Raw genomic sequence first — 57,671 nt, 5'->3', positions numbered from 1 at the left:
GGCAGGAGGGACTCGGCGAGAGCGGTCTCCGCCTTGGTCTGGGTTTTCGGCGGGTACTCGACCCCGGTTTCGGCCCGAGCCAGGACCCGCCGCACATTGGTGTCCAAAATCGCGTGCCGCTGCCCGTGGGCGAAGCTCGCCACGGCCGCAGCGGTGTACGCGCCGATCCCCGGGAGCGAGAGCAGCGTCGCGTGGTCCCCGGGGACCACGCCGCCGTGCTCCTCGGTGATGGCGACCGCGCAGGCGTGCAGGCGCAGGGCCCGGCGGGGGTAGCCGAGCCGGTTCCACATGCGCACCGCCTCGCCGGAGGGCTCTTCTGCCAGGTGGGCAGGGGTGGGCCAGCGTTCCATCCAGGCCTGCCAGGCGGGGAGGACCCGGACGACGGGGGTCTGCTGGAGCATGATCTCGCTGACCAGGATGGACCAGGGCGAGGCGTGCGGCGCACGCCAGGGGAGGTCTCGGGCGTTGGTCTCGTACCACGCCAGAACGGCGGTGCTGTAAGGGTTATCGCTCATCTTTAACGGGAAATCGGCGGGTTGAGTAGGTGGGTGGCGCGCAAAACCGCAATACTACGGCCCATGGCGTCAAGTACCGGACACCCCGCACCCGTCAGCAAGGACATCTACTGGAGGCGGCGTGCCTTCGTGCTGGCCGGTCTGATGCTGGTGCTCGCGCTCATCACGTACGCGTGCCGTCCCTCCGGTGACGACGGCGAGCCGACGGGCTCGCAGGCGGCACTGGAGGAACCCGGGGCCTCTCCCAGTATCGCGGAGGACGAGCCCTCCGAACCCGAAACGGAGGAAGAGGCGGAGGACCCGTCCGCCTCGCCCTCTCCCTCTCCGTCGGAAGGCGGGGAGGCCGAAGGCGGGGAGGACGCCGGCGGCGGCTCCGGGGAGGCGGAGAGCGAGGACGGGGGCGAGGTTGCGGCTCCCGAGCGCCCCGAGGACCCGTGCCGCCCGCAGGACGTCGTCGTCACCTTCGACTTCGCCGAGGACGACCGGGAGGTGTACGGCGGCGGCGCCAGCCCCGGTTTCAAGGTGACCGTGGTCAACGTCGCCGAGCAGACCTGTACCGCCGGCGTGGGGCCGGAGGCGATCGAACTGAGGATTCACTCCGGCGACGACCGGGTCTACTCCTCCGCGGACTGCGTCGAGGGCAAGGCCGAGGAGGAGCGCCAGCTCAGCCAGGGCCGACCGCACGAGTACACCCTCGACTGGGCGCGGGAACGCTCCTTCACCGACTGCCGGGAGAGCAGTGCGAAGGCCCAGCCGGGCTGGTACAAGGCCAACCTGCACGGCGAACACGTCGGGAACGTCGACCAGCTCGTGTTCCAGCTCAAGGCCTGAGAACCCGACCCGAGCCGACCCAGCCCGTCTCCGGGCTGGGTTCTCGTGTGTCCGGGGTGGCTTGCCGCAAAGTCATGACCCTTGGTCATTGAATGACTACCATTCGGAGTGAACTCTGCTTCCCCGACCCTGGAGTCCGCCGTGAAACGCATCGCCGCCGTCCTGACGTGTGCCGCAGCCGCCTCGTTCGCCCTGGCCGCGCCCGGGCACGCGGACACCGCGCGGACCGGTACCGCGCAGGCCCCCGTGTACAAGCTGGAGCTCTACACCCCCGCCGAACAGCGCGAGGAGACCGGTATGAGCTGGTACCGCGCGGTCGTCCTGACGTGTGACCAGCCCGGGGGCTCCCACCCCCGCGCAGAGGAGGCCTGCGGCCTCATCGCCGAGCACGGCGGCATCGCCGGGATCCAGGGGGCCGGGGACGATGTCTGCACGATGGTCTACCAGCCGGTCACCGCCAGGGTCACCGGAGCGGAGGAGTACGAGGAGACCTTCAGCAACGCCTGTGTCATGAAGAGCGCCAAGGGCGCGGTCCTGGACTTCTAGCGGCGGGCGCCCGCGCTCACTCCTCCCTGCGGGAGCGGCGGCGCCGCGCGACCCGGGTCAGGGCCTCGCTCAGCTCCTCCACCTCGTGGACGCGGATGCCCGGGACCGGGTCGCCGAAGTGCTGGGGCACGACCGCCTCGGTGAAGCCCAGGCGCTGTGCCTCGGCGACCCGGCGGCGTACCCCGTTCACACTGCGCACGTCACCGGCGAGGCCGACCTCACCGACCGCCATGAACCCCCTCGGCAGGGCGACGTCGTTGCTGGAGCTGGCCGCGGCCAGGGCCAGGGCCAGGTCGACGGCAGGTTCGCCCAGCTTCACGCCGCCCACGGTCGAGGCGTACACGTCCATGTTGGCCAGCCTCATCCCGGTCCGCTTCTCCAACACCGCCAGGATCATGTTCACCCGCGAGGTGTCCAGACCCGAGGTGGCCCGGCGGGGAGCGGGTAGCGGGGTCGGCGCGACGAGGGCCTGGACCTCGGTGATGAGGGGGCGCCGACCCTCCAGGGCGACGGTCACGCAGGTGCCCGGCACCGGGTCGGTCCGTTCGGTGAGGAAGAGGCCGCTGGGGTCGGGTAGCCCGAAGATGCCCTTCTCGGTGAGCTCGAAGACACCGATCTCGTCGGTGGGGCCGTACCGGTTCTTGACCGCGCGGAGCAGGCGCAGCTGGGAGTGGCGCTCACCCTCGAAGTGCAGGACGACGTCGACCAGGTGCTCCAGCATGCGGGGTCCCGCGATGGAACCGTCCTTGGTGACGTGGCCGACCAGCACGGTCGCGATGCCGCGCTCCTTGGCGATCTGGATGAGCGCCCCGGTCACCTGCCGGATCTGGGTGACACCGCCCGGGACGCCGGCGGCCTCGGGGGAGACCATCGTCTGTACCGAGTCCACGATCAGCAGCTTGGGGGCGACGGCCTCCACGTGGTTGACCAGGGTGGCCACCGAGGTCTCCGCGGCGAGGAAGAGCTGGTCCGAGAGGGCGCCGAGGCGTTCGGCGCGCAGGCGCACCTGCCCGGCGGACTCCTCGCCGGTCACGTACAGCACGGGGGCGTCGGCCGCACGCATCGCGGCGACCTCCAGGAGGAGGGTCGACTTTCCCACGCCCGGTTCTCCGGCGAGCAGGACCACACCGCCGGGGACGGCTCCGCCGCCCAGTACCCGGTCGAGTTCGTCCACCCCGGTGGGGACCGCCTCGGCGCTCTCCACGCTGATCTCGGTGATGGGGCGGGCCCGGGAGGTCACGGGGGCGGCAGCGACGGCGGCGGGCGCGGGAGCGCCTGCCTCCTCGACGGTGCCCCAGGCCTGGCACTCCCCGCAGCGCCCCACCCACTTGAGGGTGCTCCATCCGCACTCGGCGCACCGGAACGTGGTCTTCGCTGCTTTTGCCATGGTCGACACGCTAACGGCTGCCGGGGACAGCTCTCGCTGCCACGGCAGGGGTGGCCCGGGACACAGGAAAGTTACCTACGGGTTAGGGCCCTTCTTTCGTAGGTCGTGTTAGAGACTTCCTGGGGAGTCACTCCCCGGGTCCGAACGCTCCGATGCCCCCGCTCCTTGGAGAGAGGAAACCCACGTGTTCCGTACACGCCGATCCCCCGCCGTCTCCCGCAGCACCCGAAGCGACCGCCGTCCGGGAGCCCTGCGCCGCCTCGCCCGGATCACGGCCCCGCTGGCCCTGGCAGCACTGGGAACTTCCCTGGTCAGCGCGCCCGCCGCCGCGGACGAGGCGCAGGCCTCGGCCTTCGGCCACTACGTCGCCATCGGGGACTCCTTCGTCGCCGGCCCCATGGTCGCCAGTGCCCGGATGCCGCTCCTGGGCTGTATGCAGTCCTCGGTCAACTACCCCAAGCTCCTGGCGGAGGAGCTGGGGATCACCGAGATCACCGACGTGAGTTGTTCCGGTGCGCGGATGGACCACCTCTACGAGGCCCAGTTCGACGACACCCCGCCGCAGCTGGACGCGCTCCGGCCCGACACCGACCTGGTCACGGTGGGTATCGCGGGCAACGACTTCGGTTTCTCCGACGTGCTCGTCGAGTGCGCGAAGCAGAGCCTGCGCAACCCGTGGGGCAGCCCGTGCGCGAACCACTACGGAGACGAGCTGGACCAGCGGATCGAGGGGCTGCGGAGCGAGGTCTCGGGGGTCTACGCGGACATCGCGGAGCGCAGCCCCAACGCCACGGTCCTCAGCGTCGGCTACCTCCAGATCCTTCCGGAGAGCGGCGGCTGCTGGCCCAGCACGCCGATCGCCCGCGGTGACGTTCCGTTCCTGGACGAGGTCCAGACCGCGCTCAACGAGATGCTCAGGGAGGAGGCGCAGGGCCAGGGGGCCGTCTTCGTCGACACCTTCGAACGCGGTCACGACGTCTGCCAGGGCTCGGACACCCGTTGGGTGGAGGGGCTGATCCCGGAGGACGGGGCGCCCATCCACCCGAACAACCTCGGTATGGCCGCGACGACCGACTTCGTCCACTCCTCCCTGGGGGTGCCGGTCCCGTAGCGCACGGTCACTGCTCTCGGTGGTACGCGGTTGGTTAGTGGTTCTCTGGCCGTTTTGTCTACCGAAGTCAAGCAGGCTTTACCGTCTTTGGATACCGATTTGGCTACGGAGAGTGACAACTCTTGGTGTCTGTGTGACCAATGGTGGTGGGTCGGTGGTCGTGAGACCCGCGTCACAGCGGCGCGGGCGGCCCCGACGGACCACACAGGGAGAACCACGCCATGCGACTACCGCGACACCACGAGCAAACGCGGGCCTGCCGTCCCACCACGGACCCGGGGCGGCAGGCCGTAACCGCCCAGTCGCGACGCCGCACGCCGCGCGTGCTCGCCGTCGCCGTTCTCGCGGCCGCGGCCCTGGCCGCCGGGGGAGCCCCGGCCCTGGCCCAGCCCGCACCGGCCGCCCCCGTCGCCGCGGAGGGCGCACGCGGTTCCGAGCGGATCCACCAGGCACTCTCCTCCAGCACCGTCGAGAAGGCCATCAGCGCCGCGGAGGCCCAGAAGGGCAAGCCCTACGCCTGGGGCGGGACCGGCCCGGACTCCTTCGACTGCTCGGGCCTGGTGCAGTACTCCTTCAAACGGGCGGGGGTGGGCCTGCCCCGGATCGCCCACGACCAGGTCAACTCCGGGACCCGGGTCAGCTACGCCAAGGCCAGGCGCGGCGACCTCCTCTACTGGACCGACAGCGGCGGATACGCCTACCACGTCGCCATCTACCTCGGCGGCGGCCGCATGATCGACGCCCCGAACTCCGGCGGCAGTATCTCCGAACGGGCCGTGAACCACTACAACCTCGCCGGCGCCGTGCGTCTTTGAACCGGCCCCGAACAGGCGCCCGAAGGCGCCCCGACAGCTGACGACGGCCGTCTCCCGTGCTCCTGGGGGCGGCCGTCCCCCTCTGCCGCGCCGGCCCCCGGAGGGAGGGGAAGAGGGGCCGCCCGCCACGCCACGTTCACCCGGGCGGACGCCCCGGGGAGCCGTGAAGCGCATAGTCTGGTTCCCGTGAGCCCTATCCAGGTCCCAGACGCGCCCGTGGTCCTCTCGTCGGCGTCGGTCTACCCGGAGAAGACCCCGGCGGCCTTCGAGATCGCCGCGAAACTGGGGTACGACGGTGTCGAGGTCCTCGTCTCCTCCGACCCGACCAGCCAGGACACCGAACTCCTCCGGCGCCTCTCCGACTACCACCAGATGCCCGTCACCGCGGTCCACTCGCCCTGCCTCGTACTGACCCAGCGCGTGTGGGGCCGGGAGCCCTGGGGCAAGCTCGTCCGCTCCAAGGAGATGGCCGAGGCCCTGGGCGCCAGCACGATCGTGGTGCACCCGGCCTTCCGCTGGCAGCGCGAGTACGCCCGTGACTTCGAGAACGGCGTCGCCCGCATGCAGGAGGAGACCGACGTAATCTTCGCCGTGGAGAACATGTACCCGGTGCGGGTGCGTGACCGGGAGGTCGTCCCCTACGCACCGAGCTGGAACCCGCTCGACCGCGACTACCCCGACGTCACCCTCGACCTCTCGCACACCGCCATGTCCGGATCGGACGCGATGGACATGGCCAAACAACTGGGCAGCCGCCTCTCCCACGTGCACGTCGCCGACGGGCTCGGCGGGCAGAACCTCGACGAGCACCTCATCCCCGGCCGCGGCAGCCAGCCCGTCGCCGAGCTGCTCGAACACCTGGCGGGCAACGGCTACGAGGGACAACTCGTCCTGGAGGTGAGCACCCGCAAGGCCCCCGACCGCCAGGCGCGCATGCGGGAACTCGCCGAGGCGTTGGCCTTCACCCGGCTGCACTTCGCCCAGGGGCCTCCGGGCTCCGAATCCGTGCAGGGCCGCCGCGAGCGCATCGCGCTGCTCCGCAGGCGGCCCCAGTCGCCGCCCCGGCGCTTCTCGGTGGACCCCGGGGGAGCGGCTGACGACGAGGGTTCGGTCGACCAGGGCTGACACCCCGGTCGGCCGGTTGTCCAGTGGTTGGGACGACCGGTCCGTTCCCCGGGGCCGGGGGGCTAGCGTGGAGGGGATCCGCAGAGAGGACCCCACATGATCGCGATCATCGGTGCAGGAAAGATGGGCGAGGCGCTGCTCGCCGGGCTGCTGGCCAAGGGCCACACACCGGAGGACGTGCTCGTCACGGAGCCGCGCGCGGAGCACGCGCGGGAGCTGCGCGGCCGCTACGGGATCGAGACGGTTCCGGCGCAGGACGCCGCCAAACGGGCGGACACCCTGCTGTTGGCCCTCAAACCGCAGGACATGCTCGCCCTGTTGGACGACATCTCCCCGCATCTGGGCCGTGAGCACCTGGTCATCTCGGTGGCCGCCGGGCTGACCACGGTCGTCCTGGAGAGTCACCTGCACCCGGGGGTGCCGGTCGTGCGCGCGATGCCCAACACCCCGGCGCTCATGGGCAGGGGGATGACCGCCGTCTCCGGCGGGGCCCACACCGAAGCCGCCCACCTGGACCGGGCGGAGGAGTTGCTGGGCGCGGTCGGCGAGGTGCTCCGGGTCGGTGAACAGCACATGGACACGGTCACCGCCATCTCCGGCAGCGGGCCGGCCTACTTCTACTTCATCGCCGAGACCATGATCGAGGCCGGGGTCGCCATGGGTATGCCCCGTGTCACTGCGCAGCAGCTCGTGGGTCAGACGATGACCGGAGCCGCGGCCATGCTCGACGGTTCGGGCGAGCACCCGGTGGTGTTGCGGGAAGCCGTCACCTCTCCGGGGGGCACCACCGCCGCCGCCCTACGTGAACTGGAACGACACGGGGTGCGTACCGCCTTCACCGACGCGATCGAGGCGGCCCGGGACCGGAGCAGGGCGCTCTCCGAGAGCTGAACCACGGCTCTCGTGATGCATGTCACACAGAAATTTCCAGCCGTGATGGTCATGGGGCGCCGGACGCCGCGTCACACCAGGTGCATAAAGTCGGAATAAGAGGGGGCTGACCCTCCTGTCTCCTCTCCTGTGTACGTGTTCGCATCCTCCTGATTCCGGGGCCCCATGACAACTCCTCAACCCCCTTCGGACCCTTCCCACCAGCCCGGACAATCCGGGCCTCCCGCCACGCCGCCCCATGTCCCGAGCGGCCCGCAGAGTCCCGTTGGGGGCGCCCCGACGGGAGGCGGTCCCGCACCCCAGAACCCGTCCGGCGGTCAACCGCCGATCGGGCCGCCGCCGAGCGGACCCCCGAGCGGACCGCCACCAGGGGGCCCGCCCCCCGGCGGCATGCCCCCGGCGGGCCCGCCTCCCGGCGGGACCCCCTCCGGCGGAAACCCCGCGGGCGGTCCGCCGCCCCCGGGTCAGTTCGGCGGGCCGCCTCCCGGCGGACCCCCCTCGGGGCCGAACCCGCCGTTCGGCCCGCCCCCGGGCGGAATGCCTCCCGGCGGTATGCCCCCGGGCGGGATGCCCCCCGGCGGTCCGCCGCCCCCGGGTCAGTTCGGCGGGCCGCCGCCACCGCCGCCCCTGCCCCCGCTCGGCCTCTTCAAGTCGAAGTCCGGTCTGCGTGCGGCCCTGATGAACCTGTCCGGCGTCGGCGCGGGCTACTTCTACCTGCGCAGCTGGGTGTTCTTCGGGATCAACCTGGCCGTCACCCTCGGCCTGCTGGTCGCCGCCGCCATCATGGGCGCCGCCGACGACCTGCTCATCTGGGCCCCGGCGATCCTGGTCTGGATCCTGATCACGGCCGTCCACGGCCTCTTCGCGGGCCGGGCCCACGACCGGCGCCTCCTGGCCCGGGGCGAACAGCCCCCGGCCAAACCCGTGACGCTCGTGCTGGCGGCCTGCCTCGCCCTGGTGATGGCCGTCTCGCTCCTCGGCGTCTGGCAGACCGGCGAGTGGCGGCTGCGCGTGGCCGACGCCGCCCACGCACGCGGCGACTGCGACACCGCCATCGACGTCTACGGCCAGGTGGAGAGCGGCTTCCAGCTCTCCATGTCGCCGTCGCTGATGGACCGGGCGCGCTCCGGCAGTGAGGCCTGCCAGATCCTGAGCCGGGCCCAGTCCGACGTGGACAACGAGGCCTTCGACCACGCACTGGAGTCCTACAGCGACTACTTCGCCCACGAGGCCTCCCGTTGGGAGGACACCGACGGCAGCATCGCCGACATCCACCTCGACTACGCCTCCCAGCTCGCGGCCGACGCCGACGAGCTCTACAGCGGCGAGGTGACCGAGGAGGTCAGGGAGACCTTCCGGCAGGCCCAGGAGACCTACGCCTTCGTCGCCGAGGACTTCTCCGACACCCCGGCCGCCGCCGAGGTCCCCGCCGCCCTGAACGACCTGTACGACCTGGCGACCGGTGACTACTCCGCGGAGAGCTGGTGCTCGGCCTCCGACCAGATCGGGATGTTCGACGACCTCAGCTGGGACGCGGCCCCCGAGATCGCCGACCGCATCGAGGAGGAGCGCCCCGACGCCGCCCTCAAGTGCGGCTGGGCCCAGGTCGACGCGGGCGACTTCGACGACGCCGAGGCGCGCGCGGACTTCCTCACCGCCGAGTACCCGGACCACGAGGCCGACGAGGTCGAGGACCTGGTCCGGCACGTCGGTGCGGGCCGGATCGAGGAGGAGATGGACACCGCGGTCCTTCTCGGCGAGAGCGACCTCGACGCGGCCGCCTACAGCACCGGCGGCGGCGACAAGGTCTCCGTCGAGTACGTGAACTACACCGACGAGGAGATGCGCTTCCTCTACGTGGGCCCGGACGCGGTGCACGGGGAGGTCATCATCGAGCCCTGTGAGGACTGCGACGTCTCCTCCCCGCCGACCGACACCTCCTGCATGAGCGACCCCAACGCCATGGACCTGACGCTGGACCCGGGCAAGTACCGGATCGTGATCGGCTCGACCGAGAACCTGTTCGACCGCCCCCTGCACGGCGACGTCGACATGAAGGCCGGGGAGACCTACGCGGACTGCTTCTACCGCGGTGAGGCGGACTGACCCGACCCCTCCTCCCCGTCGGCCCCGTGGGGCGCCGGCGGACCACGGCCCGGGCCCCGGCGTGAAGCACCCCTTCGCGCCGGGGCCCCGCCCCTCCCCCGGAGATCGGACGCCCCGGCGTCCTGCCCCCGCCGCGGCCTTGCGTACTGTGTGCTTCGGAGCACGCACACCTGGAACGGGGGTCACCACATGGGAGGGCGCACGTCCTGCTCGCTTCGGGTGGCATGGGACGACGGACTCACCGCCTACGACTTCGGTCCGCAGCACCCGATGGCACCGATCCGAGTCGAGCTGACCATGGCGCTCAGCCGCGAACTCGGGGTCTTCGACGGGGCGGGGGTCGACCTGCTGGACGTCGAACCGGCCTCCGACGAACTCCTCTCCCTGGTGCACGACCCCTCCTACGTCGAGGCGGTCAAACGGGCGGGCCGGACCCTGGAACCGGACGACGCCCACATGCTCGGAACCGCGGACAACCCGGTCTTCCGTGACATGCACGAGGCCTCCGCGCTGATCTCCGGCGCCTCGGTGGCCGCCGCCAAGGCCGTGTGGACCGGCCAGAGCGCGCACGCCGCCAACATCGCCGGCGGCCTCCACCACGCCATGCACGGCAACGCGTGGGGGTTCTGCGTCTACAACGACCCCGCGCTGGCCATCGCCTGGCTCCTGGAACAGGGCGCCAAGCGCGTCGCCTACGTCGACGTGGACGTCCACCACGGCGACGGCGTCCAGAATGCCTTCTACGACGACCCGCGGGTCCTCACCATCAGCCTCCACGAGTCCCCGGCGACCCTCTTCCCCGGCACCGGCCACGCCTCGGAGGTCGGCGGACCGGGCGCGGAGGGGTACGCGGTCAACGTCGCCCTGCCCGCCGGGACCGGCGACACCGGCTGGCACCGCGCCTTCGACGCGGTCGTCCCGCCTCTTCTGCACGAGTTCCAGCCCGAGATCCTGGTGACCCAGCAGGGCTGTGACACCCACGCCCTCGACCCCCTGGCCAACCTGACGCTGAGCGTGGACGGCCAGCGCCGGGCCTACGAGGAGCTGCACAGGCTGGCGCGCAAGACCGCGGGCGGTCGCTGGCTGCTGTTCGGGGGCGGCGGCTACGGCCTCGTCCACGTAGTCCCCAGGGCCTGGACCCATCTGCTGGCCGAGGCCGCGGGTTCCCCCGTGGACCCGGAGCGGGAGACCCCGCAGGAGTGGCGCGACTTCGTGCGCCGGCGCACCGGTGAACTGGCCCCGCTCTACATGACCGACGGCCGCGAGGTCTCCTTCACCCCCTTCGAGCGCGGGTACGACCCCGGCGACCCCGTGGACCGGGCCATCCACGCCACCCGCACCGCCGTCTTCCCCAGCCACGGGATCGACCCGACCCTCTGAGTCCGCTCGGGTCGGCCCCCGACCGGGTCCCCGGGCGGCGTCGGAGCGGCCCGCCCGGTCACACCCCGGTGAAATATCCCAGATCGCCGCGTGGCGCGCGTTCAGCGGGTAGGAAGAGGATGAATACCGGGCGAACAGGAGTCGACGTCGTGGCGGTCGCGCGGCGTTTCACGAAGCTCGCCGCGCTGACGAGGAAGGGGAACGCAGGTGACGCCGCCGACACGCGCTGAACTCATCACCTATCTGGTTCGCACGGGGATTGCGGGGCACGTCGACACCCCACGGCAGAACAACCTGCGTCACTACCGGAGACTCGTGCAGAAGGACCCGTACCACCAGTTCGGGCTGACCTTCTCCCAGGACTGGACCGTCTCGGAGGTCCTCGCCCTGATGAACAAGCGCTGCGGTGTGGTGGGGGACGAGGAGTACGTCTGGGGGATCGACACGATCGACCCGGACCTGACCATCGACGCCCTGGAGGCCCTCGCGGACCGGTTCGCACTGGCCGCCGAGCGCCAGGAGACGGTCATGTTCGCCACCGGCCACCCCCGCAACCTCCGGGAGACCTACCGGGACTGGAAGGACGCCCTGTCCGGCCGCGGGTGCAAGGTCATCACCGCGGCGGGGGGCTACTCCTACGAGGTGACCACGGAACGGCCCCCCAACCGCCGGATCGTGGTCTGGCGGGACGAGGTGGCGCTGGTGACGGACGGGCACCTCCCCCGGCACAGCCACCACCCCTTCGCCATGCGGGCCATCCTGGCGGAGCTCGCCGATCGGGACGAGCCATGGCCGCAGTTGGTCATCGCGGACCACGGGTTCGCGGGGGCCGCGGCGGAGGCGGGGGTGCCCACGATGGGCTTCGCCGACTGCAACGACCCCGCGCTCTTTCTCGCCGAGCACGAGGGGAAACTACTGGTCACGGTGCCTTTGGACGATGGTTATCTGCCCGAGGACTATGCCCCTCTGCGCGATTACGTCCTGGCCCGCGCGGGCCTTGTCTGAGTAGGGCCGACCATTTATACCCACCGTTAAACCTCATCTGACCCGTGGTCAACGTATGGCGCTGAAGACAGCACGAACGACCTTCCGTAGACGGGAACTCGGCTCTACTCTGAAAACGGACGTGTCAGTAGTGACAGCACGACACGCTGGCGTGTCGGTGGGACGGGCACAGTTTCCGGGGTCGCCCAACCACTGCCGGGCACGCCAGGGCTGAACGGTAGACAAATGCTCACGTCCGGGAATGAGGGCGTCGGAAGATGAACGGGAGCAAGCCGCCTCTCGAAGAGGTCAGGTTCCTGACCGTGGCGGAGGTCGCCACGATCATGCGTGTGTCCAAGATGACCGTTTACCGAATGGTGCACTCGGGAGTTCTCCCCGCGATCCGTGTGGGGCGTTCCTACCGGGTACCCGAGCGAGCCGTGCACGACTACCTCCGCGAGGCTTTCGTCGAGGCTGGTTGACAGGGCCGGGCCGGACCCGGGTGCGGGGCTCACACGCCCAGCGCCCGGTCCGCCGATCATCAGGGGGCGGTGACTCCCCGACATCGCCCCCGTAAGGGGTCCACTTCGCCGAGTGCTGCTCCGCGCCCTTGCGCCGGGGCGGCCGAGCGGTCCCCAGGGCATCTACTACACTTTGTCGTTGTTGTAGTCCGCCCTGTTCACACCGCGTTCGCGAGGTTCCCTCGATGCCCAGTACCAGCGCAGGTACACGACGCCGCCGCGCCGTGCCGCGCCTGTCGGCCGCGGCGCTGGCCGCCGTCCTCGCCCTGTCCGGCTGCGCCGGAGGCAACGAGATCGAGTCCGGCGGCGAGGAGGACCGGTTCATTTCCGGTGACGGCAGCGCCACCGTCTTCGAGACCGGCGAGCGCGAAGCGGTTCCCGACGTCACCGGGACCACCTTCGACGGCGGCGAGATCTCCCTGAGCGACTACTCGGGCGAGATCCTCGTGCTCAACGTGTGGGCCAGCTGGTGCGGCCCCTGCCGGGCCGAACAGCCCGTCCTGGACGAGGTGTACACCGAGTACGGCGGCCTCGGGGTGGACTTCCTCGGTGTGAACATCAAGGACGACGAGACCGCCGCGCTGGCCTACACCGACAACAAGGACGTGCCCTACCCGAGCCTGTACGACCAGCCCGGAGAGATCCCGCAGGCCTTCCGGGACACCGTCCCGCCCCGGGCGATCCCCAGCACCCTGGTCATCGACCCCGACGGCAACATCGCCGCCCGCGTCATCGGCCCCACCACCTACGGCCAGCTCACCGGTCTCCTCGACCCGCTGGTGGTCGAGTTCGCCTTCGGCGACCCCGAGGAGCGCCCCCGCGTCTCCGAGCAGGAGGGCTACGGCGAGGGCTACGGCGAGGGCGGCGCCGGGGAAGGCGCCGACGAGGCCCCGGAGACCGCCGACGAGACCGACCAGGACGCCGCCGACGGTGCTCCGGACGGGGACGGCGACTGATGGACCCGATCGGCACCACCGTCCTGACCGGCTCCCTCCTCCTCGCCGCGCCCCTCGCCCTCGCCGCCGGACTGGTCTCCTTCCTCTCCCCCTGCGTGCTCCCGCTCGTCCCCGGCTACCTGTCGTACGTGTCCGGCATGAGCGGGACCCAGGTCCGGGAACGGGAGGAGAGCACCGCGGCCGGAGGGGGCGGTGCCGCGGCCACCCGTACGGTCGCCGACATCGACGCCGAGCTCGCGCAGCGCCGGTGGACGATGGTCACCGGCAGCGTCCTGTTCATCGCGGGCTTCAGCTTCGTCTTCGTCGCGGTCGGCGGGTTCATCGGCTGGCTCGGCGACCTCCTCATGGACTACACCGACCCCGTCACCCGGGTGCTCGGTGCGCTCACCGTCGTCCTCGGCCTGGCCTTCATGGGCCTCCTGCCGGGGTTCGGCCGCGAGTTCCGTTTCCACCGCCTGCCCCGCGCCGGGCTGGCCGGGGCGCCCCTGCTCGGTGTCCTCTTCGGCCTGGGCTGGACCCCGTGCATCGGTCCCACCCTGGCCGCCGTCCAGACGCTCGCCTTCGTCGAGGGGGGCGCGGGCCGGGGGATGCTCCTGTCCCTCGTCTACTGCGTCGGGCTGGGCCTGCCGTTCATCCTCGCCTCGCTGCTCTACCGGCGCGCGTTGAACGCGTTCGGATGGCTCAAACGCCACACCCGCACGGTCACGGTGTTCGGCGGTGTCATGCTCGTCCTGGTCGGCCTCGCCATGGTGACCGGCCTCTGGACGCAGATGACCACCGCCATGCAGGGCTGGGCCGCAAACTTCCAGACGGTGATCTGACTTGACCACGACCACGTCCGAGAACTCGGAGAACACGTCCGGGGGACAGCAGCCCCCCGGGAACCGGCCCAAGGGCCTGGGCGCCATCGGCTGGGCGCGCTGGGTCTGGCGCACCCTCACCTCGATGCGCACCGCCCTGATCCTGCTCTTCCTGCTGGCGCTGGGGGCGATCCCGGGCTCGATCCTGCCGCAGAACGTGGTCAGCGTCGACGAGGTGAACGCCTACTTCCGGGAGAACCCGGAGCTGGCGCCCTGGCTGGACCGCCTCTACCTCTTCGACGTCTTCTCCTCGCCCTGGTACGGCGCGATCTACCTGCTGCTCTTCGTCTCCCTGGCCGGGTGCGTGCTCCCACGCGCCCTCGTGCACGCCAAAGCGGTCCGGGCGCGGCCGGTGCCCACCCCGCGCAACCTCGGCCGGATGCCCTACGTGGCCCGGTTCAGCACCGACGCCTCACCCGAGACAGCGCTGGAGCGGGTCGGCGGAGTACTCAGGGGGTACCGGACCGAACGGTACGGCGACTCGGTCTCCGCGGAGACCGGCTACCTTCGCGAGGTCGGGAACGTGCTGTTCCACCTCGCCCTGCTCGCCCTGCTGCTGGCCCTCGCGGCCGGGGCGTTCTTCGGCTACCGCGGCAACATGCTGATCGTCGAGGGCGACGGGTTCGCCAACACGCTGCCGTCCTACGACGCGGTCTACCCGGGCCACTGGACCGACACCGACCAGTTCGAGCCCTTCACGATGCACCTCGACAGCTTCGAGGCCAGCTTCATCGAGGAGGGCGACCTGCGCGGGCAGGCCGAGTCCTACGTCGCCGAGGTCACCTACACGGAGGCTCCCGGGGAGCCGGAGCGGCAGCACAGACTGGAGGTGAACCACCCGCTGAGCGTGGACGGCGTCCAGGTCTACCTGCTCGGGCACGGCTACGCCCCGGAGTTCGAGGTCCGCAACGCCGACGGCGACGTGGTCTTCGACCAGGCGGTCCCGTTCCTGCACCGCGAGACCAGGAGCTACACCTCCGACGGTGTCATCAAGGTCCCGGACACCGGCGGCGAGGAGATCGGTTTCGTCGGGGTCTTCCTGCCCACGGCCGCCGAGGACGCCGAGGGCGAACTGACCTCGACCTTCCCCGGTCCGGAGAACCCCGCGGTGACCCTGGAGGCCTACCGGGGCGACCTGGGGATGTCCGAGCCGCAGTCGGTCTACCAGCTCCGGACCACGGGGATGGAGGAGCTCGGCGAATCACCCGTGATGGCCGTCGGCGACACCTGGGAACTGCCCGAGGAGGCCGGTTCGGTCACCTTCAAGGGTTACAAGCAGTACGCCACCCTCCAGAGCAACCGGGACGGGGCCCGGCTGCCCGCCCTGGGCGCGGCCACCACGGCCGTGGCCGGTCTGCTCCTCACCCTCTTCGTGCGCCCGCGCCGGGTGTGGGTGCGCGCCACGCGGGGAGCGGACGGCCGCACCCGGGTGGAGCTGGCCGGGCTCGGCAAAACCGAGGCGGCCGGTGACAACTCCGAGTTCCACGAGATCACCAAACAGCTTGCCGGACGGCTCCGGAGCGAGTCCGACGACAACCCCCGCACACCATCCGACCCGCCAGAGTCGACGACAAGAGGGAGTGACCGGTGACGTACACACTCGCCGGACCGGTGGACGAAACGATGGCGTCGGCCAGTGACACGTTGATCATCGCGATGATCGTGGCGTACGCGGCCGCACTGTTCCTCTTCGCCATCGAGGCCGCCTACGGACGACGCACCAGGCTCAGGGCAGGCCGGCTCATGCCGGTGGGCGCCGGGGCCGTCGAGAACGCCGACGACGGCGACATCGAGGTCGAGGTCCGCACCTCGGAGGGCACGGCCCAGGCCTCCCAGAGCGTTCTGGGCAGGATCGCCCTGGGCGTGACCGCGCTGGGCTTCGCGTTCAGCGTCGCGCAGGTCGTCACCCGGGGGCTGGCCGCGGGCCGCTGGCCCTGGGGCAACATGTTCGAGTTCGTCGTGGCGATGTGCCTGGTGGCCGTCGGCGCGCTGCTCTACGCCTCCTGGCGCTACCAGGCCCGCTTCCTCGGCGCCTTCGTACTCGTCCCGGTGCTGCTCCTGCTGGGCATCGGGGTTCGCTGGCTGTACGTCGACCCGGGCCCGCTCATCCCCGCGCTCCACTCCTACTGGGTCCCGATCCACGTGACCGCCGTGATCATCGCGGGCGGGGCCTTCATGGTCTCCGGTGTCACGGGCGTCACCTATCTCGTCGCGCACCGGGCCGAGGCCAGGCGCGCCCTGGGAGAGAAGGTCGCCGGTATCGCCGGTCGCCTGCCCAGCTCCGAGCTGCTCGACCGCATCTCGCACCGGTTCATCCTGTTCGCCTTCCCGCTGTGGACCTTCGGCGTCATCGCCGGTTCCATCTGGGCCGACGAGGCATGGGGCCGGTTCTGGGGCTGGGACCCCAAGGAGGTCTGGTCCTTCATCTCCTGGGTGGTCTACGCCGCATACCTGCACGCCCGGGCCACGGGTGGATGGCGCGGTCCGAAGGCGACGTGGATCAACGTGATCGGTTTCCTGACCGTCATGTTCAACTTCTTCGCCGTGAACTACATGTTCAGCGGCCTGCACTCCTACGCGTAGTCCTCCGGGCCGCACGGACTCAGTCGACCGCGCCGACCCCTCGGGGCGGCGCGGTCGACTCGCGTACGACCAGACCGGTCTCCAACGAGACAGTCCCGGGGGGGTCCCCGGCCCCCACGGCCTGGAGCAGCAGGTCGACGGCTCCGCGCCCGGCGGCCGACACCGGCATCTCCACCGTGGTCAGGGCCGGACTGCAGTACTGGGCCACGTGGCTGTTGTCCACGCCGACCACGCTCAGGTCCCCGGGTACCGACAGGCCCAGCCCGGCAGCCTGCCGCACCAGACCGAAGGCCATCAGGTCGTTGTGGGCCAGCACGGCACTCGCCCCGCTGGCCGCGACCTCCTCGGCGGCGGACCGGCCGCCCTCCTCCGTCGGCGGGTTGGGGCCTATCCGCTGGAGGAGCACCCCCCGTTCGGCGGCGAGCCCCTCGGCGGCGCGTTCGATCTCCCGACTGGTCCAGGCCGTGTGCGGCCCCGTCGCCAGGGCGATCTCCCGGTGGCCCAGCCCGAGGAGGTGATCGAGGGCCTGTCGGGCACCGGAACCGACGTCCATCAGGACCCCCGGGACCCCGCGGAGCCGTCGGTTGACGACAACCAGCGGGAGCTCGCGGGAGAGTTCGGCGATGACGCGGTTGGCCAGCCGCGGTGCGACCAACAGGACACCGTCCACCTGCTTGGCCATGGACCGGACCAGTTCCTCCTCCACCTCCGGCCGCTCGTCGGTGTCGGCGACGAAGACGTGGTAGTCGCGCTCCCTGGCCTGGGCCTGGGCGGACTTGACCAGCGGCGGGAAGAAGGGGTTGGCGATGTCGGCGACGATCAGCCCGAGGTTGCCGGTCCTGCTGGTGGACAGGGCCCTGGCGGCGCGGTTGGGCCGGTAGCCGAGCGCGTCCGCGGCCGCGAGCACCCGGGCGCGGGTGTCCGGGCTGACCAGGTGGGCCGCGGAGAGGGTGCGCGAGACGGTGGAGACGTGCACCCCGCTCACCCGGGCCACGTCCCTGATGGTGACGGCCACCGGGGCCTCCGTTCCGCCGACTGTTCTCGCTGCCTCGACAATACGGCAATCGTTTGTCGGATGTCAGCCCGGTCGACATACGTCCTGTTTGTCATTCCTGCTGGCTCAACGACTGTTTTTCCTTCTTTTCCAGTCGAAACGCGGCTGAAAGAGGGTTGACGGGGGTGACAAATGCGGAGAGATACTTGCAAACGTTTGCAGGTATGTGCTCAGGACCCCCGACCAAGGAGCAGACAGATGCGAAGGTTCGTCCCACCTCTGGCCCTGGCGGCCGCACTGGTCGCCACCACCGCCGCCCCGGCCGCGGCGGACCCCGTCGACGACCCCCGCGGCATCGGCCGCCAGACCCTGTCCGAGGGCGACGGCTGGGGGTCGGCGGGCAACGGGACGACCGGCGGTTCCGAGGCGTCCCCGGAGAACGTCCACCGGGTCTCCACCCTGGCGGAGTTCCGCGCGGCGGTGGGTGAGCGGGACGGGGACACCCCGGTGATCGTCTACGTCGAGGGCGTCATCGACGCCAACACCGCCCCGGACGGGACAGCCCTGAGCTGTGAGGACTACGCGGTGGACGGTTACACCCAGGAGGACTACCTCGCCGAGTACGACCCGGACACCTGGGGCTGGAGGGACCCCGAGGGCCCGCTGGAGGAGGCCCGGGCCGCCTCGTCGGCCGTCCAGGCCGAACAGATCCGGGTCGCGGTCGGTTCCAACACCACCATCGTGGGGGTGGGGGACGACGCCACCATCACCGGGATGAACCTGCGGGTCCACAACGCGGACAACGTCATCCTGCGCAACCTCACCTTCTCCGACGCTCACGACTGCTTCCCCGGCTGGGACCCGGGCGACGGGGGCGGCGGCAACTGGAACTCCGAGTACGACCAGGTCGAGGTCTCCGGATCCACCAACGTGTGGGTGGACCACAACACCTTCGACGACGGCGACAACCCCGGCAGCGAACTTCCCGAGTACTTCGGCCGCAAGTACGAGGTGCACGACGGCCTGCTCGACATCGTGCGGGCCACCGACCTCGTCACGGTCTCCCGGAACCACTTCGAGGGTCGGGACAAGGCGATGCTGCTGGGCAACAGCGACGGCCGTACGACCGACCGGGGCTACCTGCGGGTGACCTGGCGCCACAACCACTTCGACGGCCTGGGGGAGCGGGCGCCGCGTGTGCGCTACGGCCAGGTACACGTGCACAACAACTACTACACGGTCCGGGACCCGGAGCACTTCGGCTACAGCCTGGGGGTGGGAAAGGAGTCGCACCTGTACGCGGAGAACAACCTCTTCGACCTCCACGACGGGATCGGGGCCGGTGAGCTGCTGCGCAACTGGGGCGGCACCGACATCGTGGAGCACGGGAACGTCCTGCTGACCGAGGGGTCCGGACGGCTCACCCCGGTCGACCTGGTCGCCGAGCACAACGCCCTCCGGCCGGACGACCAGCTCGGGACCGGACTGACCTGGGTGCCGCAGCTGGTGGACGAGGTGGAGCCGGTGCACGCGGTCCGGGGGCTGCCCCGGTCGGTGGGGGCCGGGCTCCTGTAGCCCCCGGTCCGGCGGCCGGGCGCCCCCGACTCCAAGGGTCCCGCCCGGGAACGGCGGTGGGGCCGTACCCGCCCGGGTACGGCCCCACCGTCTGTTGTTTGCGAAGCCCTTCAGCAGATGCCGTTCGGCGGTACCGCGTGGACTACTCCTCCGGGTCGATCCGACGGTTCAGGCGTCGGAGGAACTCCGGATCGTCGTCGGGGCCGAGCGGGTGCGGGCTGTCCGAGGGCTTGGCGAAGTCTGACGGGTCGAGGTCGTCCACGGACGCGGCCTGCTCCGGAGAGGGCGTGCCACCAACGGAGGCGGGCCTGCGCGGACGGCCGAGGAAGAGCCACAGGATCGAGCCGACGGGCATGAACAGTGCGATGACGACCAGCCACAGGACCTTCGGAAGGTTCCGAGCCTCCTGGGCAGGGGTGGTCAACGCGTCGAAGAACGCGTACACCCACAGAACGATCGATACGAGCGTGATCAGGCCACCGAGCCACACCATGCTTCCAGCCTACTCTTGCTGTCGACTCCGCACAGCCGGGTGCGCCTGCCCAGAGGTGCGGGAGACCGCGCGGATCGTCGGGTCCGGGGCCGTCGGGGGCGTGTCGGACGCCGGTCGGTCAGGGGGTACTCTCGCTCGGCTCTCCGAGCAGGAGGGCGCGTACCTCGGACTCCCGGAAACGGCGGTGGCCGCCGGGCGTCCGAATGCTGCTGATTCGCCCGGAGGCGGCCCAGCGGGTGACGGTCTTGGGATCAACCCGGAAGAGTGAGGCCACTTCCCCGGGGGTCAACAGGCGTTCGCTTGCTCGTTCCACCTTCACATTCCCCCAATCGTGCCCGCCTGGACTGAGGGGGCGGCGGGCGTTTGATCCCCTAGTGTGCACGAGTTGGTCCGTTTCCTCCCTAGTTTTCGGAGAAATTGCTCCGCTGGGGGGAGGAGTGGGAGATATGTGATCGGAACGTGATGTTCGGGCCCTGCTGTCGGGATTGGAAACATCCCATGACTATCCGAATCCGATGACGATCACGCCCGGTCCGGCCTGCGGTGGAACACACCCCGCCCTGGTGCGCGCCGACGGAGGCACACCCTTAACCTGGAGGTAAGGGCTGCCTGATGCGGAACGCCATCCCTTCGACCGTGGTCGTGCGACTCGGCCGACCACATGCGTGATCATGCGCGGGCGGGTGCGCCGACCAATCTAGTGCAGGTAATCGTCTGTTGTGAGGCTTTTTGATGCGTAGCTGGCTGACCTACACCGCCGCCCGCCTGGCGCTGTTCGCGGGCGCCTTCGGAGTCGTCTACCTCTTCGGCGCGAGGTCGTGGGTCGCGCTGATCCTCGCGTGGGTGGTCAGCGGCCTCGCCTCCTACGTCCTGCTCTCGAAGTGGCGCGACCAGATGTCGGCGTCGGTCGTCGACTGGTCGAAGAAGCGCCAGGACAGGGCGGTGGGCACCCGGCTCTCCGGAGGTGCCGCCCGCGAGGACGAGATCCAGGACGAGCTCCTGGAGGCCCGGGGGGCGGAGGGGTCCGAGGCCGCCCCCGCCGAGGGCGCCGGGGCCGCTGCCGCGGAGGGTACCGGGGCCGCCGAGGCCAGGAACTGACGGACGGGCAGGCCCCGCTTTCCGCGGAGCCGCCCCTCCCGGCCCCGGTCCGGCCGGGAGGGCCTCACGGGGCCGGGAACATCCCCAGGCGCGCGTGGTACTCGTCGGCGAGGCGCTCGGTGTCGCTGCCCACGTAGAGGCCGTCGGAGGTCGCGTGCAGCGCCTCCACGCCGTGGCCGCGGGAGCGCCCCGGGTTCCAGGGCAGGGCCCGCCCCGTGCCGGGGTCCACCGCGGCGACGCCCTCCCGGGCCACCGACCCGGGGCCCGGGTTCAGGGCGCCCTGCTCGTTGTCCATCCAGCGCTGGTGGCCGCCCACGTAGACGGCCGACGAGGTGACCTCGACCGAGTACAGCGAGTCCCCGCCGGTCAGGTTGGTCCAGGTGGGCTCGGAGTCCGCGGTGTCGCTGTTCTCGAACCGGGCCGTTGCCTTGCACAGGCCGGGTTTCATCTTCGGGCCGCCCGCGGTCACCACCACGAAGTAGGAGCCGTCGGGGGAGAACGCCATCTGCCGCATGTACGTGTGCATCGCCGAGTAGTCGCAGGACGCCTCGTAGGCGGAGGTCGACCAGGCCGTGGGGGCCGCGGTCGCGGTGTCGATCAGGGCGATCTGGTAGCGGTCCAGCCCCTCCACCTCGGTGAAGGTTCCGTTGATGGCGAGCCGTTTCCCGTCCGGGCTCAGCGCGAGCTCCTGGACGCGCAGGCTGCCGCGGCGCTGCTCGGCGAGGGTCGGGGCGAAGTCCGGGTCGACCCGCCCGGTGGCGGTGTCGATCCGGGCCAGCCCGGTGCGCCGTTGGCCGTTGACCCCGGAGAAGTCCCCGCCGAGGTAGACGTGGTCCCCGCCGCCGGTGAGCCGGTGCACCTTCCCGCTGTCCACCGAGGCGTCGAACCCCCTGACGGCCCTCCCGGTGGCCGTGTCGATCCGTGCGACGCCCCGGCTGTCCGCACCGTTGACCCGCTCGAAGCCGCCGCCGATGACCACCGTCCCGTCGGGCCCCGCCGCCAGCGAGGTGACGGTGCCGTCCACGGCCGGGGTGAAGCCCGGGAGGACCTCGCCGCTGCCGTGCCTGAACGCGAACAGGTTGTGCCGGTCGTGGGTGCGCCTTCCGTCGGCATCGGAGACGCGGTCGAAGTCCCCGGCCACCACCACGGTGTCGCCGAGGCGGAGGATGTCCTTGACCGCCCCGTCCAGGACGTGCGGGGTCCACTGGACGGGCTGTTCGCTGACCACGCCCTCGTGCGGGGCCGCGAAGGCCGGTGAGGCGGCCGCGGTCCCCAGCGGAAGCAGGAGCAGAGAGCTCATCGTCAGGGCGACGAACGATCGGGCCGGGTTCACGGGACTCTCCTCGACGCACGGCGGGATGGTTTCGGAGACGCCATTATTGCATGTTGTTGCTGGTTGCTTACTCCAAGTAGTCAGGCGTTCCCGCTTCGTCCGCGGCTCTCCGGGCCCGGGCGCCCGGGCCCGGAGAGCCGCGAGCCGCCTGCCCCGCCCCCGGGAGAGTCCTCCGGTACCGGAGGCCGTACGGCTCGCCCGTCGGGGAAACCGGCTCGTCGCCGTTCGGGTGAGTTTCCTGGCGCAAGCCCCCGTCGGGGTGTTGTGTGAGGCGGGGGACCGGATCGCCCGGGCGCGGGAACCGGCCGGTCCGACGCGGGCCGCGTTCGTCCCCCGGCTGAGACCGACCCGCCCATGCCGACTCCGTGAGGAAGTGAAGTCCGTGGTGTTCGTTCCCAGGCGTTCGCCGGTCCGTGTGTCCGTCGACCGGGCCCGGATCGAGGAGATCGAGGCCGAACGGCCCCGTTACGCCGCCCTTCTCGAGGAGCGGACGGCGACCGCCGGCGCCTGCCTGGACGAGGTGTACCGGCCCGTGCTGGAGACCCTCGCGGCCGCACCCGACTGCGACTGGCTCTGGGGATGGGAGAGCTGGGTCCTGGCCACGCAGTACCACCACGCCGTCGTCGCGCTGGGGACCGCTCCCCGCGGCACGGAGTTCGAGTGGCGGGTGGAGCACGGGGACCGCCGTCTGACCTCGCCCGGGCCGATGGCCGCCGCCGACGCCAGTGCCTGGACGAGGGCCTTCTTCCTGGCACTGGTCGGTCGCGACGAGAAGCGGGTGCGGGACCTGGCCAGCATCCCGGTCGAACGCCTGCGGGAGGCCGGGGGCGCCGCGCACCCGGCCTACCTCCACCACTGGGTGGGCGCCCTGCAGGCGCTCGTCAACGGGGACGACCGGATCGTCCCGCACCTGCGTTCGGCGATGGAGCTGTCCGATCCCCGGCAGCCCGGGGCCGACCTTCCGGCCCTCGAACTCGATCTGCTGGTCTTTCCCCAACTGGACCTGTTGCGCGCGTTCCTGGGCGGTGAGCCGGAGGAGTTCGAGCGGATCCTGGTCCGGGGCCTGGAATCGTTCGGGGAGTACCACGCCCGGTCGGCGGGGCGGGGGGATCCGCTCGCGGAGGTGCTGCCGCTCGGCTTGCTCGGCCTGGCCGGCCTGGCCTTCGACCGGGTCGACCACGACCCGGGCTACCGGATGGACGTGCGCTCGGACTACCTGCCCCGTGCCCTGCTGGAGCGCTCCTGGCAGGGGGAGTTCCCCGTCTGAGACAAGGCCGGTCCGGGCTGCTGTCCGGGCCCCCTTAGGCTGTTTCCATGACCCGCGCGAAGCTCGACAAGAAGCCCCAGGACGTCGCTGCGATGTTCGACGGCATCGCAGAGAACTACGACCTCGTCAACGACGTCATCTCGCTCGGCCAGGACCGCGTCTGGCGGCGCGCCGTGGTCGACGCGGTCGACGCCCACAGCGGCGAGCTGGTCCTGGACCTGGCCGCGGGTACCGGTACCTCCTCGGAGTCCTTCATCAGGAAGGGCGCCCGCGTGATCGCCTGCGACTTCTCGCTGGGCATGCTGCAGAACGGGGCCCGGCGGCGCGGCGGCGCCTCGCGCGGCGGTGTGACCTTCGTGGCCGGTGACGCCCTCTCCCTGCCCTTCGCCGACGAGACCTTCGACGCGGTGACGATCTCCTTCGGCCTGCGCAACGTCGCCGACGTGGACCAGGCGCTTCGGGAGCTGCGCCGGGTGACCCGGGTCGGCGGCCGTCTGGTCATCTGCGAGTTCAGCCACATCCCGGTCGAGTTCGTGGACAGGCTCTACTCGACGTACCTGATGGCGGCCCTGCCGAGGATCGCCGGAGCCTTCTCCGGCCGCAGCGAGGCCTACGACTACCTGTCGGAGTCGATCATGGCCTGGCCCGACCAGGCCGAGCTGTCGAAGTACCTCCAGGGCGCCGGGTGGTCGCGGGTCGCGTGGCGCAACCTGACCCTGGGCACGGTGGCCCTGCACCGCGGCTTCCGAGAGAAGTAAAATCCGACATAACGCCCAAAGGGCGAAAGATTTCTCTTTCAACTAAAAAGAACTCAAACCCCGAGGAACGGTCCGTTCCTCGGGGTTTCTTGTTACTCATGAGTCACTTGTGCCCCCTGTGGTGGCGCTAGCTGCACTTCTGGCACTGAGTGACCTCTTTGGTGCGCATGAGTGGTCTTGTGGGCGCTATACCCGATTTCTTGAAGAACGCCCCCCGGGGGGTCGCCTCCCGGCCCGGGAGGGTCTAGACTGCGGAAAAGAGGCTTGTGAAGTGCTTCACAAGCACACGAGTCATATGGCACAAGACCCATGTCGGGTATGTCGGAAGTCCCAAAACGTCCCATAACACCCCCCGTGAGCGGGTCGACCCCGCACTGACCCGCCACGGAGTACCGCGCAAGTAGTCGAGGACACATCCGTGAGCGAGACAGCCACCTCCTCTCCCAGAGGCCGGGAACGGATCGAGTACGACGCCGATGTCATCGTCGTCGGCGCTGGCCCTTCTGGCTCCACCACCGCCTACTACCTGGCCCAGGCAGGACTCGACGTCCTCCTCCTGGAGAAGACCTCCTTCCCCCGTGAGAAGGTCTGCGGCGACGGACTCACCCCGAGGGCGGTGAAACAGCTCACCGCCATGGGGATCACCTTCGAGGACGAAGGGTGGATCAAGAACCACGGTCTGCGCATCATCGGCGCGGGCGTCCGTCTCGAACTGCCCTGGCCCGACCTGGCCGCCTACCCCGGCTTCGGGCTCGTGCGCACGCGCTTCGACTTCGACCAGATCCTGGTCAACCGGGCCGTGGCCGCCGGGGCCAAACTCCTGGAGCGCACCAACGTCACCGGGCCCCTCATGGACGAGCGCAGCAACCGCATCGTCGGGGTGCGCGCCAAGAACGCCGACCGCGAACCGGTGACCTTCCGGGCGCCGCTGGTCGTCGCCGCCGACGGGAACTCCTCCCGGCTCTCCGTGGCCATGGGCATCCGCAAACGCGACGACCGCCCCATGGGCGTGGCCGTGCGCACCTACTTCGAGAGTCCCCGCCACAAGGACGACTACCTGGAGTCCTGGCTGGAACTGTGGGACCGCAGCGGCGACAAGGACGTGCTCCTGCCCGGCTACGGCTGGGTCTTCGGGGTCGGCGACGGCACCAGTAACGTCGGCCTGGGCATCCTCAACTCCACCTCCTCCTTCCAGGACATGGACTACCGCAAGCTCCTGCGCCGGTGGACCGACTCGATGCCGCAGGAGTGGGGCTTCACCGAGGAGAACCAGAAGGGCGGCATCCGCGGCGCCGCGCTGCCGATGGGCTTCAACCGCGTTCCGCACTACTCGCGCGGCCTGCTGCTGGTCGGCGACGCTGGCGGCATGGTCAACCCCTTCAACGGGGAGGGCATCGCCTACGCCATGGAGGCCGGTCAGATCGCCGCCGACGTCATCGTGCAGGCGCACGGGCGCCCCACCCAGCAGACCCGGGAGCGCGCGCTGCTGCACTACCCGGACGTACTGGCGGACACCTACGGCGGCTACTACACGCTCGGCCGCTACTTCGTGAAGGTCATCGGCCAGCCCGAGTTCATGAAGTACGCGACCAAGTACGGCCTGCGCCAGCGCACGCTCATGAAGTTCGCCCTGAAGATGCTCGCCAACCTCACCGAGCCGAACAAGGGCGACGCCATGGACCGGGTCATCAACGGACTGACCAAGATCGCGCCCGCCGCCTAGGCGAGGGCGCCGCCGGGGGTCCGCGGGAAGAACCAAGCCACCAGAACGGGCAGGGCGCGGACGAGGGGACCCCCGGCTTTCCCTGGCGCCCGGGCACGGGTCGAGGCCAAGCGCGCAGACCCGGGCAGGCGCCGCGGCGCGGGGCCCGGGCCCCCGGCGCTCTCCGGAGCGGCCCGGCCTCGCCGAAACGGATTCGAGAAGCACGTGAAAACGTTCACAAGACTGCCGGTCGCGCACTCCGACCAGCCATTGAGTGGAGGAGGGTGAGCCGTGGAGCTGTACACACCGATATTCGTGCTCGGTGGGATCGGCGCCGCGTTCGTCGTGGTGTCGATGGTCGCCGGTGCGGTCATGGGCCCCAAGCGTTACAACCGGGCCAAGATGCAGGCCTACGAGTGCGGTATCGAACCCACTCCGCAGCCCGCGGGCGGCGGCCGTTTCACCGTCAAGTACTACATGACGGCGATGATGTTCATCGTCTTCGACATCGAGATCATCTTCCTCATCCCGTGGGCCGTGCACTTCGACGCCCTGGGCTGGTTCGGTCTGGTCGCGATCATCCTCTTCCTGGTGAACGTCTCCATCGCCTACGCCTACGAGTGGCGCCGCGGAGGCCTCGAATGGGACTGACCCGAACGGGGACGACCCGCGCACCCCGCGTCCAGCCACACCAGCCCCAGCCGCTCATCCCGGAGGAGGTCCGCAGCTGATGGGACTCGAAGAGAAACTACCCGCAGGAGTCGCCCTCACCACGGTCGAACAGGTCGTGGGACTGGCCCGCAAGAGCTCGATGTGGCCCGCCACGTTCGGCCTGGCCTGCTGCGCCATCGAGATGATGTCCGTCGGCGGCCCCCACTACGACCTCGCCCGGTTCGGCATGGAGAAGTTCGGCGCCACCCCGCGCCAGGCCGACCTGATGGTCGTCGCCGGACGGGTCAGCCAGAAGATGGCCCCGGTCCTGCGACAGATCTACGACCAGATGCCCGAACCCAAGTGGGTCATCGCCATGGGCGTCTGCGCCTCCAGCGGCGGCATGTTCAACAACTACGCGATCGTCCAGGGCGTCGACCACATCGTGCCGGTCGACATGTACCTGCCGGGCTGCCCGCCGCGGCCGGAGATGTTCCTGGACGCCGTGCTCAAGCTCCACGACAAGGTGCAGAACACCAAGCTCGGCGCCCACCGGGAGCAGGAGATCACCGAGACCGAGGAGCGCATGCTCCGCCGTTCGCTGCCCCTGGTGACCAAGGACTGACATGAGCAACGAGAACGAGCGCGACGAGGCCGCGGAGAACCTCCCCGACCAGCTCGGCCGTGAGCGCCTGGCCGCACCGGTCAGGCGCACCGGCATGTTCGGCGCGAACACCACGGGCGACACCTCCGGCTTCGGCGGACTCCAGGTGCGGGGGAGCGCTCCCGCCCACAGCCGGCGCCCCTTCACCGACCCCGGCGACCCGCGCACCGCGGACTTCGACCGGGTCGCCGACGACCTGGAGGCGGCCCTCACCGGGATCGGCCGGCAGAGCGATGTCGAGCGGGTCGAGGTCGACCGCGGTGAGATCACCTTCCACGTGCGCCGCGAGGCGCTGCTGGAGCTGGTCCGCGTCCTGCGGGACGACCCGGCCCTGCGCTACGAGCTGTGCACGGGCGTGGTCGGGGTGCACTTCCCCGAGGACGCCGGACGCGAGCTGCACGCGGTCTACCACTTCCGGTCGATCACCCACAACAGCGAGATCCGCGTCTGCACCACCTGCCCCGACGCCGACCCGCACCTGCCCTCGATCGTGTCGGTGTACCCGACCAACGACTGGCACGAGCGCGAGGCCTGGGACTTCTTCGGGATGGTCTTCGACGGCCACCCGGCGCTGACCCGGATCCAGATGCCCGACGACTGGCACGGCCACCCCCAGCGCAAGGACTACCCGCTGGGCGGCGTACCGGTCGAGTACCGGGGAGCCACCGTGCCCCCGCCGGACGAGCGGCGGTCCTACCAGTGATCAGCCCTGTCAGCACACCAGCCACACGAAGGCTCCTCCGGAAGGGAGGCACGGCATGACCGTCACCGAGGACTACATCGACGCCTCCGGTGGGGACTGGGACGACGTCGTCGAGAAGGCCCAGGGCACCAGAGCCGAGCGCCTCGTCGTCAACATGGGACCACAGCACCCGTCCACACACGGGGTGCTCCGGCTGATCCTCACGCTGGACGGCGAGACCTGCACCGAGGCCCGGGTCGGCATCGGCTACCTGCACACCGGTATCGAGAAGAACATGGAGTACCGGACGTGGACGCAGGGCACCACGTTCGTGACCCGCATGGACTACCTGACGCCGCTCTTCAACGAGACGGCGTACTGCCTGGCGGTCGAGAAGCTGCTCGACGTCACCGACCGGGTCCCCGAGCGCGCCAGCGTCATCCGCGTCATGCTCATGGAGCTCAACCGGATGGCCTCGCACTTCGTGGCCATGGCGACGTTCGGCATGGAGCTGGGCGCCACCACGGTGATGACCAACGGCTTCCGTGAGCGCGAGATGATCCTGGACATCTTCGAGCTCGTCACGGGCCTGCGGATGAACCACGCCTACGTGCGGCCCGGCGGGGTGGCGCAGGACCTGCCGCCCGGTGCGGTCGGCAAGATCCGGGAACTGCTCAAGGAGATGCCCAAGCGCATCCAGGTCATGCGCAAGCTCCTGGACGAGAACCCCCTCTACCTGGCCCGCACCCAGGACGTCGCCTACCTCAACCTGCCCGGCTGCATGGCGCTCGGCGTCACCGGCCCGCTGGTGCGCGCCTCGGGCCTGGCCTGGGACCTGCGCAAGGCCAAACCGTACTGCGGCTACGAGGACTACGAGTTCGACGTCCCGGTCTCCGACGGCGGCGACGTGTACGCCCGCTACCGGGTGCGCATCGCCGAGATGGAGGAGAGCCTCAAGATCGTCGAGCAGTGCCTGGACAAGCTCCGGCCCGGCCCGGTGATGATCGAGGACGCCAAGATCGGCTGGCCCGCCAAACTGGCGCTCGGCCCGGACGGCCTGGGCAACTCCCCGGACCACATCGCGCACATCATGAGCGGCTCGATGGAAGCGCTCATCCACCACTTCAAGCTGGTCACCGAGGGCTTCCGGGTCCCCGCGGGCCAGGCCTACGCGGCGGTGGAGAGCGCGAAGGGAGAACTCGGCTGCTACGCCGTCAGCGACGGGGGCACCCGCCCCCACCGCGTCCACTTCCGCGACCCCTCGTTCACCCACCTCCAGGCCGTCGCCGCCATGTGCGAGGGCGGGACGGTGGCGGACGTGATCGCGGCCGTGGCCAGTATCGACCCGGTGATGGGAGGGGTGGACCGGTGAGCGAGCACAACGAGAACACCACCGAGGAGACCCCCGCGGTCTTCACCGACGAGGTCGTGGCGCGCCTGGAACAGGACGCCAAGGAGATCATCAGCCGCTACCCGAAGCCGCGCTCGGCGCTCCTGCCGCTGCTGCACCTGGTGCAGGCCGAGGAGGGGCACGTCAGCCAGGCCGGCATGCAGTTCTGCGCCGCCCAGCTCGACACCACCCTCGCCGAGGTCAGGGCGGTCGCCACGTTCTACACCATGTACCGCCGCGAGCCGGGCGGCGACTACCAGGTGGGCGTGTGCACCAACACCCTGTGCGCGGTCATGGGCGGCGACGAGATCTTCTCCGCGCTCAAGGAGCACCTGGACCTGGCCAACGGGGAGACCACCGAGGACGGCAAGGTCACGCTGGAGCACGTCGAGTGCAACGCGGCCTGCGACTTCGCACCCGTGGTGATGGTCAACTGGGAGTTCTTCGACAACCAGACCCCCGCCACCGCCAGGCAGATGGTGGACGACCTGCGGCTGGGCAAGGACGTCGCCCCCACCCGCGGCCCCGCGGGCCTGTGCACCTGGAAGCAGGCCTCGCGCGTGCTCGCCGGGTTCGACGACGGCCGTGCGGGCGAGGGCGTGCAGGCGGCCGCCCCCTCGCTGGCCGGGCTCAAACTCGCCCGAAGCAACGGATGGGAGGCTCCGGACCCCCGGAACCTCCCCGCCCCCTCGACCGACGACCAGGGTGAGGAGGGTGCGAAGTGACCACCCTGACACCGATCCTGTCCCAGAACTGGGACCGCCCCGACTCCTTCACCATCGACGGATACCGGGCCACCGGCGGCTACGACTCGCTCCGCAGGGCGCTGACCATGGAACCCGACTCCATCGTCGACCTGGTCAAGGAGTCCGGTCTGCGCGGCCGCGGCGGCGCGGGCTTCCCCACCGGGATGAAGTGGGGGTTCCTGCCCAAGGACAACCCCAACCCGCGCTACCTCGTCGTCAACGCCGACGAGTCCGAGCCGGGCACCTGCAAGGACATCCCGCTCATGCTCGCCAACCCGCACGTGCTGGTGGAGGGCGTGGCGATCGCCTCGTACGCGATCAGGTCCAACCAGGCCTTCATCTACGTGCGCGGCGAGGTCGTCCACGTCGTCCGCCGGCTGCGCCAGGCGGTCGCCGACGCCTACGCGGCCGGACTGCTCGGCAAGGACGTCCTCGGTAGCGGCTTCGACCTCGACGTCGTCGTGCACGCCGGGGCCGGCGCCTACATCTGCGGTGAGGAGACCGCCCTCCTGGACTCCCTGGAGGGCTACCGGGGCCAGCCCCGCCTCAAACCGCCCTTCCCCGCCGTGGCCGGGCTCTACGCCTCACCCACCGTGGTGAACAACGTCGAGTCCATCGCCAGCGTCCCCGGCATCGTCGCCAACGGGGCCGAGTGGTTCACCTCCATGGGCACCGAGAAGTCCGCCGGATTCGGCTTCTTCTCGCTGTCCGGGCACGTCACCAACCCCGGCCAGTACGAGGCGCCGCTCGGGATCACCCTGCGCGAACTCCTGGACATGGCGGGCGGCGTCCGCGCCGGTCACCAGCTCAAGTTCTGGACCCCGGGAGGATCCTCCACACCGATCTTCACCGAGGAGCACCTGGACACCCCGCTCGACTTCGAGTCGGTCGGCGCCGCCGGGTCCATGCTCGGCACCCGCGCCCTCCAGATCTTCGACGAGACCACCTGCGTGGTCCGCGCCGTCGGCCGCTGGATCGCCTTCTACGCGCACGAGTCCTGCGGCAAGTGCACGCCCTGCCGCGAGGGCAACTTCTGGATGGTCCAGGTCCTGGACCGGCTGGAGCGCGGCGAGGGTACCGAGGCCGACATCGACAAGCTCCTGCAGATCTGCGACAACCTGCTCGGCCGCTCGTTCTGCGCGCTGGGCGACGGTGCCGCCAGCCCCGTCATGTCCTCGATCAAGCACTTCCGCCAGGAGTACGTCGACCACTTCGAGAAGGGCGGCTGCCCCTTCGACCACTCCAGGTCCACCGTCTGGGCGGACCGGCCGACCACGGAAGAGGGAGGGAACCAGTGACCGTCACCTCCAACACCTCCGGCGGGTCCACGCCCGCCCCGCCCCCCGAGGACCTGATCACCGTCACCATCGACGGCTTCCAGATCCGGGTTCCCAAGGGCACCCTGCTGATCCGGGCCGCCGAACTGCTGGGCATCCAGATCCCGCGGTTCTGCGACCACCCGCTGCTCGACCCGGTCGGGGCCTGCCGCCAGTGCCTGGTGGAGATCCCCGACATGGGCAACGGGCGCGGGATGCCCAAGCCCGCGGCCTCCTGCACCATCACCGTCATGGAGGGGATGGTGGTCAACACCCACCTCACCTCCGAGACGGCGGAGCGGGCCCAGCGCGGGATCATGGAGTTCCTGCTGATCAACCACCCGCTGGACTGCCCGGTCTGCGACAAGGGCGGCGAGTGCCCCCTGCAGAACCAGGCCATGTCCACCGGGCAGGGCGAGACCGAGTTCATCGACGTCAAGCGGACCTTCCCCAAACCGATCGCGCTCTCCACCGGGGTGCTGCTCGACCGCGAACGCTGCATCCAGTGCGCGCGCTGCACCCGCTTCGCCGCGCAGATCGCCGGGGACCCGCTCATCGAACTGATGGAGCGCGGAGCCCAGGAGCAGGTCGGTATCGCGGAGGGGGAGCCGTTCAACTCCTACTTCTCCGGCAACACCGTGCAGATCTGCCCGGTCGGCGCCCTCACCGGATCCGCCTACCGGTTCCGGTCGCGCCCCTTCGACCTCGTCTCCACCCCCAGCGTGTGCGAGCACTGCGCGGCCGGCTGCGCCCAGCGCACCGACCACCGCCGGGGCAAGGTCACCCGCCGACTGGCCGGGGACGACCCGCAGGTGAACGAGGAGTGGAACTGCGACAAGGGCCGGTGGGCGTTCACCTACGCCACCCGGTCCGACCGCCTCTCCCGGCCGCTGGTCCGCGACGAGGACTCCCGGGCCCTGGAGTTCGCCTCCTGGCCCGAGGCGATCAGCGTCGCGGCCCGGGGGCTGGAGGCGGCCCGCGGCAAGGTCGGTGTCCTGGTCGGCGGGCGCCTCACCTACGAGGACGCCTACGCCTACGCCAAGTTCGCCCGCGTGGCTCTGGGCACCAACGACGTGGACGCCCGCGCCCGCGAGCACTCCGCAGAGGAGGCCGACTTCCTGGCCGCCCACGTGGCCGGGACCCCGGTGGACGTGGACTACACGGCCCTGGAGAAGGCCCCCGCCGTGCTGCTGGCCGGGTTCGAACCCGAGGACGAGTCGCCCCTGGTGTTCCTGCGCCTGCGCAAGGGGGCGCGCAAACGCGGCCTGAAGGTCTACTCGATCGCCTCGCACGCCAGCCTCGGCCTCACCAAGACCAAGGGCACCCTGGTCCGGACCGCCCCCGGCGACGAGGGCCGCGCCCTCAACGCCCTGGACGCCGACCACCCCGACGTCGTCGAGGCGATCGGCCAGGAGGGCGCCGTCATCCTGGCGGGCGAGCGGCTCGCCGCCGTCCCCGGAGCCCTCACCGCCGTCGCGGCCCTGGCCGAGCGCACCGGCGCCAGGCTGGCCTGGATGCCGCGCCGCGCCGGTGAACGGGGCGCCGTCGACGCCGGGGCGCTGCCGGGCCTGCTGCCCGGGGGCCGCCCGGTCGCCGACGCCTCGGCCCGCGCCGAGGTCGCCCGCGCCTGGAACGTCGGCTCCCTCCCGCGGGACCCCGGACGCGACACCGGCGCGATCATCGCGGCGGCCGCCGCCGGGGAGCTCGACGCACTGGTCATCGCCGGGGTCGAGCTCGACGACCTGCCCGACCCCGAGGCGGCCCGCGCCGCACTGGCCAGGGTGCCGTTCGTCGTCAGCCTCGAACTGCGCGCCAGCGACGTGACCGACCGCGCCGACGTGGTCCTCCCGGTGGCCGCCGTCGCCGAGAAGTCCGGCACCTTCGTCGACTGGGAGGGCCGTCACCGGCCCTTCGGCGACGCGCTCAAGGTGCCCGGCGCCCTCTCGGACCTGCGGGTACTGTCCGCCGTAGCCGACGAGATGGACGTCCACCTGGGCCTGCCCGACTCCGCCAGCGCCTACAACGAGCTGCTGGAGATGGGGATGTGGCTCGGCGACCGGGCCGCCGGACCCGCCGTCCGGCCGGTACCGCCGCCCGAACCCGCACCGGGCCAGGCGCTCCTGTCCACCTGGCGACAACTGCTCGGCACCGGCCGGATGGAGGACGGCGAGCCCTACCTCGCCGGTACCGCCCGCCAGCCGCGCGCCTACCTGTCCAAGGCCACGGCCGACGAGGTCGGGGTCCCCGACGGCGGATCGCTCCGCGTCACCGGGACCCGGGGCTCGGTGACCGTCCCCGTGGTCGTCACCGACATCGCCGACCGGGTCGTCTGGCTCCCGGCCAACGCCCACGGCTGCGACATCCGCCGTGACCTGGGCGGCACCGCCGGTCAGCCGGTAGCCCTGGCCGCGCACACCACCAACGGGAGGCAGCAGTGACCCCCGCCGCTCTCGAACCGAGCGTGGTCCACCTCGCCTCGGAGAGCACCCTCGGCGCCTTCGGGAACGACCCGTGGTGGATCACCACCATCAAGGCCCTGGGGATCTTCGTCTTCCTCATGGTCTGCGTGCTCATGATGATCATGGCCGACCGCAAGGTCATGGGCCGGATGCAGCAGCGCCACGGACCCAACCGGATGGGTCCCTTCGGCCTCCTCCAGTCCCTGTTCGACGGCATCAAGCTCTCCCTCAAGGAGGACCTGATCCCGCGCGGGGTGGACCGGTTCGTCTACATCGCCGCCCCGATGATCGCGGCCATCCCCGCGTTCATCGCCTTCTCGGTCATCCCGCTCGGGCCCGAGGTGAACATGTTCGGGGTCATGACCCCGCTCCAGCTCACCGACCTGCCGATCGCCGCCCTGCTGGTCCTGGCCACCGCGGCCCTGGGCGTGTACGGGTTCGTGCTCGGCGGCTGGGCCTCCCAGTCGCCCTACGCCCTGCTCGGCGGCCTGCGCGCCTCCGCGCAGGTGATCAGCTACGAGATCGCGATGGGCCTGTCCTTCGTCGCGGTCTTCATCATGGCGGGGACGCTCACCACCTCCGGCATCGTCGCGGCCCAGGAGAACCTGTGGTTCGCGGTACTGCTCCTGCCGTCGTTCCTCATCTACATCGTCACGATGGTCGGTGAGACCAACCGGCTCCCGTTCGACCTCGCGGAGGGCGAGGGCGAGATCGTCGGCGGCTTCATGACCGAGTACGGCTCCATGAAGTTCACGATGTTCTTCCTCGCGGAGTACGTGAACATGTGCACCGTCGCCGCGGTGTCGGTGACGCTCTTCCTCGGCGGTTGGTACGCCCCGCCCGGGGTCAGCATGATCCTTCCCGGCGCCAACGAGGGCTGGTGGCCCGTCCTGTGGTGGCTGCTCAAGTTCGTGGCCGTGATGTTCCTGTTCATCTGGGCCCGCGGCAGCCTCCCGCGCGTCCGGTACGACCAGCTGATGAAGCTCGGCTGGAAGGTCCTCATCCCGATCCAGCTCGTGTGGATCACCGGTGTCGCCGTCGTCCGCATGCTCGTGCTCGACGGGGCCCACCCGCTGGTCATCGCCGCGGTGGTCGCGGGCTTCACCGCGGCCACCGTCGCCGCGATCGCTGCCTGGGTCCGCTTCGTGCGCCGCGAACGCGCCGAGGAGGCCCGACAGCGCGCGGAGAACGCGAGCCGCGCCCACCGGGAGCCCTCCTACGGCGGCTTCCCGGTGCCCCCGAGCACCGCCGCCCACTACGGCAGCAGCGTGCTCGCCGAACCGCCGCGGACGGCCCCGGCCGCCACCGCCGAACGCAACCAGAAGAAGGGGGAGGTTACCGGTGCTTGATTGGCTCAACCCCGTCAAGGGTTTCGGTGTCACCTTCCACACGATGTTCAAGAAGGTGCCCACCGTCGAGTACCCGGAGGTACAGCGCCCCACGGCGCCGCGCTTCCACGGACGGCACCAGCTGAACCGGTGGGCCGACGGCCTGGAGAAGTGCATCGGGTGCGAACTGTGCGCCTGGGCCTGCCCGGCCGACGCTATCTACGTGGAGGCGGGGGACAACACCGAGGACGCCCGGTACTCGCCCGGTGAACGCTACGGGCGCGTCTACCAGATCAACTACCTGCGGTGCATCCTGTGCGGGCTGTGCGTGGAAGCCTGCCCGACCCGCGCGCTCACCATGACCAACGAGTACGAACTGGCCGACGACAGCAGGCAGAGCCTGATCTGGACGAAGGAACAGCTGCTCGCCCCGCTCCGCGAGGAGATGGAACAGCCGCCGCACCCGATGCGGCTCGGTGAGACCGAACAGGACTACTACGCCACCGGGCGCGGCGAGCACGGGACGCAGGACCGGCCGGAGAACACGGGGGCGGTCCGTTGAACCCGCTCACCCCCGCGACCCCCGCGTTCCACCTCGCCGCCCCGGCCCCCATCGGCTCGGGGGAGGCCGCGGTCTTCTGGATCCTCGGCACGGTCGTCGTGCTCGGAGCCCTGGGCGTGGTCTTCTCCCGCAAGGCCGTGCACTCGGCCATGTCGATGGCGCTGGCGATGGTCGGCCTCGCGATCTTCTACGGCATCAACGAGGCGCCGTTCCTGATGGTCGTCCAGATCGTCGTCTACACCGGCGCCGTCCTGATGCTGTTCCTGTTCGTGCTGATGCTCGTCGGCGTCAGCTCCGCGGACTCCCTGGTGGAGACCCTGCGCGGACAGCGGCTCATGACGGCGGTCGTCGCGATCTGCTTCGTCGGCGCCCTGACCACCGGAATCACCCGCATCGCCGTGGGCGACCCGACCGGGATCGCCGCCGCGGCGGCCCCGGTGGGCGGCACCATCCCGTGGATCGCCGGCGAGCTCATCCTGCGCTACGTGGTGGCCTTCGAGGCCACGGCCGCGCTGCTCATCACCTCGGTGCTCGGTGCCATGGTGCTCGCGCACACCGCCCGGACGGGTAAGCGCCGCACCCAGCGGGAGATGTCCGAGGACCGCATCCGCGGCGACCACGCGACCCCGCTGCCCGGACCCGGCACCTACGCCCGGCACAACGCGATCGACATGCCCGCGCTGCTGCCCGACGGCACGGTCTCCCAGCTCTCCCTCAACCCGGTCCTGACCGCCCGCGACCCCGAGTACCAGTCGGGGATCCCGGGCGAGGTCCGGACCGGACGGTCCGCGATCCCAGGCGGGGCGTCGGACCCGACCAGCTCCAAGGAGGCAGAGCCGGTCGCGGACGGGGAGTCCCGCCCCGCCGCGCACGCCGAGGACGGGACCGCCTCCGAACCGGACGGCGAAGAGAACGGCAACGGCAACGGGCAGGAGGTCGAGTCCACGTGGACCCGATGAACTACATCGTCCTCGCGGCGCTTCTGTTCACCATCGGCGCGGTCGGCGTCCTCGTACGGCGCAACGCGATCATCGTCTTCATGTGCGTGGAGCTCATGCTCAACGCCTGCAACCTGGCGTTCGTCGCGTTCGCCCGGATGCACGGGGACATCGAGGGGCAGGTCGTCGCCTTCTTCGTGATGGTCGTGGCCGCCGCCGAGGTGGTCGTCGGCCTCGCGATCATCATGCAGATCTTCCGAACCCGCAGGTCGGCGTCGCTTGATGACGCGAACCTGCTCAAGCACTAGAAGGCGACGTGGCAGTGACACGACATCACGCATACCTCGCCGCCGAACCCGCGGTGGCGACCGCGGCCGACAGCGCGGTGCTGTCGAACGCCTGGCTGCTGATCGCCCTGCCGCTCGCGGGCGCGGCGATCCTGCTGCTCGGCGGGCGGCGCACCAACGGGTGGGGGCCGCTGCTGGCCACCGCCCTGCCGGTCGGCTCCTTCGTCTGGGCCGTCCTGGCCCTGTTCGAGCTCCTCGGCCGGGACGCGGCCGAGCGCAGCGTCTCCGTCCCCGTCTACGAGTGGTTCGCGGCAGGCGACTTCTCCGCCCGGATCAACCTCCTGGTGGATCCGCTCTCGATCAGCTTCGTCCTGCTGATCACCTTCGTGGGTTCGCTCATCCACGTCTACTCGCTCGGCTACATGGCCGAGGACCCCGGCAGGCGGCGCTTCTTCGCCTACCTGAACCTGTTCGTCGCGGCCATGCTCGTGCTGGTGCTCGCGGACAACTTCGTCCTGCTGTTCCTCGGCTGGGAGGGTGTGGGACTCGCGTCCTACCTGCTCATCGGGTTCTGGCAGTACAAGCCCGCGGCGGCCACCGCGGCCAAGAAGGCGTTCCTGATCAACCGGGTCGGTGACATCGGCCTGCTCGTGGCGATCATGATCATGTTCACCGTGCTCGGCGCGGTGAGCTTCAGCGACGTCTTCGCCGCGGTGCCGGGCGCCGGTGACGGCGTCCTCCTCGCGATCGGGCTCCTCCTGCTCCTGGGCGCCTGCGGCAAGTCCGCGCAGCTCCCGCTCCAGGCGTGGCTGCTCGACGCGATGGAGGGCCCGACCCCGGTGTCGGCGCTCATCCACGCCGCCACCATGGTCACCGCCGGTGTGTACCTGATCGTGCGCGCCGGACCGATCTTCGAGGGCGCCCCCGTGGCCCAGACCGCCGTCATGACGGTCGGCGCCGCCACCATGCTGGCGGGCGGGATCATCGCCTCCGCCAAGGACGACATCAAGAAGTCCCTGGCCGGATCCACGATGAGCCAGATCGGAATGATGGTGCTGGCCGCCGGGCTCGGCCCGGTCGGCTACGTCGCCGCCATCGCCCACCTGGTCACGCACGGCTTCTTCAAGGCCGGGCTGTTCCTCGGCGCCGGCTCGGTCATGCACGGTATGAACGACGGTGTCGACATGCGCGGGTACGGCGGGCTGGCGTCGAAGATGCCGATCACCTTCGCCACCTTCGGCCTCGGCTACCTCGCCATCATCGGCGTCCCGTTCCTGTCCGGCTGGTGGACCAAGGAGAGCATCATCTCCGCGACCTTCGGCATCGGCGGCACGGCCGGGATGGTCTTCGGCACCGCCGTCATCCTCGGAGCCGCGCTCACCGCCTTCTACATGTCCCGGATGGTCTTCATGACCTTCCTCGGCAGGAAGCGCTGGGACGAGGGCGTGCACCCGCACGAGTCCCCGGTGAGCATGACCGCCCCCATGGTGGTCATCTCGATCGGATCGGTCTTCCTCGGCGCCTTCCTGGTGCTCGGCGACCGGTTCGCGGGCTTCCTCGCCCCGGCGGTCGGCGCCGAACCGCACCACTTCACCGTGGGGCACGCCCTCACCGCCCCCTACGGCCTGGCCGCCCTGGCCGTGCTGGTCCTCGGCGTGGCGCTCGCCTGGTTCGCGTACCTGCGCAAGCCGGTGGCACGCACCGCGCCCGACGGCAACCTCGTCACCGACACGGCCCGCAACGAGCTGTACGGCAACGAGATCAACGAAGGCCTGTTCATGCGGCCCGGCCAGGTGCTCACCAAGGCGCTGGTCGTCATCGAGGACAAGGTCGTCGACGGCGCGGTCAACGGGATCGGTGCCGGGGTCCGCGACTCCTCCACCGGGCTCGGCAGGACACAGACCGGGTTCGCCCGCACCTACGCGCTCACCATGCTCCTCGGCGCCGTCATCGTCGCCGCGACGCTGGTTGTGAGGTTCTAAATGATCCCCTGGCTCACTCTCGCGATCGCGCTTCCCGCGGTCGGCGCTGCCGTCATCTGGGCGCTGCCGCGCGTCAAGGCCCCGGCGTCCGCGGACACCGCGGCCCAGGCCGGCGCCTCGGCCCGCGCCGACGCCGGTTCGGGCACCGCCACGGCCACCAGGTCCCGCCCCGCCGCCACCGGCGGCGCGGCGGCCCCGGCCGAGACCGCCAAACGCCTGGCGCTCGGCTTCTCGGTCGCGACCCTGCTCCTGGTCGCGGCCATGGCCCTGAACTTCGACACCTCGGGGGCGGGCGGCCTCCAGTTCGAGGAGGTCTACCCGTGGATCCCCTACTTCGGGGTCCACTTCGCGGTCGGCGTCGACGGCATCTCCCTGGTGCTGGTCCTCATGTCCGTGGTCCTGGTGCCGCTGGTGGTGCTGGCGGCCTGGAACGAGCACTCCGACCGCGAGGACGGCGGACGCGGCTACTTCGCTCTCGTCCTCGCCCTGGAAGCGATGATGATCGGTGTCTTCGCCGCCACCGACGTCTTCCTGTTCTACGTGTTCTTCGAGGCCATGCTCATCCCGGTCTACTTCATGATCGGGCGGTACGGGCGCGGCGCCGACAGCGCCAGGGCCGCGATGAAGTTCCTGCTGTACAGCCTCGCCGGCGGCCTCATCATGCTGGTCGCGGTGATCGGCGTGTACGTCGTCGGCGGCACGTTCCTGTGGACCGAGCTCACCGACCCGGGCGGCGCCCTCGCGGCCGTCGACCCGGCCACGGCGCGCTGGCTCTTCCTCGGGTTCTTCATCGCCTTCGCGATCAAGGCTCCGATGTGGCCGGTGCACACCTGGCTGCCCACCGCGGCCGGGTCCTCCAGCCCCGGCACGGCGGTACTGCTGGTCGGTGTGCTGGACAAGGTCGGCACCTACGGCATGCTCCGGTACTGCCTGGAGATGTTCCCGGCCGCCGTGTCCTGGTTCGTGTGGCCGGTGGTGGGGCTGAGCCTGGTCAGCATCGTCTACGGTGCGATCCTCGCGATCGGGCAGAGCGACATGATGCGCCTGGTCGCCTACACCTCGGTGTCCCACTTCGGCTTCATCACCCTGGGAATCTTCGCCCTGACCCAGCAGGCGCAGGCCGGAGCCGCCCTGTACATGGTCAACCACGGGTTCGCCACCGGCGCGCTCTTCCTGGTGGTGGGCTTCCTCATCGCCCGCCGGGGCAGCTCCAGGATCGAGGACTACGGGGGCGTCCAGAAGGTCGCGCCCAAACTCGCCGGGGTCTTCCTGGTCACGGGGCTCGCCGGTCTGGCGCTGCCGGGCCTGGCCCCCTTCGTCAGCGAGTTCCTGGTGTTCGTCGGCGTGTACGCCTTCAACCCGGTCCCGGCGGTCATCGCCACGGCCGGTGTGGTCCTCGCGGCGCTCTACATCCTGTGGATGTACCAGCGCACGATGACCGGCCCCACCCCGGAGGGGCTGTCCGGGCTGCCGGACCTGTCCGGGCGTGAGATGTGGGCGGTCGCCCCGCTGGTCGCCCTGATCATCGCGTTCGGCGTCTACCCGCAGCCCATGCTCAACGTGATCAACCCCGCCGTCGAACGCACCGTGGAGGCCGAGGCCGACACCGCAGTGGCGGTCACGGACGGCGACGCGGAAGGAGACGAGGAGTGATCCCCCTCAACCTTGCGGACGGGGCGCCCCCGGCGCTCCACGGAGTCACGGAGGCGCCGCCTGCCCTGGACTGGTGGCTGCTCGCCCCGTTCCTGGTGCTGTTCGGCGCCGGTGTGCTGGCGGTCCTGTTCGAGGCCTTCTGGCCCAAGGACTCCCGCCGCACCGTACAGATCGCCCTCGCGGCGCTCGCCCTGCTGGTCACGTTCGTCCTGCTGATCCTCCAGGTGGAGGCGGTCGGGGACGGTACGACCGTCGCCAACGGTGTGCTGGCGGTGGACCGCACCGTGCTCTTCTTCCAGGGCACCGTCACCGTTCTGGCTCTGGTCAGCCTCATGCTGATCGCCGAGCGGCGGGACGGTCGGGACGCGTTCTCGGCCCAGGCCGCCACCGTCCCGGGCAGCGAGGAGGAGCGCACGCACATCCTCGCGGGCTCCCAGCACACCGAGGTCTACCCGCTGGTGCTGTTCGCCGTGCTGGGCATGCTGATGTTCCCGGCCTCGAACGACTTCCTCGTCATGTTCATCGCCCTGGAGGTGATGAGCCTCCCGCTGTACCTGCTGTGCGGCCTGGCCCGCCGTCGTCGCCTGTTCTCGCAGGAGGCCGCGGTCAAGTACTTCCTGCTGGGCGCGTTCTCCTCGGCGTTCTTCCTGTTCGGGATCGCCATGGTCTACGGTTACGCGGGCTCGGTGAACTTCGGTGTGATCCGCCTGGCCGTGGAGTCGGGCGGGGCGGAGATCTTCGCCGACGGCAACGGTGAGCCGCTGCTGCTCATGGGTGTGGGCCTGGTCGCGGTCGGCCTGCTGTTCAAGGTCGGCGCCGTGCCCTTCCACAACTGGAAGCCGGACGTCTACCAGGGCGCTCCGACCCCGATCACCGCGCTGATGGCCTCCTGCACGCTGGTGGCCGCCTTCGGTGCCCTGCTGCGGGTGTTCTTCGTCCCGTTCGGCACCTCGGCGCAGATCTGGGAGCCGATGCTGTGGACGGTGGCCGTCCTGACGATGGTCGTCGCCGCGCTCGTCGCCGTCACCCAGCGGGACATCAAGCGGCTGCTGGCCTACTCCTCGGTGGTGCACGCCGGGTTCATCCTCACCGCCGTGGTCGCGGGCAGCGTCGACGGGCTCGCGGGCGCCATGTTCTACCTGGCCGCCTACGGGTTCACCACGCTGGGCGCGTTCGCCGTCGTCACCCTGGTGCGGACCCGGGACGGCGGCCAGGAGCTCGGTGACATCGACCGGTGGGCGGGTCTGGGGCGGCGTTCCCCGGCCCTGGCCCTGGCGCTGTCGCTGTTCCTGCTGGCCTTCGCCGGCATCCCGCTCACGAGCGGGTTCATCGGCAAGTTCGCGGTCTTCGAGGCGGCCGTCGCGGCCGGGGCGGCCCCGCTGGTCGTCGTCGGCGTCCTCAGCAGCGCCGTCACCGCGTTCTTCTACGTTCGCATCATCGTTGTGATGTTCTTCCGGGATTCCGAGGGTGAAGGCCCCACGGTGGCCCGGGCCGGTCTGCTCACCGGCGGTGTGATCACCGTGGGTGTCGCGGCCACCCTGGCGCTCGGAATCTTCCCGGGGCCGGTACTGGACAACCTCCTGCCGTCCTCCGAGCCGGGCCAGGAGCCCGCCGCGGTAATGGTTGACCAGGTCACAGCGGTTCCGGGCGAGGAGTGACCGCCTACCCGGGTGTGGCTTTGGACGATCATTCCGGGTCGGATACCGTGGCAAGTCGGATCATGTTCATGTGCTGAGCGTGTGACGGCCCCCTCCCGAGGGGGCCGTCACACGCCCGTTCAACAGGTGGAGCTTTACGGTGAGCGGTGCTGTCCCGAGCGGTTTTCTCGCTCTGCCGAGAGTTGACCCGAGCCTCGCCCGGGAGGTCAAGGACGACCTGGAGAAGGTCGAGGACCTGCTGAGGGAATCGGTCCGGTCCAGCGACCCCATGCTGACCGAGGCCGCCTCCCACCTGCTGGCCGCGGGAGGCAAGCGCTTCCGCGCCATGCTGGTGCTGCTCGCGGCCCACTTCGGCGACCCCCGGGTCCCCGACCTCATCCCGGCCGCCGCCGTGGTCGAACTGACCCACGTGGCGACGCTCTACCACGACGACGTCATGGACGAGGCGGAGCTGCGCCGCGGCAGGGCCAGCGCCAACCAGCGCTGGGGCAACACCATCGCGATCCTCACCGGCGACTACGTGTTCGCCAAGGCCTCCACGATGCTGGCCGACCTGGGCACCGAGGCGGTCCGGCTCCAGGCCGAGACCTTCGCCCGCCTGGTCCAGGGCCAGATCCTGGAGACCTCCGGACCGCGCGACGGGATCGACCCGCTCGACCACTACCTGAACGTCATCGACGACAAGACGGCCTCGCTGATCGCCGCCTCCGCGGAGTTCGGCGGCATGTTCGGCAAGGTCGACCCCGAGACGGTGAGCACCCTGACCCGCGCCTGCGACGCGCTGGGGATGGCCTTCCAGCTGGCCGACGACATCCTGGACGTGGCCAGCGAGAGCGCCGACTCGGGCAAGGTCCCCGGAACGGACCTGCGCGAGGGCGTGCTCACCCTGCCGATGTTCTACGCGATGCGTTCGCAGGACCCGGCCGACGAGCGGCTGAAGTCGCTGCTGGGCCGTCCGCTCGACGACACCGAGGCCGAGGAGGCCCTGGGACTGCTGCGCCGGCACCCCGCCATGGCCGAGGCCGACGCCACCCTGCGCGGCTGGGCCGACAGGGCCCGCTCGGAGCTGGTCACCCTGCCGGACATCCCGGCCCGGGACGCCTTCCTGGCCCTGTGCGACTACGTGGTGGAACGCTCGGGCTGACCGGCACCGCGGACCTGTGGCCGCGGGCCCCGACCGGAATCCTCCGGGCGGGGCCCGCGGTGCGTTCGGGACCGGATCGTCGACGGTTCCGGTACGGGCCGAGGAACCGCAACCGCGGCCGGGGAGGCGGCGTCTCAACGGGTGACGTCCTTACGCTCCCCGACGGAAGGCCGGACACCATGCCCGCACCCCCGCAGGCCGCCCGCCGCAATCTGGGACTGTCCCCGCTCACCTCGGGCGATCCCGTGCGGGTGGGCGGCCACACGCTTGTGGGGCGGCTGGGCGCGGGCGGGCTGGGCACCGTCTACGCGGCTCTGGGACACGACTCGCAACTCTTCGCGATCAGGGTTTTCCGTCCCGGGTGCACCGCCGACCCCGGCTTCCGGGCCCGGCTCCGGGAGGAGGTCGATCTGGTCCGGCGGGTCGACAGCCCCTACATCCCGCGTTTCGTCACCGCCGCCCCGGAAGCGGACCCTCCCTGGACGGCGACGGAGCTCGTTCCCGGACCGACCCTCGGCGAGTGGGTGGCGGGCAGCGGGCCGCTGACCGGTGAGGCGCTGCTCGCGGTGGCCGCCGGAACCCTGGAGGCCCTGTGCGCCCTGCACACCCGGGGCCTGGTGCACCGGAACCTCGGGCCGGACAACGTCAAGCTCGCACCGACGGGGCCGAAGGTGCTCGACCCGGGGATCGTCCGTGCCTTGGACGAAGCGGTCCTTGCCCGGACCGGAGGGCTGGCCGGGGCTCCCGGCCGGACCGCACCCGAACGGTACCGGCGGGGCGGTTCCGGGCCGGGGGTGGACGTGTTCGCCTGGGGTGTGCTGTTGGCCTTCGCCGCGACCGGGCGGGAACCCTTCGGGGAGGGGGCTCCACAGGAGGTGGCACGCCGGGTGCTCTGGGAGGAACCCGATCTGGCAGGGGTTCCCGAGGACCTGTTGCCCCTGGTCGAGGCCGCACTGGAAAAGGACCCGGACCTGCGCCCCCGCTCTCCGGAACTGCTCCGCGGGCTGACCGCGGACGGTGCGCAGACGGCCGAGCTGGTGCGCCTGGGATGGCTGCGGTTGGCGCGGCCCCGCGGGCGGGGAAGGCGGCGGGCCCTGGCCGCGGTGACGGGAGCCCTTCTGGCCGCCTGGGCGGTCGGGGCGCTGCTGTTCCCGGGGGCGGCTGCGTGGTGATCTCCTCAGCCGCCGTACCGGCACGTTCGCCGTCCTCTCCGGGAATGACGGAAGCAGAGTGACATGACGACGGCGCCGCCCCGGTTCGCGGGGCGGCGCCGTCGGCTCGGGGAGCGTCAGCTGATCACGGGGAGGGCCTCGGAACCGGGCAGGTCCATGAAGGTGGGGTGCTCGACCATGCCCTCGGGGGTCTCCTGCTCGGCGGTGCCGCCCTCGACGGACACCAGGTCACTGGTGTCCACCTGGCCCAGCAGGTCGCCCTGGCCGAGACCGTTCACCAGGTCCTCGGCGGTCGTGGTGTCGATGCCCTCGGCGACCCGGGGCAGCTGGGCCTCGGACAGGGGGCCGTCCAGGGACACGGGCTCGGCGGCGCCGGGCTCGGACACACCCGAGACCACGGCGTCGGTCAGGTCCTGGACACCCGGGGCCTCCGGGGCGCCGGTGTCCCCGGCGGAGCTCTGCGGGACGGTCAGGTCGCGGTCCTCCCAGGCGCGGTTGCCCACCATGCCCAGGACCTCCTCCTCGCCGAGGTTCACGTAGTTGTCCTCGGTCAGCTCCGTGGACTCCACGACGTCCTGGATCTGGTCCGGGGCCTCCAGGCCGAAGGCGGCGGCCAGGTCCCACATGTTGGGAGCGGTGGGCGCCGCGGCCTCGGAGTGGCTCATGGGGAGGGTGGCCCCCTGGCCGCCCAGCGGGCCGAGCTCGTCCAGGACCAGGGCGTTGCCCCCGGTCAGTTCGGTGACCTCGCCGGCCTCGGGGAGCGAGGGCGCCTCGGACAGTTCGGGCACCCGGGGGGCGTCCAGGTCGGGCAGGGTGAGCATCTCGTCGCGCAGCTCGGTCACCGCCACCACCGTGTGGGGCAGGACCTCGGTGGCGGTGTCCTCCACGGACGTCCCGGTCTCGCGGGCGGTGTCCTCCAACGCGACGCTGGTGTCCTCGGCGGAGGCCTCCAGGGCCCGTCCCGCGGCCTGGCCGACGGTGTCGTGCGGGTCGCCGTCCAGGCCGGTGGCGTCCTGCGTCCGGGCCGCGGCGTCGGCCAGCGGGGAGTCGGGCAGCACGGCGCCCAGGTCCGGTGCGGGCTTGGTGTTGTTCGCGGTGTCCTGGAGTTCGCTCAGGGCGCTCCCGGCGACCGGGGTGAGGCCCTGGGGGGCCAGCTCGTTCATGGTCGGGGCCACGCCCTCGACGAGCGCCCGCTCGACGACGGGGGCGATCTCGTGCATGGGGGTCTTCATGTCCTCGGCGCCGGCGACCCCTGCGCCGAGGGCCACGAAGCCCGCGGTGCCCGTGGCGAGGAGTACGACTCGGGCGGAGAAACGCTTGGTCTGCGTCATGGTTTTCCTTCCCTGGTGAAGCTCTGGTGTGCGAGATGGCCGTAATGCCGCGTGCGGCGGCCGTGGGGAGCCGGGGCGGACCACCGGCTGACGTGAATCACGTGAACGACGGCACGGGACTCAGGTCAGCTCCCAGGAGAAGTGCTGGCTGGGAACGGTCCGGGGCGCATGGAAGGCGCCGGGGCGGGACCGTTCGCTAGTCGGGTGAGACCGTGGGGTCGTCGGCCGGGTCGACGGGCACCGCGTGCAGCCGGTGCGCGGCCAGGCGCATCGTGTCGGCGGCGGGTGCGGGAAGGGGTGCGCTCGTGAGGTAACCGGCGACGGAGGGCGCGCTGGCCGGTCCGTTGGCGGTGGGCGCGGGTGAGCCGGTGGTCTGCTGGACGCGCTGGTGCTCGGGCGCGCGGTCGGCTGCGCCGTGGTCGGGCTCCGCCGTCCCGGCGGCCTCGGCCGGGTCTCCGGCCGGTGCGGGGATGTGGTGCGGGGCGGCTGCCGAATCGAGGACGGCGGGGTTCCGGCCGGTCTCCGCTTCGGGCCGATCGGCCTCCTCGTCCCCCCGCGGCCGCGGCTCCGCACCGTCCTCGGCGGGTTCGGCGGGGGCGGAACGGGACGCCCTGGCCTCGGTGGCCGGGAGCGTGTGGGTCAGACCCTGTTCGACCGCCGTGTCGCTGGTGCGACCGATCTCCGTGACGACCTCGCGCACCTCGCTCCGGACCTCGGTGACGGCCGGCTCGGGCAGGGAGGCGGCGGCAGCGGCGGTGTCGGCCGTGTGCTTGCCCAGGTTCTCGTGCACGGTGCCCAGGGTCGTGTTCACCGGCGCGGCGACCCTCTCCGGAACGACCTGTTCCAGGGATTTCTCCTCGTCCAGACCGAGACTCCTCCCCGAGGTCAGGGCCTCGGCGGGGAGGGCTCCGCGGGTCGCCGAGGTGTTCTCGGCGTCCGGGTGCGCGGGAGAGGTGTCGGCCTGTGCCGGGGCTGCGGAGCAGAGCAGCCACAGCACGGTGAGGAACGCGCCGATCAGGAGTGGAAGGCAGAGCAGGGAGGGTGCCGCCGCGCACGCGGCCGAGACGGCACGGAGCGTGCCGGTTCGGCTGGTGCGAGGTATCAAGGGGACCCTCCGGGACGTGCTGCCAGGTCGGGGCGGGGCAGAGCCCGACGCCCACGACCTGACGTTAGCACAGTGTCACCGAGAGTAGTTTGGAATAGCCGAGGCCGGGAAGCCGGAGAGGGTCACGCCCGGGGGTCGGCGGGGCTGGTGGCCTCGGGGCCCGGGGACTCGGGGCGTACGGGGTCGTCCCGGTCGACGTCCTCTGTCGTGCTCGGGGCGGCCGCCGCAGAGGAGGCGGCGGTTCGTGCGGCCGTGGCCCGGGCCCGTGAGTTCCGGATCTGGTCGAAGGCGAACACGCACACGGCCAGCCAGACGAACACGAAACCGATCCAGCGGCTCAGCGGCATCTCCTCGTTCTGGATCAGCCAGCCGATGAGGAACATCATGGTCGGTGCGATGAACTGCAGCATGCCGATGATGCTCAGCGGCACCCGGCGCGCCGCCAGGCCGAACAGCAGCAGCGGGAGCGCGGTCACGAACCCCCCGCCCACCAGTAGGGCGGTGTGCGCAGGGGAGACGGAGAGAGCGGTGCCCGACCCGGTCGCCTCCAGGTAGACCACGAACCCCAGCGCGGGCAGGAACATCACCAGGGTCTCGACGGTCAGGCTCTGCATGCCGTCCAGGTCCACATACTTCTTCACCGCTCCGTAGGCGGCGAAGGAGGAGGCCATCAGTAGGGAGAGCCAGGGCGTGGAGCCGTAGGCGACGGTCATCACCCCGACCGCCACCGCGCCGAAGCCGACCGCCACCCACTGGGCGGCGCGCAGCCGCTCGGCGAAGAACACCACCGCCAGGCAGACCGTCATGAGGGGGTTGATGAAGTAGGCCAGTGAGGCCTGGAGGGTCTGGACGGTGGAGACCGCGTAGATGAACCCCCACCAGTTCACCGAGATGAGCACGGTGGCCGCGGCGACCGGGAGCAGTTTCCGGGGGTTGCGCAGGACCTGGGGCAGCCAGGACCAGCCGCGTCGGGCCACGAACAGGAAGACGCACATTGCGGCCAGGGCCCACACCATGCGGTGGGCGAGGACCTCGGTGGGTTCGGAGGCGGAGAGGAAGGGCCAGTAGAGGGCTGTGAAGCCCCACATGAGGAAGGCGGTCGCTCCGAGGGCGACGCCGCGGGTGGATTCCAACACATCCGCAATAGTAGGATGAATCCCTACCCCTGCCTCCCTCTTTCTCCGCCTGTGGACAAGACTCCCGGGCGGTTTCTCCACAGGCTGTGCGCAGCTCCGGGGGTTGCTGGACGCGCCGGTTAGTCTGGGGCCATGTTCGGTAGAAAGACGACCATGGTCGACCCCGCACGCGCCCTTCCCGGCCGCGGCACCGAGATGCCGGTGCCCTTCGGACACACCGTGCTGGGGACCCCGCTCACCCCGCCCTACCCGAAGGGCAGCGAGATCGCCGACCTGGCGATGGGCTGCTTCTGGGGTGCCGAGCGCACCTTCTGGAGGCTGGGCGCCGAGCGCGGGATCATCACCACCGCGGTGGGTTACGCCGGCGGCTACACGCCCAACCCCACCTACGAGGAGGTGTGCTCGGGCCTGACCGGCCACACCGAGATGGTGCGCGTGGTCTTCGACCCGGCGAAGATCTCCTACACCGAGATCCTCAAGGTGTTCTGGGAGGGCCACGACCCGACCCAGGGAATGCGTCAGGGCAACGACGTCGGCACCCAGTACCGGTCGGCGGTCTACTACCACTCCGAGTCCCAGCGCGAGGCCGCGGAGGCCACCCGGGACGCCTTCCAACCAGCCCTGACCCGTTCCGGCTACGGTCCGATCACCACCGAGATCGCCCCGCTCAGGGTCTTCTACTTCGCCGAGGACTACCACCAGCAGTACCTGTCCGACGCCAAGAACCCGGGCGGCTACTGCGGGATCGGCGGCACCGGTGCCAGTTGCCCGATCGGTGCCGTGACCTCGGACGAAGCGGACTCCGGGCGCGCAGCCGAGTAGTACGCCCGAGCACGTGCGAGTACGCCCGCGAACGCTCGAACGATGGCTCAGCCGTCATCGAATGATGGTTGGGAGCGAGAGGTACCTGCCCGCTGGATCCGTTGCGGGCACGCTGTGGTCTCTTGGGAGACGAGGCGGCGGCGAGAATCACGCCCCTCACGGGGCCAGGCTGGGGCCTGTGAAGCATCTGCGAAGTGGTGGCCGCAGGCTTCAGTTGCCAGGTCGTGGCCTGTGCCCCGCTGCCGGGCGGCTCCCGTCGAAACCCTCCCGGCACACACCAGCAAGATCACCGCGGTTCGGCCGTTGTCGGAAGCAGCGGACACCCTGCCGGACGGGTTTCGGACGCTGCGGGCTTCACGGCTGGCCCCTCAGGGACCGCCCTGCACCTAGCTGACCTGGCCGCCACCGTTGAGCAGCCATCCGACCCTCGGCCTCCCTCGCTGCCGCTGTGGCGCAGCAGGCAGGGCTGGCCGCGACACGGCCCGGTGCTACGCGCATAACCAGGAAGGGAACCGGCCGAAGACCCGAGGCAGTGGGGCGGGGGAACTCCGTGCGGACCCGTGCGGGAGAAGGGCCCGGGGCCTGGTCCGGGCCCAAACCCGAGGGCCCTTCGGTTCCAAAGAGGGCCTCGCCCCTGCTGCCCCGACCACACACTCCCACCAGCGGCAAACCCCAGGCCACAGGTGTCAACCGAACCGAAGCAACATCACCACGGCTCCGGAGCCGTCAGCGGAACAACCTTCAAGCAAGGTTCCGCTCGACGGTCTCACGGTAGCGATCGGTGACCTCCGCCAGGAGGGAAGTCTTCGCCTTCTCTGTTCGCCCGGCTATGGAACGCTCGGAGCTGTCCATATCCCGGTTGGCTCGCACGATCGCATTGGTCGCAGGAAGACGGAGACTCTCGTAACTTCGGAGGGCGCTGACCACGCTTTCTCCCCGGCTCAGCTCCGCGGCGAGTACGGTCGCGTCGATGATGGCCTGGGAGGCTCCGTTGGCCCCGATCGGATACATCAGGTGGGCTGCGTCTCCCAGCAGTGTCGAGCGCCCCTCTCCCCAACTGTCCAGAGGATCCCGGTCGACCATGGGGTACTGAAGGATCTGCTTGCTCCCGGCGAGTACACCGGGGACGTCGATCCAGCCGAAGTCCCAATGCTCGTAGTGGGGGGCCAGCTCCTCGATTTTTCCAGCTTGGTCCCAGTCGGCGTCCAGTGCGATGTTCGGGTCAGGCACCAGACAGACCCAGTTGAGGAGAACCTGGTTCCGTGCAGCGTGGCGGGCCGAGATCGGATAGGCGACCAGCCGGGCGGACCGCTCGTCGTTGGCGACGATCATCGTGCGCCCGTCCAGGAAGCTGTCCAGCTCTGTCAGGCCGCGCCACATATGGACGCCGCCGCTGGACAGACCGGTCTTGCCGGGGTGGAGCTGCGCTCGTACCTGCGAGTGCAGTCCGTCCGCACCGACCAGAGCCTCTCCCGGGAAGACCATGGTCGTGCCAGAGCGCCGGTTGCGCGCCAGGGCCCGGACACCGGTCGGAGCCTGCTCGAAGGATTCGAAGCGCAAACCGGTATGGATCGAGTCCGGCCCCAGCCGTGCGCGGACGGCCTCCAACAGAATCGTCTGGAGCTCGCCCCGGTGAATCGAGTACTGCGGGTGTTGGTTTCCGGCGGCCACCCCGCGAGGTTCGCTCCAGAGAGTGTTTCCGGCCTGGTCGAGATAGAGGTGTTCCCTCGTGGGGATGGCTGTCGCGGCGAGCGCGTCGCCGAGGCCGAGGGATGTCAGCTCGGCGACGGCCGCGGCCTGGAGGTTGATCCCTACGCCGAGGGGGCGGATCTCCTCAGCAGCTTCAAGGACGGTGGCCCTGATTCCTTGGTTGTGTAGGGCGAGGGCGGCGGTCAGCCCTCCGATCCCCGCACCGACGATGACGATGTCAGCACCCTTGGCTGAGGTCATGGAAGTCCTTCGTGGCTTCGTGTGTCTGGGAGGGGGACCGTTTCTGAGCGCGCCTCAGTCCGCTGGTCGGATTACGCGTGAACCCCGCGAGCACCGCGCGCCTCCGGCGCGTTTCACGGTCAGGCTGGGGCGGAGCCGCGCTCATGGACCAGGGGCGGGCTCGGGCCCGGAGACCGATGCGGCTGAGAACCTTCGGCCGAGCCCTCGCCCGCCTGGGAAGCGGGATTCCCCGCACGGGATCTACGCGTGGTGGACCGAGGCCACCGAGTACAGGGACGGTGACGCTGTGGCCAGCGCGCCCGCCTTCTTGGCGTAGGCCTGGGCCTCGGGGTCAGCCATGGTCGCCTGGATGTCCTCCGGGCTGTTCCACTGCGCGTAGTTGATCACCCGGGTCCCGTCCTTGCTCACGAGAATGTTCACGGAGATGAAGCCGGGACGGTTCTTCATGACCTTCTCGACGCCCTCGTTGAGAATGTCAACGAGCTGCTGCTGCTTCTCTTTCTCCACCTCGAAGACGTTCACCAGTGTGGCAATACCATCATTTTCGCTAATAATAGTCTCACTCATGGGGCAGACTCTATCAGAGGGTGCGAACGAAGTCAGGTGGTGTGGATGAATATTTCCTTTGGGAAACTTTTTGGGAATGGGAAAAGAATGGATGGCGGCACCGGGAAGAACGAGATCCGCTTCTCGTGCCGGTGGCTGTCACCCATCTGCTGCGACCGGTGCCGGCCGGAATGCGATCGGCCCAGTCGTCTCATCTGTCGTCCCGCTGTGTGCGGTGCTGTGCGGGTTCTCCTTCGAGAAAACCTATGCGGCCTGGTTCACTCCTTGGTTCGGTCGATTGTCTTCTTGTGCGCCGATCTTTTTCAGGTGGTAGGACTTGGCCTTGGCTTTTCTTGTGCAAGAATGGGAACTCCGATGGTGTCGGAGGATGGTTCCACTTGGCCGGCCCGGGCGGCTGGCTGGACCCCAAGAACACAACTGAAGCAAAGCCCCAATGTGTGACTGATAGGCAGAAGGCGCAGGTCAAAGGGCATGACATTGTCGACCCCGGGGGTTTCGGGGTCAGACCCGGAAGTGCCTGTGTGTGCAACCGGGTAAAATGCTCAGTTGAACTCCATCCGGAGCCCGTGCGGGCTGTGCGGCTCCTGCGGGAGAAGCGGCCGTTGTCTGCGAAGGGTTCAGGTGGTGGTTTCGATCAGTCCATAGGTATTTCCGTCCCATCCAGCGATCTGAGCCCATTGATTACCCTGCCTCCAGCTGGTCGCCTGAGGTTCTTCGAGAATTTCCACCCCTTCGTTCCTGAGTTTTTCGCAGGTTGCTTCAAGATTGTCGCAATTGAACCATCCGTGAGTCATGCGCCCGGCTTGGTCCCGAATTTTTCCAAGTGTGTCGACGTCGACCTGGGCAAGGACGACGCTGGTTGGTGAACCAGGAAGGCAGACTTCGATCCAGCGCCGTTCGCTGCCATAGGGGACGTCGACGTCCAAACGAAATCCGAGAGCTTGTGTCAGGAAGTCCAGAGTTGCTTGCTGGTCGTTTGTTAAGAGAACCGACAGCCGTGGGTGGGTGAGCATGGGCGGCCTTTCGGTGGGGTGGGTGAGAAGTGCTCGTGCAGTGGGGGAATGGTAGCGCAGCAGCGGCCGCGATATTTGATTCTGTCCCCGCTGCCGGACCCGCCCCACAGCTCGGGAGGAGGGGAGGCGACCGCTACCGCCCCGGAACATCGCACCGGCCATCCTCCGCACCTCCGTCCAGCCGCCCACGTCCTCTACCTCCATGACGGCTCCCGGGGGTGAAAGGTGACAGGAGGAGAACCGAGAACCACGACCTGCGTCCTCCCTGTCGTGACGTGCAGGTGGCACGAGGGCGACCACCGGGGGCGCTGCGTCGCCCGCAGCGCGAAGGCGCGCTGTCTCCGAGCTGCGATCTTCCCGATCGCAGGCGGACTCGTTCTCTCCGTCGAAGTCCTGGTCGTTTCTGCCGGCGGTGTGACGACCGCCTGGGCGCAGGCCCTCAACCGCGTGCATGGGAGAAGCGGGTGGCGCGGTGGGCAACCGGGTGCCGGCCGGAACCCGCCGGACGGAAGGGCCCAGCGGAATCCGAGTTCGGAGGCGTGCGCGGAGGACTCCTCCGTTGCCAGAGCTCGGATCCGACCGCATGGACCTCGCGGAGCCCTCCGCTCGGGGAACCGTTCCGCTGCTGTCGTTCGACGCCTGCGGACCCGGACAGTAGGCGGCCTTCAGCAGGAGGGTGCTTCCGCCTCACGCCGGCCAAAGACTTAGGTGATCATTATTGTCCCAGTTCAGCCGACTCTCAATGTTGTTGTCGGCGCCTTGGCCGCTGTTATCAGGGAACCCCGAAGCCGACCGATAGTGCTAAATGCGTGCCGCGTGTCCGGGCCCTGGGAGCCAGGGGCTGATCACTCCGGGGGTAGTGGGACGCCCGGATCACTTCCTTGTGTGGTGCTGCTTCCGCGTCGCTCTGTCCACAAATGGCCAGCTCTGGTCTGGCGCTATGGAGGGTTTCGACCTAAGCTTACGGCTGATGGGGTCTTTCTGGTATAAAACGCATGTTCAGAGTCCTTTGAGGAGGGGTCTCAGCTGTGACCATCCAAGCCACGCAAAAATTCTCTGATCCTATGAATAGCCATCCGCAGAAGAACCTTCTGCTTTCTGACCCCGAGGCTCTGAGTTCCGATCTTTCCAGAAGGCTTGTCGCCATCAAGGATCTATCCTTTTCCCTGACTCCTCGAAAAGGGAAAGAAAACTTAGAACACATTCGCAGGCTGGCCGGTATAGATGAAGGCGTGGACCCTATTGTCGTCCATCTTGACACGATGTCCGTGATCGATGGGTCTCATCGGGTGCGCGCTGCTCAGATGAGGGGGGAGGCTGAGATAGAAGCCTGTTTCTTCAGCGGCAGCATCGAGGACGCGTTCGTCCTGGCTGTGCAGAGCAACATAGGACACGGCCTTCCGCTGACGCTGAACGAGCGGAAGGCCTCGGCCGCGCGTATCGTGGTTTCCCACCCGCACTGGTCGGACCGGGTCGTTGCGAAGAAGACGGGCCTGAACGCCAAGACGGTGGGCAGGATCCGCAGGGAAAGCACGAAGGACGAGCTCGTTTCGGGGGTCCGCGTCGGGGCGGACGGGAAGGCCAGGCCGCTCAGCAGTATTGAGGGAAGGCGCAGCGCTGCCGCCCTCTTCGAGGCCAATCCGGAGAGCTCCCTGCGCGAGGTCTCCAGGAAGAGCGGGCTGTCGGTGGCCACCGTTCGGGATGTCCGCGAACGCGTGATCCAGGGGCAGGACCCCTTGCCGGAGCGTCTCCGCCGCACGGATGCGGACAGTTGCCCGACCGACTCCGCCCCCGGCGCGCCGACCACCCGCAGCCAGGCCAGGAGCGGTCCAGCTGCTGATCGTGCGGCGGTGGTCACGGCGGAGGCAGTTCGCAAACTTGTCAGGGACCCCTCGCTACGCGCCACGGAGTCCGGTCGCGCCCTGCTGCGCGTACTCATGGTCACGGAGGTCGACTCCGGCCAGTGGGACCAGATCCTCAGGACGATCCCTGAACACTGTATCCCTCTGGTGCGTGACGTCTTCATTCAGCGTTCAAAGGAACTGAGGGAGCTTGCCCGCATGATTCCTGCGGATAAGTTGGACAGGCCCTAAGAACTCCTGATCTCATTTCGCTGTTTCATTACCATCGAATCCTGTGCAGTCACCTGTCTCAGGAGAAAGTAGGTGCTTGGTATGTCCGAAGGCTTTGCTGTTTCTTCCGGTAGTGAAGAGAACGCCACCAGGAAGAGCAACCGTGCGGTAGTTGAAAAGTACATGAACACCAGGGGTCAGGACCGCTTGAAGCGTCACCTTCTTTTTGCTCCCGAAGGGGTCGGCGGGCTATGGACAAATGACACGGGTCAACCTATCTTGATTCGCGGACAGGACCGTCTGGCTGAGCACGCGGTCTGGTCTCTGAAGTGCTTCCCGGACTGGGCGTGGATCAACATCGAGATCTTCGAGACGCAGGACCCGAACTTCTTCTGGGTCGAGTGCGACGGTCAGGGCCTGATTCGTTTCGAGGGGTATCCCGAAGGATACTACGAGAACCACTTCCTGCATTCCTTCAAATTTGAGGAAGGGAAGATCGTGCAGCAGCGCGAGTTCATGAACCCCCTGGATCAGTTCCGGGCTCTCGGAATTCCCGTACCCGTGATCAAGCGCGCCGGGATTCCCACATAACCGAGTTGGAGATCCATGGACAGCACGATGCTAGAAATCCAATCGAGACCGGCGTTGCAGCAACCCGAGTGGGGCGACCCCGACCAGGTCCAGCGCGTGGGCGAGGCGCTGGCCTCCCGGCCTGCCCTGGTGAGGACGGAGGACGTGCTCACCCTGCGTTCGCTGTTGGCCGAGGTCGCCCTCGGCCAGTCCCTCGTCATTCAGGCGGGGGACTGCGCGGAGGACCCCGCCGAGACCACCCGCGAACACGTGACCAACAAGATCGCCATGCTGGATGTGCTCGCCGGCTCCTTCCTGATGGCTGCGCACAAACCGGTCCTGCGTGCGGCTCGTATCGGCGGACAGTTCGCCAAGCCCCGTTCCAGCCCGACGGAGAAGGTCGGGAACATGGTGCTTCCGGCGTTTCGGGGCCATCTCGTCAACAGCCCCGAGCCGACGCCTGAGGGCAGGAGGCCTGATCCGCTCCGTCTTCTCACCGGCTACATGGCGGCGGGCGATGTGATGGAGCACCTGGGCTGGAGGGGGTCGTTCGGCCGTTCGGTCAACGAACCGATGGTGTGGACGAGCCATGAGGCCCTGGTCCTGGACTACGAGGTGCCGTTGCTCCGGCCGGACAAGACTGGCGAGGCGGTGCTCGGTTCCACCCATTGGCCGTGGATTGGTGAGCGCACCCGCCAGGCTGACGGGGCACACGTCGCCCTGCTGGCCGAGGTCGTGAACCCTGTGGCCTGCAAGGTCGGGCCCGGGATGATGAGGGACGAGCTGCTCGCCCTCTGTGCGCGGCTCGACCCGCGGCAGGAGCCGGGGCGGTTGACGCTGATCGCTCGGATGGGTGCCGACATGGTCGCTGCCCGGCTGCCGCCTCTCGTCGAGGCCGTCCGGGACGCGGGGTATCCGGTGATCTGGCTGTGCGACCCGATGCACGGCAACACCGTCCGCACCCCCGACGGGCACAAGACCCGCGTCGTGGAGGAACTCAGGGCCGAAGTCAGCGGTTTCGTACGGGCGGTCGAGTCGGCAGGAGGTGTCCCGGGCGGACTGCACCTGGAAGCCACCCCCGACGACGTCACCGAGTGCGTGGCGAGTACGCGTGACTTCGACCAGGTCGCAGAGCGGTACACGACCCTGTGCGATCCGCGTCTGACTACCTGGCAAGCAGCGTCTGTGATCGCCGCGTGGAGTGACTGACCAGCAGGTACCGAACCCGAAGGACAGCGATGCCCGGCATTCCAGCTATCGAGCCCTACTCACTTCCTGCCTCCGGCGACCTTCCCGACAACAAGGCCCAGTGGGTGCCGGACCCCTCCCGGGCGGTTCTGCTCATCCATGACATGCAGCGCTTCTTCGTCAGACCCTTTCCCGAACAGGTCAGGGACGACTTGGTCGGCAACATCGCCCTCTTACGCCATCGCAGCGCCCGACTCGGCGTCCGCGTGGCCTACACCGCTCAACCCGGGAGCATGAGCGCGGAGCAGCGGGGGCTCCTCAAGGACTTCTGGGGGCCCGGTATGCGTAGAGAGCCCGCCGACAGGCTGGTGGTCGACGAACTGGCCCCCGAGCCCGAGGACTGGATCTTCACCAAGCTGAGGTACAGCGCCTTCCACAAATCGGATCTCCTGGAGCGGATGAGGTCCGCGGGCCGGGACCAGCTCATCGTGTGCGGTGTCTACGCCCACGTCGGGGTCCTGATGACGGCGGTCGACGCCTACACCAACGACATCGAGACGTTCCTCGTCCCCGACGCCGTCGCCGATTTCAACGCGGACTACCACCGGATGGCCGTCCAGTACGCGGCTGAGCGCTGCGCCGTGGTGCTCCCCGCCAAGGAGGTGTTCGGATGAGCGAGCCGGCCACCCGGCCACCGGCCGGACCAGGCGTCAAAGATCTCCTCGGCACCGTGCTGGGGGAGGACCCGCCCCCCTTCGCCCTCCTCGTCCGCTCGGGCCCGAACCGTGCCGATCAGCTGGACGTCCTGGTGGGGGAGATGTCCACCGTCTCCCGCATCGCCGACATCCCCCTGCCCGACACATCCTCGGAGGGAGCGCCGGACGGAAGGTCGGAGCGCCATGACGTCCTGGCGCTCATCCCCTACCGGCAGATCACCGAGCGCGGCTTCGACTGCAATGACGACGGCTCACCGCTGCTCGTGATGACCGTGACCGAACAGGAGACGGTCGAGGCTGCCCAGGCGCTGACCCGTATCCCCCGTGTGCCCGTCGAGTTGTCCGACGGGCGCTTCGACATCGGCGACGACGAGTACGCGGAGACGGTTCGCCGGGTTCTGAAGGAGGTGATCGGTGAGGGTGAGGGCGCCAACTTCGTGATCAAGCGCTCCTTCGTCGCCGATATCGGGGACTACACCCCTCACACGGCGCTGTCCGTCTTCCGGAGACTGCTGGAGGTCGAGGCCGGTGCGTACTGGACCTTCATCGTGCACACCGGGAGCAGGACCTTCGTGGGCGCCACCCCTGAGCGGCACGTCACGCTCCGGGAGGGCCGCGCCACCATGAACCCCATCAGCGGAACGTACCGCTATCCGTCCTCCGGCCCCTCCCTCTCCGGCATGGTCGACTTCCTCGGCGACCAGAAGGAGACCGACGAGCTCTCCATGGTCCTGGACG

General features: G+C 69.8%; 53 protein-coding genes (2 of these 53 only partly in view). 41 read left to right on the top strand and 12 right to left on the bottom strand.

The genetic code is table 11. The features are described from left to right. Positions 1-515, bottom strand: partial view of an iron-sulfur binding domain-containing protein gene (locus tag IE195_RS01275; protein ID WP_191266979.1) — the 5' portion only. The gene continues 361 nt to the left of window position 1, outside the view; only the first 515 of its 876 coding nucleotides appear in the window; its start codon is at positions 513-515; its stop codon lies beyond the left edge, outside the window. A 63-nt stretch (positions 516-578) separates the two neighbouring features. Here IE195_RS01275 and IE195_RS01270 point away from each other — a divergent pair, with 63 nt between their 5' ends. Further along, positions 579-1,346, top strand: a complete 768-nt coding sequence (locus tag IE195_RS01270; RefSeq protein ID WP_225942554.1) for a hypothetical protein — start codon at positions 579-581, stop codon at positions 1,344-1,346. A gap of 108 nt (positions 1,347-1,454) precedes the next feature. Further along, positions 1,455-1,892, top strand: coding sequence for an SSI family serine proteinase inhibitor (locus IE195_RS01265; RefSeq protein WP_229826044.1), 438 nt, complete (start codon positions 1,455-1,457; stop codon positions 1,890-1,892). A 16-nt stretch (positions 1,893-1,908) separates the two neighbouring features. Here the strand turns inward: IE195_RS01265 and radA are convergent, their stop codons facing one another. Further along, complete coding sequence (gene radA, locus IE195_RS01260) at positions 1,909-3,279, bottom strand: DNA repair protein RadA (RefSeq protein WP_191266977.1); 1,371 nt, start codon at positions 3,277-3,279, stop codon at positions 1,909-1,911. A 184-nt stretch (positions 3,280-3,463) separates the two neighbouring features. Between radA and IE195_RS01255 the strand changes: the two genes are divergently transcribed. From IE195_RS01255 to ccsB, 12 genes are all read left to right on the top strand, one after another. Then, the gene (locus IE195_RS01255) at positions 3,464-4,390 is read left to right on the top strand and encodes an SGNH/GDSL hydrolase family protein (protein WP_191266975.1); all 927 of its coding nucleotides are present in this window, start codon (positions 3,464-3,466) and stop codon (positions 4,388-4,390) included. Between the two features lie 221 nt (positions 4,391-4,611). Then, positions 4,612-5,205, top strand: a complete 594-nt coding sequence (locus tag IE195_RS01250; RefSeq protein ID WP_191266973.1) for a C40 family peptidase — start codon at positions 4,612-4,614, stop codon at positions 5,203-5,205. A 186-nt stretch (positions 5,206-5,391) separates the two neighbouring features. Continuing rightward, positions 5,392-6,330, top strand: coding sequence for a sugar phosphate isomerase/epimerase family protein (locus IE195_RS01245; protein ID WP_191266971.1), 939 nt, complete (start codon positions 5,392-5,394; stop codon positions 6,328-6,330). A gap of 96 nt (positions 6,331-6,426) precedes the next feature. After that, on the top strand, positions 6,427-7,221 hold the full coding sequence (proC, locus tag IE195_RS01240) for a pyrroline-5-carboxylate reductase (RefSeq protein WP_191266969.1): 795 nt from the start codon (positions 6,427-6,429) through the stop codon (positions 7,219-7,221). A 567-nt stretch (positions 7,222-7,788) separates the two neighbouring features. Next, complete coding sequence (locus tag IE195_RS01235) at positions 7,789-9,327, top strand: DUF1109 domain-containing protein (RefSeq protein WP_191266967.1); 1,539 nt, start codon at positions 7,789-7,791, stop codon at positions 9,325-9,327. Between the two features lie 219 nt (positions 9,328-9,546). After that, positions 9,547-10,707, top strand: coding sequence for an acetoin utilization protein AcuC (locus tag IE195_RS01230; protein ID WP_191268029.1), 1,161 nt, complete (start codon positions 9,547-9,549; stop codon positions 10,705-10,707). Positions 10,708-10,914: 207 nt separating this feature from the next. Then, positions 10,915-11,712, top strand: coding sequence for a phosphatase (locus IE195_RS01225; RefSeq protein WP_191266965.1), 798 nt, complete (start codon positions 10,915-10,917; stop codon positions 11,710-11,712). A gap of 257 nt (positions 11,713-11,969) precedes the next feature. After that, entirely contained in the window at positions 11,970-12,173 is a 204-nt protein-coding gene (locus IE195_RS01220; RefSeq protein ID WP_013155995.1) for a helix-turn-helix domain-containing protein, read from the top strand. Between the two features lie 263 nt (positions 12,174-12,436). Further along, the gene (locus tag IE195_RS01215) at positions 12,437-13,168 is read left to right on the top strand and encodes a TlpA family protein disulfide reductase (protein WP_191268028.1); all 732 of its coding nucleotides are present in this window, start codon (positions 12,437-12,439) and stop codon (positions 13,166-13,168) included. Next, the gene (locus IE195_RS01210) at positions 13,168-13,989 is read left to right on the top strand and encodes a cytochrome c biogenesis CcdA family protein (protein ID WP_191266963.1); all 822 of its coding nucleotides are present in this window, start codon (positions 13,168-13,170) and stop codon (positions 13,987-13,989) included. Before IE195_RS01215 ends, IE195_RS01210 begins: the two co-directional genes overlap by 1 nt. A gap of 1 nt (position 13,990) precedes the next feature. After that, on the top strand, positions 13,991-15,619 hold the full coding sequence (gene resB / locus IE195_RS01205; protein WP_191266959.1) for a cytochrome c biogenesis protein ResB: 1,629 nt from the start codon (positions 13,991-13,993) through the stop codon (positions 15,617-15,619). Next, the gene (gene ccsB, locus IE195_RS01200) at positions 15,616-16,611 is read left to right on the top strand and encodes a c-type cytochrome biogenesis protein CcsB (protein WP_191266955.1); all 996 of its coding nucleotides are present in this window, start codon (positions 15,616-15,618) and stop codon (positions 16,609-16,611) included. The genes resB and ccsB overlap by 4 nt, the downstream gene beginning before the upstream one ends. Positions 16,612-16,630: 19 nt before the next feature. On the opposite strand, the gene IE195_RS01195 is transcribed toward ccsB, so the two are convergent. Then, a complete protein-coding gene (locus IE195_RS01195) occupies positions 16,631-17,626 on the bottom strand; it encodes a LacI family DNA-binding transcriptional regulator (protein ID WP_191266952.1) in 996 nt (331 codons plus the stop codon). A 237-nt stretch (positions 17,627-17,863) separates the two neighbouring features. Here IE195_RS01195 and IE195_RS01190 point away from each other — a divergent pair, with 237 nt between their 5' ends. Continuing rightward, complete coding sequence (locus IE195_RS01190; RefSeq protein ID WP_191266950.1) at positions 17,864-19,180, top strand: pectate lyase family protein; 1,317 nt, start codon at positions 17,864-17,866, stop codon at positions 19,178-19,180. Positions 19,181-19,322: 142 nt separating this feature from the next. Here the strand turns inward: IE195_RS01190 and IE195_RS01185 are convergent, their stop codons facing one another. Further along, the gene (locus tag IE195_RS01185) at positions 19,323-19,673 is read right to left on the bottom strand and encodes a PLD nuclease N-terminal domain-containing protein (protein WP_191266948.1); all 351 of its coding nucleotides are present in this window, start codon (positions 19,671-19,673) and stop codon (positions 19,323-19,325) included. Between the two features lie 118 nt (positions 19,674-19,791). Next, positions 19,792-19,992 carry a BldC family transcriptional regulator gene (locus tag IE195_RS01180; protein WP_017535950.1) on the bottom strand — a complete coding sequence of 67 codons (201 nt, stop codon included), beginning with the start codon at positions 19,990-19,992 and terminating at the stop codon, positions 19,792-19,794. Positions 19,993-20,405: 413 nt separating this feature from the next. Between IE195_RS01180 and IE195_RS01175 the strand changes: the two genes are divergently transcribed. Continuing rightward, entirely contained in the window at positions 20,406-20,771 is a 366-nt protein-coding gene (locus IE195_RS01175; RefSeq protein WP_191266946.1) for a DUF4229 domain-containing protein, read from the top strand. 64 nt (positions 20,772-20,835) lie between these two features. Here the strand turns inward: IE195_RS01175 and IE195_RS01170 are convergent, their stop codons facing one another. Beyond that, entirely contained in the window at positions 20,836-22,104 is a 1,269-nt protein-coding gene (locus IE195_RS01170) for a hypothetical protein (protein WP_191266944.1), read from the bottom strand. 382 nt (positions 22,105-22,486) lie between these two features. On the opposite strand from IE195_RS01170, the gene IE195_RS01165 reads away from it, so the two are divergent. The 19 genes from IE195_RS01165 to IE195_RS01075 all read left to right on the top strand — a co-directional run bounded on the left by IE195_RS01165 (position 22,487) and on the right by IE195_RS01075 (position 44,463). Next, on the top strand, positions 22,487-23,371 hold the full coding sequence (locus tag IE195_RS01165; RefSeq protein ID WP_191266942.1) for an immunity 49 family protein: 885 nt from the start codon (positions 22,487-22,489) through the stop codon (positions 23,369-23,371). 47 nt (positions 23,372-23,418) lie between these two features. Then, complete coding sequence (locus IE195_RS01160; protein WP_191266940.1) at positions 23,419-24,129, top strand: demethylmenaquinone methyltransferase; 711 nt, start codon at positions 23,419-23,421, stop codon at positions 24,127-24,129. A gap of 418 nt (positions 24,130-24,547) precedes the next feature. Then, complete coding sequence (locus tag IE195_RS01155) at positions 24,548-25,852, top strand: geranylgeranyl reductase family protein (protein ID WP_191266936.1); 1,305 nt, start codon at positions 24,548-24,550, stop codon at positions 25,850-25,852. A 270-nt stretch (positions 25,853-26,122) separates the two neighbouring features. After that, positions 26,123-26,482, top strand: a complete 360-nt coding sequence (locus IE195_RS01150) for an NADH-quinone oxidoreductase subunit A (protein WP_191266932.1) — start codon at positions 26,123-26,125, stop codon at positions 26,480-26,482. 79 nt (positions 26,483-26,561) lie between these two features. Next, a complete protein-coding gene (locus IE195_RS01145; RefSeq protein WP_191266930.1) occupies positions 26,562-27,107 on the top strand; it encodes a NuoB/complex I 20 kDa subunit family protein in 546 nt (181 codons plus the stop codon). Position 27,108: 1 nt separating this feature from the next. Further along, positions 27,109-27,849 carry an NADH-quinone oxidoreductase subunit C gene (locus tag IE195_RS01140; RefSeq protein ID WP_191266928.1) on the top strand — a complete coding sequence of 247 codons (741 nt, stop codon included), beginning with the start codon at positions 27,109-27,111 and terminating at the stop codon, positions 27,847-27,849. Positions 27,850-27,904: 55 nt separating this feature from the next. Then, the gene (locus IE195_RS01135; RefSeq protein WP_191266927.1) at positions 27,905-29,200 is read left to right on the top strand and encodes an NADH-quinone oxidoreductase subunit D; all 1,296 of its coding nucleotides are present in this window, start codon (positions 27,905-27,907) and stop codon (positions 29,198-29,200) included. Then, positions 29,197-29,943 carry an NADH-quinone oxidoreductase subunit NuoE gene (gene nuoE / locus IE195_RS01130; protein WP_191266924.1) on the top strand — a complete coding sequence of 249 codons (747 nt, stop codon included), beginning with the start codon at positions 29,197-29,199 and terminating at the stop codon, positions 29,941-29,943. Before IE195_RS01135 ends, nuoE begins: the two co-directional genes overlap by 4 nt. Continuing rightward, positions 29,940-31,262 carry an NADH-quinone oxidoreductase subunit NuoF gene (gene nuoF, locus IE195_RS01125; RefSeq protein ID WP_191266922.1) on the top strand — a complete coding sequence of 441 codons (1,323 nt, stop codon included), beginning with the start codon at positions 29,940-29,942 and terminating at the stop codon, positions 31,260-31,262. Before nuoE ends, nuoF begins: the two co-directional genes overlap by 4 nt. After that, positions 31,259-33,718 carry an NADH-quinone oxidoreductase subunit G gene (locus IE195_RS01120; RefSeq protein ID WP_191266920.1) on the top strand — a complete coding sequence of 820 codons (2,460 nt, stop codon included), beginning with the start codon at positions 31,259-31,261 and terminating at the stop codon, positions 33,716-33,718. The genes nuoF and IE195_RS01120 overlap by 4 nt, the downstream gene beginning before the upstream one ends. Then, positions 33,715-35,088: an NADH-quinone oxidoreductase subunit NuoH gene (nuoH, locus tag IE195_RS01115; RefSeq protein WP_191266918.1), complete on the top strand. Its 1,374-nt coding sequence runs from the start codon at positions 33,715-33,717 to the stop codon at positions 35,086-35,088. Before IE195_RS01120 ends, nuoH begins: the two co-directional genes overlap by 4 nt. Further along, positions 35,081-35,629, top strand: a complete 549-nt coding sequence (nuoI, locus tag IE195_RS01110) for an NADH-quinone oxidoreductase subunit NuoI (protein WP_191266916.1) — start codon at positions 35,081-35,083, stop codon at positions 35,627-35,629. The genes nuoH and nuoI overlap by 8 nt, the downstream gene beginning before the upstream one ends. Next, a complete protein-coding gene (locus tag IE195_RS01105; protein ID WP_191266914.1) occupies positions 35,626-36,588 on the top strand; it encodes an NADH-quinone oxidoreductase subunit J in 963 nt (320 codons plus the stop codon). The genes nuoI and IE195_RS01105 overlap by 4 nt, the downstream gene beginning before the upstream one ends. After that, positions 36,576-36,875, top strand: coding sequence for an NADH-quinone oxidoreductase subunit NuoK (nuoK, locus tag IE195_RS01100; RefSeq protein ID WP_017543069.1), 300 nt, complete (start codon positions 36,576-36,578; stop codon positions 36,873-36,875). The genes IE195_RS01105 and nuoK overlap by 13 nt, the downstream gene beginning before the upstream one ends. Before the next feature lie 14 nt (positions 36,876-36,889). Beyond that, positions 36,890-38,836 carry an NADH-quinone oxidoreductase subunit L gene (gene nuoL, locus IE195_RS01095; RefSeq protein WP_191268027.1) on the top strand — a complete coding sequence of 649 codons (1,947 nt, stop codon included), beginning with the start codon at positions 36,890-36,892 and terminating at the stop codon, positions 38,834-38,836. Beyond that, positions 38,837-40,489: an NADH-quinone oxidoreductase subunit M gene (locus tag IE195_RS01090; RefSeq protein WP_191266912.1), complete on the top strand. Its 1,653-nt coding sequence runs from the start codon at positions 38,837-38,839 to the stop codon at positions 40,487-40,489. Next, positions 40,486-42,147: an NADH-quinone oxidoreductase subunit NuoN gene (gene nuoN, locus IE195_RS01085; RefSeq protein ID WP_191266910.1), complete on the top strand. Its 1,662-nt coding sequence runs from the start codon at positions 40,486-40,488 to the stop codon at positions 42,145-42,147. The genes IE195_RS01090 and nuoN overlap by 4 nt, the downstream gene beginning before the upstream one ends. 139 nt (positions 42,148-42,286) lie before the next feature. Further along, positions 42,287-43,291, top strand: a complete 1,005-nt coding sequence (locus IE195_RS01080) for a polyprenyl synthetase family protein (RefSeq protein WP_191266908.1) — start codon at positions 42,287-42,289, stop codon at positions 43,289-43,291. 179 nt (positions 43,292-43,470) lie between these two features. After that, entirely contained in the window at positions 43,471-44,463 is a 993-nt protein-coding gene (locus IE195_RS01075) for a serine/threonine-protein kinase (protein ID WP_191266906.1), read from the top strand. Positions 44,464-44,579: 116 nt separating this feature from the next. Here the strand turns inward: IE195_RS01075 and IE195_RS01070 are convergent, their stop codons facing one another. From IE195_RS01070 to rarD, 3 genes are all read right to left on the bottom strand, one after another. After that, positions 44,580-45,794 carry a hypothetical protein gene (locus IE195_RS01070; RefSeq protein ID WP_191266904.1) on the bottom strand — a complete coding sequence of 405 codons (1,215 nt, stop codon included), beginning with the start codon at positions 45,792-45,794 and terminating at the stop codon, positions 44,580-44,582. A 196-nt stretch (positions 45,795-45,990) separates the two neighbouring features. Beyond that, positions 45,991-46,899 (bottom strand): hypothetical protein, encoded by a 909-nt coding sequence (locus tag IE195_RS01065; protein WP_191266902.1) that lies wholly within the window; start codon positions 46,897-46,899, stop codon positions 45,991-45,993. Positions 46,900-47,021: 122 nt separating this feature from the next. After that, the gene (rarD, locus tag IE195_RS01060) at positions 47,022-48,035 is read right to left on the bottom strand and encodes an EamA family transporter RarD (protein ID WP_191266900.1); all 1,014 of its coding nucleotides are present in this window, start codon (positions 48,033-48,035) and stop codon (positions 47,022-47,024) included. 132 nt (positions 48,036-48,167) lie between these two features. On the opposite strand from rarD, the gene msrA reads away from it, so the two are divergent. Continuing rightward, a complete protein-coding gene (gene msrA, locus IE195_RS01055; RefSeq protein WP_191266896.1) occupies positions 48,168-48,857 on the top strand; it encodes a peptide-methionine (S)-S-oxide reductase MsrA in 690 nt (229 codons plus the stop codon). 741 nt (positions 48,858-49,598) lie between these two features. On the opposite strand, the gene IE195_RS01050 is transcribed toward msrA, so the two are convergent. From IE195_RS01050 to IE195_RS01040, 3 genes are all read right to left on the bottom strand, one after another. Then, positions 49,599-50,807, bottom strand: coding sequence for a flavin-dependent oxidoreductase (locus tag IE195_RS01050; protein WP_191266894.1), 1,209 nt, complete (start codon positions 50,805-50,807; stop codon positions 49,599-49,601). Positions 50,808-51,047: 240 nt separating this feature from the next. Continuing rightward, entirely contained in the window at positions 51,048-51,374 is a 327-nt protein-coding gene (locus tag IE195_RS01045) for an antibiotic biosynthesis monooxygenase family protein (protein ID WP_191266892.1), read from the bottom strand. A 617-nt stretch (positions 51,375-51,991) separates the two neighbouring features. Beyond that, positions 51,992-52,387: a VOC family protein gene (locus tag IE195_RS01040; protein ID WP_191266890.1), complete on the bottom strand. Its 396-nt coding sequence runs from the start codon at positions 52,385-52,387 to the stop codon at positions 51,992-51,994. Between the two features lie 1,028 nt (positions 52,388-53,415). On the opposite strand from IE195_RS01040, the gene IE195_RS01035 reads away from it, so the two are divergent. The 5 genes from IE195_RS01035 to IE195_RS01015 form a co-directional block, all read left to right on the top strand. After that, positions 53,416-54,480 carry a ParB/RepB/Spo0J family partition protein gene (locus IE195_RS01035; protein ID WP_229826043.1) on the top strand — a complete coding sequence of 355 codons (1,065 nt, stop codon included), beginning with the start codon at positions 53,416-53,418 and terminating at the stop codon, positions 54,478-54,480. Positions 54,481-54,561: 81 nt separating this feature from the next. Continuing rightward, complete coding sequence (locus IE195_RS01030; protein WP_191268025.1) at positions 54,562-55,050, top strand: PhzA/PhzB family protein; 489 nt, start codon at positions 54,562-54,564, stop codon at positions 55,048-55,050. Positions 55,051-55,065: 15 nt separating this feature from the next. Beyond that, a complete protein-coding gene (locus IE195_RS01025) occupies positions 55,066-56,238 on the top strand; it encodes a 3-deoxy-7-phosphoheptulonate synthase (protein WP_191266889.1) in 1,173 nt (390 codons plus the stop codon). Between the two features lie 29 nt (positions 56,239-56,267). Then, positions 56,268-56,891, top strand: a complete 624-nt coding sequence (locus IE195_RS01020) for an isochorismatase family protein (RefSeq protein ID WP_191266887.1) — start codon at positions 56,268-56,270, stop codon at positions 56,889-56,891. Continuing rightward, positions 56,888-57,671 carry the start of an anthranilate synthase family protein gene (locus IE195_RS01015; RefSeq protein ID WP_191266885.1) on the top strand. It continues 1,142 nt past the right edge of the window, so 784 of the gene's 1,926 nt are visible here — the first part of the coding sequence; its start codon is at positions 56,888-56,890; its stop codon lies off the right edge, out of view. Before IE195_RS01020 ends, IE195_RS01015 begins: the two co-directional genes overlap by 4 nt.

It is taken from the genome of Nocardiopsis terrae (genome assembly GCF_014651695.1).
Taxonomy (GTDB): Bacteria; Actinomycetota; Actinomycetes; order Streptosporangiales; family Streptosporangiaceae; genus Nocardiopsis; species Nocardiopsis terrae.
Note: the sequence above shows the minus strand (reverse complement) of the source record. Positions and strands in the feature narration are given on the sequence as shown.

Bases quoted from the DNA above. Each gene is read 5' to 3' on its own strand.
- IE195_RS01220 (WP_013155995.1), top strand. From the start codon at position 11,970: ATGAACGGGAGCAAGCCGCCTCTCGAAGAGGTCAGGTTCCTGACCGTG.
- IE195_RS01020 (WP_191266887.1), top strand. From the start codon at position 56,268: ATGCCCGGCATTCCAGCTATCGAGCCCTACTCACTTCCTGCCTCCGGC.
- IE195_RS01045 (WP_191266892.1), bottom strand. From the start codon at position 51,374: ATGAGTGAGACTATTATTAGCGAAAATGATGGTATTGCCACACTGGTG.
- IE195_RS01235 (WP_191266967.1), top strand. From the start codon at position 7,789: ATGCCCCCCGGCGGTCCGCCGCCCCCGGGTCAGTTCGGCGGGCCGCCG.
- IE195_RS01185 (WP_191266948.1), bottom strand. From the start codon at position 19,673: ATGGTGTGGCTCGGTGGCCTGATCACGCTCGTATCGATCGTTCTGTGG.
- IE195_RS01175 (WP_191266946.1), top strand. From the start codon at position 20,406: ATGCGTAGCTGGCTGACCTACACCGCCGCCCGCCTGGCGCTGTTCGCG.
- IE195_RS01075 (WP_191266906.1), top strand. From the start codon at position 43,471: ATGCCCGCACCCCCGCAGGCCGCCCGCCGCAATCTGGGACTGTCCCCG.
- IE195_RS01040 (WP_191266890.1), bottom strand. From the start codon at position 52,387: ATGCTCACCCACCCACGGCTGTCGGTTCTCTTAACAAACGACCAGCAA.
- IE195_RS01025 (WP_191266889.1), top strand. From the start codon at position 55,066: ATGGACAGCACGATGCTAGAAATCCAATCGAGACCGGCGTTGCAGCAA.
- IE195_RS01270 (WP_225942554.1), top strand. From the start codon at position 579: ATGGCGTCAAGTACCGGACACCCCGCACCCGTCAGCAAGGACATCTAC.
- IE195_RS01210 (WP_191266963.1), top strand. From the start codon at position 13,168: ATGGACCCGATCGGCACCACCGTCCTGACCGGCTCCCTCCTCCTCGCC.
- IE195_RS01090 (WP_191266912.1), top strand. From the start codon at position 38,837: ATGATCCCCTGGCTCACTCTCGCGATCGCGCTTCCCGCGGTCGGCGCT.
- msrA (WP_191266896.1), top strand. From the start codon at position 48,168: ATGTTCGGTAGAAAGACGACCATGGTCGACCCCGCACGCGCCCTTCCC.
- IE195_RS01070 (WP_191266904.1), bottom strand. From the start codon at position 45,794: ATGACGCAGACCAAGCGTTTCTCCGCCCGAGTCGTACTCCTCGCCACG.
- IE195_RS01250 (WP_191266973.1), top strand. From the start codon at position 4,612: ATGCGACTACCGCGACACCACGAGCAAACGCGGGCCTGCCGTCCCACC.
- IE195_RS01145 (WP_191266930.1), top strand. From the start codon at position 26,562: ATGGGACTCGAAGAGAAACTACCCGCAGGAGTCGCCCTCACCACGGTC.
- IE195_RS01050 (WP_191266894.1), bottom strand. From the start codon at position 50,807: ATGACCTCAGCCAAGGGTGCTGACATCGTCATCGTCGGTGCGGGGATC.
- IE195_RS01190 (WP_191266950.1), top strand. From the start codon at position 17,864: ATGCGAAGGTTCGTCCCACCTCTGGCCCTGGCGGCCGCACTGGTCGCC.
- IE195_RS01030 (WP_191268025.1), top strand. From the start codon at position 54,562: ATGTCCGAAGGCTTTGCTGTTTCTTCCGGTAGTGAAGAGAACGCCACC.
- IE195_RS01140 (WP_191266928.1), top strand. From the start codon at position 27,109: ATGAGCAACGAGAACGAGCGCGACGAGGCCGCGGAGAACCTCCCCGAC.
- IE195_RS01135 (WP_191266927.1), top strand. From the start codon at position 27,905: ATGACCGTCACCGAGGACTACATCGACGCCTCCGGTGGGGACTGGGAC.
- proC (WP_191266969.1), top strand. From the start codon at position 6,427: ATGATCGCGATCATCGGTGCAGGAAAGATGGGCGAGGCGCTGCTCGCC.
- radA (WP_191266977.1), bottom strand. From the start codon at position 3,279: ATGGCAAAAGCAGCGAAGACCACGTTCCGGTGCGCCGAGTGCGGATGG.
- IE195_RS01160 (WP_191266940.1), top strand. From the start codon at position 23,419: ATGACCCGCGCGAAGCTCGACAAGAAGCCCCAGGACGTCGCTGCGATG.